The sequence below is a fragment of the Streptomyces sp. NPDC030838 genome (assembly GCF_055572035.1).
The window spans coordinates 1,072,009-1,127,778 of record NZ_JBVIED010000001.1 but is presented as its reverse complement, the minus strand read 5'-3'; the positions used below and the strand labels follow the sequence as shown (position 1 = coordinate 1,127,778).

The following is a 55,770-nucleotide window of genomic DNA, read 5'->3' as shown; positions in this document are numbered from 1 at the left end:
CCTGGACTTCCTCACGGGCTTCGGCGCCGAGCCCACCGGCGAGCGGGTCGTCTTCGACGGCAAGTACGTCACCGCGGCCGGTGTCTCCTCCGGCATCGACATGGGCCTCGCCCTGCTGGGCCGGATCGCGGGCGACGAACACGCCCAGGCCGTCCAGCTGCTCACCGAGTACGACCCGCAGCCGCCCTACGACGCCGGGTCGCCGCAGAAGGCCCCCGCGCACCTCGTCGAGGAGTTCCGCGCCAAGAGCCGGTTCATCCTGACGTAGTCCAGGTGAAGCGCGGCGGGCGGCGTTCCAGGAACGCGGCGACGCCCTCCGCGGTGTCACCGCTCTCCCGCGCCCGCGCGGCCCAGTGGTCGTCGCGGTCGGTCCGGCCGTTCGCGAACTCCTTGGCCGCCGCCTGCGTCAGCTGCGAGCGCGCGGCGAGGATCCGGGTGAACTCGGCGACCCGCTTGCCGAGTTCGCCCTCCGGCAGCACCTCGTCCACCAGGCCCGTCCGCAGCGCCCGCTCCGCCTCGATCAACTCGCCCGAGAAGAGGAGGTACTTGGCGGTGGCGGGGCCCACCAGCGACACCAGCCGCCGGGTGGAGGACGCCGGGTAGACGATGCCGAGCTTCGCCGGCGTCACCCCGAACAGCGCGCCCTGCTCCGCGAACCGCAGATCGCAGGCCGCCGCGAGCTGCGAGCCGCCGCCCACACAGTGCCCGCGGATCGCCGCGAGCGTCGGCTTCGGGAACGCGGCGAGCGCCTCCTCGGCGGCCACGGCCAGCGCCTGCGCGCGCTCCGGCGACCCCTGGAGGGTGGAGATGTCGGCGCCCGCGCAGAAGGTGCCGCCCTCACCGGTGAGCACCAGCGCGCGGACCTCGGGATCGGCGGCCAGGGCGTCCAGCAGCGGCGGCAGCGCCTCCCACATCGCGGCCGTCATGGCGTTGCGCTTGGCCGGGTGGTGGATGACGACGGTGGCGACCGAGTCGGCGACGTGGTGCAGCAGCTGGGGCTCCATGCGCGGGATGCTAGCCGCCCTGGGCGTACGTACGATCGACGAGGGGGCCGCCGACGACGAGGAGGCCCTGATGCGGGGACGGACGAAGGGCGCCGGCGGCACCGCCAAGCCGACGGGCGAGGCCGCCCGGCTCCACCGCGGCTTCGGCCGGCTCACCGCGCTCGGCGTGATCCTGGTCCTCGCGGGACTCGTCGGGCTCGTCTACACCGGCGTGGCCACCCTCACCTCCATGCTGCTGTTCGGCTGGCTGCTGCTCATCGGCGGCGTGGTGGGCGTGCTGCACGCGATCCAGGCGCGCGGCGGCAACTTCTTCTGGCTCGGCGTGATCGTCGCGGCGCTGAACCTCGCCGCGGGCGTGGTCGTCATCCTCCGGCCCGACGAGGCCGCCGCCGCGCTCACCATGTTCGCCGCGCTGCTCTTCCTCACCGGCGGTCTCTTCCGGCTGGTCGGCAGCCTGGTGGTGCGCGGCCCGCAGTTCGGCTGGACGCTGTTGCTGGGCGCCTTCGACCTGCTGCTCGGCATCCTCGTGCTGGGGTCCTGGCCGAGCAGCAGCCAGTACGTCGTCGGCTGCTTCTTCTCCCTGGCGCTGCTCTTCGACGGCCTCGGTCTGATCGCCACCGGGTTCGGCGGGCGCCGGATCGTCGGGCTGGTCTCCGAGGCCGTCTCCGACCGGCCGGAGGGTGCCGACAAACCCGTACAACCCGAATAGTTCGCAAAGTCGGCAGGGGCGGGACAGGAGCAGTCCCACAACTGACCGTGTCATACGCCATCGGTCAAAAACGCTCGATAGTTGCTGACTTGTGTTCAGCTCTTCGGCACCGGCGGGCTCGTTGTCACCATTCGACATGTGGTGACAATCGAGCGCGAGGGTGGCGACCGGACGATGGCAGGCGGCGCAGAGGCACCCCTTGAGGAGAAGACGCCCGACCCGCTGCCGTACGAGGGCGTCTGGAGGTTCACCGCTCCCGCCGTCGACGCCTCGGTCCCGCAGGCCCGGCACGCCGTTCGGGATCTACTGCTGCGTCAGGGCGTACCGGTCTCCGACGACGTGGCCCAGGGGCTGCTGCTGATCGTCTCGGAGCTGGTCACGAACGCCGTCCGGCACGCGGCGCTGCTGTCGCCGATGCTCGCCGTGGAGATCGCCGTGGGCGCCGAGTGGGTGCGGGTCTCGGTCGAGGACAACCACCCCTACCGCCCGACGGCCCTGGAGGCCGACCACGCGCAGACCGGCGGTCGCGGACTGCTCCTGGTGCGGGAGATCACCCGGGAGGCGGGCGGCGTGTGCGACGTCGAGCACACGGCGAGCGGCGGCAAGGTGATCTGGGCCGCCCTGCCGCTCGCTCCCGCGCGTCCGGTGTGACCGCCGGGGCTCCTACCAGCCCGCCGACGGGCCGGTCAGCTCCCTGATCGCCGGGCGGGCGGCGTCCAGGACCGTCATGAACCACGCCGAGAACGGGTCCTTGGCATGCCGCTCCGCCAGCTCGGCCGGGGTCACGAAGGCGGTGGCGCCGACCTCCTCCGGGTCCGGCGCGAGCGGCGACTGCACCAGGCCCACGAAGAGGTGGTTGTACTCCTGCTCCACCAGACCCGAGGCCGGATCCGGGTGGTTGTAGCGGACCGTGCCCGCCTCGGCGAGCAGCGACGGGGAGACGCCCAGCTCCTCGTGCGTACGCCGGGCCGCGGCCGCGAACGGGGCCTCGCCCGGGTACGGATGGCCGCAGCAGGTGTTCGACCACACACCGGGGGAGTGGTACTTCCCCAGCGCCCGCTGCTGGAGCAGCAGCCGGCCCCGCTCGTCGAAGAGGAAGACCGAGAACGCCCGGTGCAGCTGCCCGGGCGGCTGATGGGCCGCCAGCTTCTCCGCGGTGCCGATCGTGACGCCGTTCTCGTCGACCAGTTCCAGCAAGATCGCGTCCGCGGTGCCGTCCGACGTGCTGTGCGTCGCGGTGGCAGGTGTGATCGGCATACCCATCCTTCGCCTCGTTCCTCGCGCCCCAGTCTGCCGTACGTATCAGGCGCTCCCGGTACTTCCCGGCACGACCCGCATGTCCCGCATGTCCCACCAGGGACGCCACCGGAAAAGGGGCCCGGTAGCTGATCGTGCCCTGTGTGACGGGCCGAGAACCGTCCGTGTCGGCGTGCGTCACCCGGGTCGGTGCCGAGGCTGCCTCAGTGGCAGAGCCGGGCCTCATGCTCCGCGTGGCCGCTAGGCTCCAGCTGGAATGTGCAGTGCTCCACGTCGAAGTGGTCGCCGAGGCAGCCCTGCAGCTCGTGCAGCATCTTCTCGTGGCCGATCGCGCTCAGGACGTCGGAGCGGACGACGACGTGCGCGGACAGCACCGGCATGCCCGAGGTGATCGTCCAGGCGTGCAGATCGTGCACGTCCTCCACGCCGTCCAGCGCCAGTATGTGGGCGCGGACCTCCGCCATGTCGACGCCCTTCGGGGCCGACTCCAGCAGCACGTCCAGCGTCTCGCGCAGCAGCTTGACGGTGCGCGGCACGATCATCAGCCCGATGACCAGCGAGGCGATCGGGTCGGCGGCCTGCCAGCCGGTGGTGAGGATCACCACCGCCGAGATCAGCACCGCCAGCGAGCCGAGCGCGTCCGCCGCCACCTCCAGGAAGGCGCCGCGCACGTTCAGGCTCTCCTGCTGTCCGCGCATCAGCAGCGTGAGCGAGATCATGTTCGCGACCAGACCGATCCCACCGAACACAATGGTCAGGCCGCCCTCGGTGCCGGCCGGCGTGATGAACCGCTGGATCGCCTCGTACAGCACGTACCCGCCGACGCCGAGCAGCAGCAGACAGTTGGCGAGCGCGGCGAGTATCTCCGCGCGGGCGTAGCCGAAGGTGCGGTTCGCGGTCGCCGGGAGGTTGGCGAAGTGGATGGCGAGCAGGGCCATGCCCAGGCCCAGCGCGTCCGTCGCCATGTGGGCCGCGTCGGCGATCAGCGCGAGCGAGTCCGCGAGCACCCCGCCGACGATCTCCACCACCATCACGGTGAGCGTGATCGACAGCGCGATCCGCAGCTGGCCGCGGTACGCCGCCGCGGCCGTACCGGTCACCGGTGCCGCGTGCGCGTGTCCGTGGTCGTGCCCAGCCCCCATGAAAACCGCCCTCCTGTGATCGGTCCGGCTCACAGTGAACTACGGGTGGGGGGTATCCGGCAACGCGGCACTGAACACCGTTGTCATATGCTCTGACCTGCGGAAACGAAGCCCAGGTCAGAGCCTTGCGGTCCTCAGCCGCCGCGGTGCAGCAGCCACCCCCGCCACGCCGACTCGACCATCTCGCGCACCCCGCGCCGGGCGGTCCAGCCCAGCTCCGCGGCGGCCCGCTCGGCGGAGGCGACGGCCCGCGGCGCGTCCCCGGGGCGACGCGGCTCGACGACCGCCGGCCGGGAGTCGCCGGTCACCTCGCCGATCAGCGCGACCAGCTCCCGCACCGAGACGCCCTCGCCACGGCCGATGTTCACGGTCAGATCACCCGTCGCGTCCCCGGCGGACAGCCGGCGGGCCGCCGCCAGATGCGCCTCGGCGAGATCGGCGACATGGATGTAGTCGCGCACACAGGTGCCGTCCGGGGTCGGATAGTCGTCGCCGAAGATCCGCGGGGCCTCGTCCCGGGTGAGCCGGTCGAAGACCATCGGTACGACGTTGAAGACCCCGGTGTCGGCCAGCTCCGGGGCGGCCGCGCCGGCCACGTTGAAGTACCGCAGACAGACGGTCGCGATGCCGTGCGCCTGCCCCGCGGCGCGCACCAGCCACTCACCGGCCAGCTTGGTCTCGCCGTAGGGGTTCACCGGCGCGCACGGGGTGTCCTCCGTGATGAGGTCCACATCCGGGTTGCCGTAGACGGCGGCCGAGGAGGAGAACAGGAACCGCCGGATGCCGGCCCCGGCGACCGCGTCGAGCAGCGTCGCCAGCCCGCCCACGTTCTCCTGGTAGTACCGCGTCGGCTCGGCCACCGACTCGCCGACCTGCTTGCGCGCGGCGAGATGCACCACACCGGTCACCTCGTGCTCGCCGAGGACCCGCTTCAGCAGCTCGCCGTCCATCGACGAGCCCCGCACCAGCGGAATCTCCGCCGGCAGCCGCGCGGGCACGCCCGCGGAGAGGTCGTCCAGCGCGACGACCCGCTCGCCGGCCTCGGTCATCGCCCGTGCCACATGGGCCCCGATGTATCCGGCACCGCCGGTGATCAGCCACGTCATGGTGGCCCACCCTAATCCCGGCGCCCGCCGCGGGCCGAGTCCGGCCGCTGCCGCCGCCGCGCTCCGCCACGCTCCGGAACCGCGCCCTCACCGCCGTCCGCACACCTCACTGTCGTATGTCATGAATGTCCGTTCTGGGCGCGCGATTTTGTGCCCCGGCCCGCCGAGCCCTCATGATGATCAGGGCGAAGCGGCTCGCAGCATGGGGCGTCCGGGCCGTGAACGGGCGGTGAACACGGGTCTCCGATCATCCGATAGCCTCTGCCGACATGCCGCCGCCTGGTGCAGCCGAGGGTGCAGCCAAGGGGCGCGCCCCCACCATGTTCAGGCCCGGCGCCACCCGCGCCGGCACGCAGGGAGTGAGTTCGGTTGTCGACCGCCATCCTCACCGGCCAGCCGGTCCCCGGATCGTCGATCGAGGGCGATCTGCGGTCCCTCGGCTTCGAGGTGCGCACCGCCGCCGACGCCGCCGACGCCGAGACGCTGCTCGCCCAGATCCCCGGTGACCAGCGCGTCGCGGTCGTCGACGCCCGGTTCGTCGGCCATCTGCACGCCCTGCGCCTCGGCCTGACCGACCCCCGCTTCCCGCTGGCCGCCGTCCCCGGCGCCGTCACCGCGCAGCCGGCCGGCCGCCAGGCCCTGACCCGGGCGATGGCCCGCGAGAACTCCACCGGCGGCGGCACCGCGGTCGCCGTGGACAGCCTCGCCGACCGCGTGGTCACCGCCCTCGACGCCGACGGCGCCGAGGTGCACCGACCCGAACTGGGCAGCCTGGTCGCCACCGTCCCCGCCGACCCGCAGGCCCGCAACGAGGCCCGCCAGGCCGTGGCCGCCGTCGACGACGAGGCGGTCCGGCTGAAGTCGGCCGTGAAGGCCCGTGACGGCTTCTTCACCACCTTCTGCATCAGCCCGTACTCCCGCTACCTCGCCCGCTGGTGCGCCCGCCGGGGCCTCACCCCGAACCAGGTCACCACGGCGTCCCTGCTCACCGCGCTGATCGCGGCGGCCTGCGCGGCCACCGGCACCCGCGGCGGCTTCGTCGCGGCCGGGATCCTGCTGATCGCCTCCTTCGTGCTGGACTGCACCGACGGCCAGCTCGCCCGCTACTCGCTCCAGTACTCCACCCTCGGCGCCTGGCTCGACGCCACCTTCGACCGGGCCAAGGAATACGCCTACTACGCCGGCCTCGCGCTGGGAGCCGCGCGGGGCGGCGGCAGTGACGACGTATGGGCGCTGGCGCTGGGCGCGATGGTCCTGCAGACCTGCCGGCACGTGGTCGACTTCTCCTTCAACGAGGCCAACCACGACGCCACCGCCAACACCAGCCCCACCGCCGCCCTCTCCGACAAGCTCGACAGCGTCGGCTGGACGGTCTGGGTGCGCCGCATGATCGTGCTGCCGATCGGCGAGCGCTGGGCGATGATCGCGATCCTCACCGCGGCCACCACCCCGCGCATCACCTTCTACGCCCTGCTGATCGGCTGCGCCTTCGCCGCCACCTACACCACCGCGGGCCGCGTGCTGCGCTCCCTGACCCGGAAGGCGCGGCGGACCGACCGCGCGGCGACCGCGCTCGCCGACCTCGCCGACTCCGGCCCGCTCGCCCAGGGCTTCGCGGAGGCGTTCAAGAACCCCGCCCGCCGCCTGCCCGGCTTCGCCGTCCCGGCGATCGCCCTGCTCGGCGGGCTCGCGGTGGTCGCCACCGCCGTTCTCACCGACTTCGGCAGCCCCTGGCCGGTCGTCGCCGCCTTCGGCTACGCCCTGACCTCGGGCCTCGCCGTCGCCCGCCCCCTCAAGGGCGCCCTCGACTGGCTCGTGCCGCCCTTCTTCCGCGCGGCCGAGTACGGCACCGTCCTCGCGCTCGCGGCCAAAGCGGGGGTGAACGGAGCCCTTCCGGCGGCTTTCGGCCTGGTAGCGGCCGTCGCCTACCATCACTACGACACGGTCTACCGGATCCGCGGCAACGCGGGCGCGCCCCCGCTCTGGCTGGTCCGGACGATCGGGGGGCACGAGGGCCGGACGCTGGTGGTCGCCGTGCTGGCCGTGCTGCTGACCGCCGCGCAGTTCAAGGTCGCGCTCACGGCCCTCGCCGTGGCCGTCGCCCTGCTGGTGCTCGTCGAGAGCATCCGCTTCTGGGTGGCCTCCCACCTGGGAGGCGCGCCCGCCGTACACGACGAAGGAGAACCCGCATGATCGGCCTCGTGCTGGCGGCCGGCGCCGGACGGCGTCTGCGCCCCTACACCGACAGCCTGCCCAAGGCGCTGGTGCCGGTGGGGCCCGCGGGCATAGAGGGCGAACCGACGGTTCTCGACCTCACCCTCGGCAACTTCGCCGAGGTCGGCCTGACCGAGGCCGCGATCATCGTCGGCTACCGCAAGGAGGCCGTGTACGCGCGCAAGGAAGCGCTGGAGAAGAAGTACGGCCTGAAGCTCACCCTGATCGACAACGACAAGGCCGAGGAGTGGAACAACGCCTACTCCCTGTGGTGCGGCCGTGACGCCCTCAAGGACGGCGTGATCCTCGCCAACGGCGACACCGTCCACCCGGTCTCCGTCGAGAAGACCCTGCTCGCCGCGCGCGGCGGCAGCAAGCAGATCATCCTCGCCGTCGACACCGTGAAGCACCTCGCGGACGAGGAGATGAAGGTCGTCGTGGACCCCGACCTGGGCGTCCAGCGGATCACCAAGCTGATGGACCCGGCCGAGGCCACCGGCGAGTACATCGGTGTCACCCTCATCGAGGGCGAAGCCGCCCCCGAGCTGGCCGACGCGCTCAGGACCGTGTGGGAGACCGACCCGCAGCAGTTCTACGAGCACGGCTACCAGCAGCTCATCAACGTCGGCTTCCACATCGACGCGGCGCCGATCGGCGACGTCGAGTGGGTCGAGATCGACAACCACGACGATCTCGCCCGGGGACGGGAGATCGCGTGCCGGTACTGACCAGGCTCATCCCCTCGCCGCTCGTCGTCGACATCCGCCCGGGCGCCCTCGACGACCTGGCCTGCGTCCTCGCCGACGAGCGCATCTCGCACTCCGGCCGGCTCGCCGTCGCCGTCAGCGGTGGCTCCGGCGCGAAGCTGCGCGAGCGGGTCGCCCCGCAATTGCCCGGCGCCAGCTGGTACGAGGTCGGCGGCGGCACCCTCGACGACGCGGTGCGGCTGGCGAGCGACATAAAGGCCGGCCACTACGACGCGGTCGTCGGCCTCGGCGGCGGCAAGATCATCGACTGCGCCAAGTTCGCCGCGGCCCGGGTCGGTCTGCCCCTGGTCGCCGTGCCGACCAACCTCGCGCACGACGGCCTGTGCTCGCCGGTCGCCACCCTCGACAACGACGCGGGGCGCGGCTCGTACGGCGTGCCCAACCCGATCGCCGTCGTCATCGACCTGGACGTCATCCGCGAGGCCCCGGTCCGCTACGTCCGGGCCGGCATCGGCGACGCCGTCTCCAACGTCTCCGCGATCGCGGACTGGGAGCTGGCGAACCGGGTCAAGGGCGAGAAGATCGACGGCCTCGCCGCGGCCATGGCCCGCCAGGCCGGTGAAGCCGTGCTGCGGCACCCCGGCGGCATCGGGGACAACGATTTCCTCCAGGTGCTCGCCGAGGCGCTGGTGCTCAGCGGTATCGCCATGTCGGTGTCGGGCGACTCCCGCCCGTCCTCCGGGGCCTGCCACGAGATCAACCACGCCTTCGACCTGCTGTTCCCCAAGCGGGCCGCGGCCCATGGCGAGCAGTGCGGGCTGGGCGCGGCCTTCGCGATGTATCTGCGCGGAGCCCACGAGGAGTCGGCGTACATGGCCGAGGTGCTGCGTCGGCACGGACTGCCGGTGCTGCCGGAGGAGATCGGCTTCACCCGTGACGAGTTCGTCAGGGTCGTGGAGTTCGCCCCGGAGACCCGGCCCGGCCGCTACACGATCCTCGAACACCTCGACCTGAAAACCCACCAGATCAAGGACATCTACGCCGACTATGTCAAGGCCATCGGTAGCTGAACTCCGCCCGGTCGTCCACCCTCCGGGGGTGAAGGACCGGCGCAGCGGTGAGCACTGGATGGGACGCCTCTATATGCGTGAGGTGTCCCTGCGGGTCGACCGCTATCTGGTGAACACCAGGGTCACGCCCAACCAGCTCACGTACCTGATGACCGTCTGCGGCGTCCTCGCGGCCCCGGCCCTGCTGGTGCCGGGGATCGCGGGGGCCGTACTCGGCGTGATCATGGTCCAGCTGTATCTGCTGCTGGACTGCGTCGACGGTGAGATCGCCCGCTGGAAGAAGCAGTACTCGCTCGGCGGGGTCTACCTCGACCGCGTCGGCGCCTACCTGACCGACGCGGCCGTCCTGGTCGGCCTCGGTCTGCGCGCCGCCGACCTGTGGGGCGAGGGCCGTGTCGACTGGCTGTGGGCCTTCCTCGGCACCCTGGCCGCGCTCGGCGCCATCCTGATCAAGGCCGAGACGGACCTGGTCGGCGTCGCCCGGCACCAGGCCGGCAAGCCCCCGGTGCAGGAGTCCGCGGCCGAGCCGCGCTCCTCCGGCATGGCCCTGGCCCGCCGGGCCGCCGCCGCGCTCAAGTTCCACCGGCTGATCCTCGGCATCGAGGCGTCCCTGCTGATCCTGGTCCTCGCCATCGCCGACCAGGTGCACGGCGACCTGTTCTTCACCCGGCTCGGCACCGCCGTCCTCGCCGGGATCGCGCTGCTCCAGACCGTGCTGCACCTCGTGTCCATCCTCGCGTCGAGCAGGCTGCGGTGAGTGCCATGGAGACGCCCCTGAAGGTCGGCGCGGTCGTCATCACCATGGGCAACCGACCCGAGGAGCTGCGCGCCCTGCTGGAGTCGGTCGCCAAGCAGGACGGCGACCCGGTCGAGGTCGTGGTGGTCGGCAACGGCTCGCCCGTCCCGGAGGTCCCCGAGGGCGTGCGCACCATCGAGCTGCCCGAGAACCTGGGCATCCCCGGCGGCCGCAACGTCGGCATCGAGGCCTTCGGGCCCGGCGGCCGCGACGTCGACATCCTGCTCTTCCTCGACGACGACGGGCTGCTCGCCCGCACCGACACCGCCGAGCTGTGCCGCCAGGCCTTCGCCGCCGACGACCGGCTCGGCATCATCAGCTTCCGCATCGCCGACCCCGAGACCGGCGTCACCCAGCGTCGGCACGTGCCCCGGCTGCGCGCCTCGGACCCGATGCGCTCCTCGCGGGTCACCACCTTCCTCGGCGGCGCCAACGCCGTCCGCACGACGGTGTTCGCCGAGGTCGGCGGACTGCCGGATGAGTTCTTCTACGCGCACGAGGAGACCGACCTGGCCTGGCGGGCCCTCGACGCCGGCTGGATGATCGACTACCGGTCCGACATGGTGCTGTACCACCCGACGACCGCACCCTCCCGGCACGCGGTCTATCACCGGATGGTCGCCCGCAACCGGGTCTGGCTCGCCCGCCGCAACCTGCCCGCCCTGCTCGTCCCGGCGTATCTGGGCGTCTGGCTGCTGCTCACCCTGGCGCGCCGCCCCTCGCGGCCCGCGCTCAAGGCGTGGTTCGGCGGATTCCGGGAAGGCTGGACGACGCCGTGCGGTCCCCGCCGACCCATGAAGTGGCGTACGGTGTGGCGGCTGACCCGGCTCGGCCGGCCTCCGGTGATCTGACAAGCTCGTCCCCGCGGGGCCCGGGCCACCGGCCCCGCCAAGCCGCACCGGCTGCGCATTTCTCGAAGACGAAAGTTTCCCGTAGTGAGTGAGACAACGCACGACGGCGGAGTCGCCGTGACCGAGCCTCCGTCGCCCGACGCGCATCTGACGGCGGCCGAGCTCGCCGCGAAGTACGGCCTGTCCGTGAGCGGCGCCCGGCCCTCGCTCGTCGAGTACGTCCGCCGGCTCTGGGGACGGCGTCACTTCATCGTCGCCTTCTCCCAGGCCAAGCTGACCGCCCAGTACAGCCAGGCGAAGCTCGGCCAGCTGTGGCAGGTCGCCACCCCGCTGCTCAACGCGCTCGTCTACTACCTGATCTTCGGGCTGATCCTGAACGCGGGCCGCGGCATGTCCAAGGACGTGTACATCCCGTTCCTGGTCACCGGCGTCTTCGTCTTCACCTTCACCCAGTCCTCGGTGATGGCCGGCGTCCGCGCGATCTCCGGCAACCTCGGCCTGGTGCGCGCCCTGCACTTCCCGCGCGCCTCGCTGCCGATCTCGTTCGCGCTCCAGCAGCTCCAGCAGCTGCTGTTCTCGATGATCGTGCTCTTCGCGGTGGCCGTGGCCTTCGGCAGCTACCCGGACCTGTCCTGGGTGCTGATCCTGCCGGTGCTGGTCCTGCAGTTCCTGTTCAACACCGGGCTCGCCATGATCGTGGCGCGGATGGGCGCGAAGACCCCGGACCTGGCCCAGCTGATGCCGTTCGTCATGCGGACCTGGATGTACGCCTCCGGGGTGATGTTCTCCATCCCGATCATGCTCCAGGACAAGCCGGCCTGGATCGCCGACGTGCTCCAGTGGAACCCCGCCGCCATCTACATGGACCTGATGCGCTTCGCGCTGATCGACGGCTACGGCTCCGAGAACCTGCCCCCGCACGTCTGGGCGGTCGCCCTGGGCTGGGCGCTGCTCGTCGCCGTGGGCGGCTTCGTGTACTTCTGGAAGGCGGAGGAGAGGTACGGCCGTGGCTGAGGCACGCATTCCCACCGTCATCGCCGACGACCTGCACATCGTCTACCGCGTCAACGGCGCCAAGACCGGCAAGGGCAGCGCCACCGCCGCGCTCAGCCGGATCCTCAGGCGCGGCTCCGACGACGCGGCACGGGGTGTGCGCAAGGTGCACGCGGTGCGCGGGGTCTCCTTCGTCGCCTACCGCGGCGAGGCCATCGGCCTGATCGGCTCCAACGGCTCCGGCAAGTCCACCCTGCTGCGCGCCATCGCCGGTCTGCTCCCGGCCGAGAAGGGCAGGGTCTACACCGACGGCCAGCCCTCGCTGCTCGGCGTCAACGCGGCGCTGATGAACGACCTGACCGGCGAGCGCAACGTCATATTGGGCGGGCTCGCCATGGGCATGTCCCGCGAGGAGATCAAGGTCCGCTACCAGGACATCGTCGACTTCTCCGGCATCAACGAGAAGGGCGACTTCATCACCCTGCCGATGCGCACCTACTCCTCCGGCATGGCCGCCCGGCTGCGGTTCTCCATCGCCGCCGCCAAGGACCACGACGTCCTCATGATCGACGAGGCACTGGCCACCGGCGACCGCAAGTTCCAGAAGCGCTCCGAGGAGCGCATCCGGGAGCTGCGCAAGGAGGCTGGCACCGTGTTTCTGGTCAGTCACAACAACAAGTCGATCCGCGACACCTGCAACCGTGTGCTGTGGCTGGAGCGCGGGGAGCTGCGCATGGACGGCCCGACCGACGAGGTTCTGAAGGAGTACGAGAAGTTCACGGGCAAGTGACCCGATACGCCCAGGGCCCCGCCGGAACTGCTCCGGCGGGGCCCGGCGTCTGCAAAGTAAATGTCAACTCTGGGCGCCTGTAGGAATCTTGAGGCTGATCGTTGTGTTGTAGTGATGCGCGGGACACCCCCGCGGACCCCCCTGCGTTGTACAACGTAAGCTGTACCGGTGCCGAATCGCGGCAAGTAGGGCGATAACGCGCGACACCCTCCCCCGGGGCGGCCGCGCGATCGCCGGGCGGCGTGTCCGAAATAGTGTGTATTGGGTCGGCAGTGTAGAACGGGAGATGTGACGGCAATGGCTACGGAAACTCCCCGGCTCCCCGAAGCATGTGCCGTCCCCGCCCGAGGCAGCACACGGTGACGGGAACCCGCGCGGCGTACCGGTACGACCCGGAGCGCTCCACCCTCGACAAGGCAGCGGCCGAGAACTTTCCCGTGGCCCCGTTCTTCCTGCCCAGGGCCTGGCGCGCCGACCTGATGGCCGTCTACGGCTTCGCCCGCCTGGTCGACGACATCGGCGACGGCGACCTCGCCCCCGGCGGCGCCGACGCCCGCCTGCTGGGCGTCTCCCCGGACCGGGCCGAGGACCGGCTGGTCCTGCTCGACGCCTTCGAGGCCGATCTCCGCCGCGTCTTCGACGGCGAGCCCCGCCATCCCCTGCTGCGCCGGCTCCAGGCGACCGTCCGGCGCTGCTCACTCACCCCCGAGCCGTTCCTCGGGCTGATCGCCGCGAACCGCCAGGACCAGCTGGTCAGCCGGTACGAGACCTACGACGACCTGCTCGCCTACTGCGAGCTGTCCGCCAACCCCGTCGGCCGTCTGGTCCTCGCCGTCACCGGCACCGCCACCCCAGAGCGGATCCGCCGCTCCGACGCGATCTGCACGGCCCTCCAGATCGTCGAACACCTCCAGGACGTCGCCGAGGACCTCGGCCGCGACCGGATCTATCTGCCCGCCGCGGACATGAAGCGCTTTCACGTCCAGGAGGCGGATCTCGTCACCCCTTCGGCGGGCGCATCGGTGCGCGCGCTGGTCGCATACGAAGCGCAACGCGCCCGCGATCTGCTGAATGAAGGCGCCCCCCTCGTGGGTAGCGTGCACGGCAGGCTCAGGCTGCTGCTCGCGGGGTTCGTGGCGGGGGGAAGGGCGGCCGTCGACGCGATCGCCGCCGCCGACTACGACGTACTTCCCGGCCCGCCCAAGCCCGGCAAGCTCCGGTTGCTGCGCCAGGTGGGCGTGACTCTGCGAGGAGAGGGGTGATCCGGACCGTGGAGTCGGAACCACACGTGTCCGCACCGGTACTCGCCGCCTACCGCTACTGCGAGGCCGTCACCGGACAGCAGGCCCGTAACTTCGCCTACGGCATCCGGCTGCTGCCGGCGCCCAAGCGTCGCGCGATGTCGGCGCTGTACGCGTTCTCCCGGCGCGTCGACGACATCGGGGACGGTGCGCTCACCGACGAGGTGAAGACGGCCAGACTCGAGGAGACCCGGGCCCTGCTCACCCGGATCCGCGAGGAGAAGATCGACGAGGATGACACCGACCCGGTCGGCGTCGCCCTCGCGCATGCCGCCCGCACCTTCCCGATCCCGCTCGGCGGCCTGGACGAGCTGATCGACGGCGTGCTGATGGACGTGCGCGGCGAGACCTACGAGACCTGGGACGACCTCAAGCAGTACTGCCGTTGCGTGGCCGGCGCGATCGGCCGGCTCTCCCTCGGCGTGTTCGGCACCGAACCCGGCGCGCGCGGCGCCGAGCGCGCCCCCGAGTACGCCGACACACTGGGCCTGGCCCTCCAGCTCACCAACATCCTGCGGGACGTCCGCGAGGACGCCGAGGGCGGGCGTACCTACCTGCCCGCCGACGACCTCGCCAAGTTCGGCTGCTCCGCCGGCTTCGCCGGGCCGACCCCGCCGCAGGGCTCCGACTTCGCGGGCCTCGTCCACTTCGAGGTACGGCGGGCCCGCGCCCTGTTCGCCGAGGGCTACCAGCTGCTCCCCATGCTCGACCGGCGCAGCGGCGCCTGTGTCGCCGCCATGGCCGGCATCTACCGCCGCCTCCTCGACCGCATCGAACGCGACCCCGAGGCCGTCCTCCGCGGCCGCGTCTCCCTCCCCGGCCGCGAAAAGGCCTACGTCGCCGTCCGCGGCCTCTCCGGCCTCGACACCCGCCACGCCGGCCGACGCACCGTCAGGAGGCGCGCCTGATGCGGAACCTGGGCCCGAGCGCGGCCACTGGGCCGGAGCCGGACGGCGCCGACGGGGAGCACGTCGGCACCGCGACCGGCCGGCGCGCCCACGCCGTCGGTGAGGGGCGCGTCTGTGTTGCCGGTGGGGGGCGTGTCCGTGGTGTCGGCGGTGAGCGCGCCGGTGTGGTCCGCGACGAACGTCACGTCGCCGAAGCCGCCCCCACACGCACCGTCGCACGTGCCACCGACGGCACCTCTACGGACGCCGTCGCACCCGCCACCGACGGCACCCCTGCGGAGGCCGGCCCCCTCGGCGGCATGCGCAGCGGTGACGCCGGCGACCGCACCGGAGGTCGGCGTGGTGGCGCCGTCCGTGCTGTCGCCGGTGGCAGGCCCGGCGCCGCCGCTGATGGCCTCCCCGCAGACGTCGGCCTCTTCGGCGGCATGCGCAGCGGTGACACCGGCGGGGACCTCGGCGACCGCACCGGTGGCGGACGCGGTGGCGCCGTTCGTGCCGTCGTCGGCCGCAGGGCCGGTCGCGCCGCCGACGGCAACCCCGGTTGTCTCCCCGGCGGCACCCCTGGAGGGAACCGGCACGCAACCCTCCGTCGGGAGGGCGCGTCCCTGACGGCAGCGGGTCGCCCCGGCCGGTTCCGACAGCGCAGCGCGGGGGAGGGTGCACGATGACCGACGGCACGAGGAGCGGACACGTGACGCACGGCCGGAGTGCCGTGGTGGTCGGCGGCGGGCTCGCCGGGATCACCGCCGCGCTCGCACTCGCCGACGCGGGCGTCCGCGTCACCCTGCTCGAAGGCCGGCCCCGGCTCGGCGGCCTCGCCTTCTCCTTCCAGCGCGGCGAGCTGACCGTCGACAACGGACAGCACGTCTACCTGCGCTGCTGCACCGCCTACCGCTGGTTCCTGGACCGGATCGACGGCGCGGCGCTGGCACCCCTGCAGGATCGTCTCGACGTGCCCGTTCTCGATCTCGCCAAGCCCGAGGGCCGGCGGCTCGGCAGGCTGCGGCGCGACGCCCTGCCCGTCCCGCTGCACCTGGGACGCAGCCTCGCGACGTATCCGCATCTCTCGCTCGCCGAGCGCGCCAAGGTCGGCCGGGCCGCGCTCGCGCTCAAGGGGCTCGACCTCGCCGATCCGACCCTGGACACCCAGGACTTCGGCAGCTGGCTGACCGCGCACGGTCAGTCGGCGCGTGCCGTCGAGGCCCTGTGGGACCTGGTCGGGGTCGCCACCCTCAACGCGGTCGCGGACGACATCTCCCTGGGACTCGCCGCGATGGTGTTCAAGACCGGTCTGCTGTCCGACCCGGGCGCGGCCGACATCGGCTGGGCACGCGTCCCGCTGGGCGAACTGCACGACCGGCTGGCCCGCAGGGCGCTCGACTCCGCGGGCGTCCGCACCGGACTCCGTACACGCGTCACCTCCATCTCCCAGTACGACAACGGGCGTTGGAGCGTTCAGGTTCCCGGCGAGACCATCGAGACGGACGCGATCGTGCTCGCCGTACCGCAGCGCGAGACGCACGACCTGCTGCCGGACGGCGCCCTCGACGCCCCCGAGCAGCTGCTCGCGATCGGCACCGCGCCGATTCTCAACGTCCATGTCGTCTACGACCGCAAGGTGCTGAACACCCCGTTCCTCACCGCGCTCGGCACCCCCGTCCAGTGGGTCTTCGACCGCACCGAGGCCTCCGGGCTGCGCGACGGCCAGTACCTCGCCCTGTCCCAGTCGGCCGCGCACGACGAGATCGACGAGCCCGTCGCCGCGCTGCGCGAGCGGTATCTGCCCGAGCTGGAGCGGCTGCTGCCCCGCACCCGGGGCGCCGAGGTGAAGGACTTCTTCGTGACCCGGGAGCGCACCGCGACCTTCGCTCCCACCCCCGGCGTCGGGCGACTGCGGCCCGGCGCCCGCACCAAGGCACCCGGCCTGTACCTGGCCGGAGCGTGGACCGCCACCGGGTGGCCCGCGACCATGGAGAGTGCGGTCCGCAGCGGCATCAGCGCGGCGGACGCCGCGCTGCGCGCCCTGGGCCGGCCCCGCCCCCGCCATCTCTTCGACGTCGAGGAGGCGGCCTGATGCATCGGCAGCACGGCGCGGCAGGTCCCCGCACCCCCGGTACCGCAACAAGAGGAGAGACTGTGCCCACTGTGCCCCCGGCCTCGAAGGCCGCTCGAGAGACCGCGGTGGACGTGACCGCGCTCCTGGAGCGTGGCCGGACCCTGGCCACACCGGTACTGCGGGCGGCCATCGACCGCCTGGCGCCTCCCATGGACACGGTCGCCGCCTACCACTTCGGCTGGATCGACGCCCAGGGCAACCCCACCTCCGGCGACGGCGGCAAGGCCGTGCGCCCCGCGCTCGCCGTGCTGTCCGCCGAGGTCACCGGCGCCGCCCCCGAGGTCGGCATCCCCGGCGCCGTCGCCGTCGAACTGGTCCACAACTTCTCGCTGCTGCACGACGACCTGATGGACGGCGACGAACAGCGCCGCCACCGCGACACCGTCTGGAAGGTGCACGGTCCCGCCCAGGCCATCCTGGTCGGCGACGCCCTCTTCGCCCTCGCCAACGAGGTGCTCCTGGAGCTGGGCACCGTCGACGCCGGCCGCGCCACCCGCCGGCTCACCACCGCCTCCCGCGCCCTCATCGACGGACAGGCCCAGGACATCTCGTACGAGCACCGCGACCGGGTGACCGTCGAGGAGTGCCTGGAGATGGAGGGCAACAAGACCGGCGCCCTGCTCGCCTGCGCCTGCTCCATCGGCGCGGTGCTCGGCGGCGCGGACGACCGTACCGCCGACACCCTGGAGAAGTACGGCTACCACCTCGGCCTCGCCTTCCAGGCCGTGGACGATCTGCTCGGCATCTGGGGCGACCCGGAGGCCACCGGCAAGCAGACCTGGAGCGATCTGCGCCAGCGCAAGAAGTCGCTGCCGGTGGTGGCCGCGCTCGCCGCGGGCGGCAGCGCCTCCGAGCGGCTCGGCGAGATGCTCGCCGCCGACGCCAAGAGCAGCGACTTCGCGACCTTCTCCGAGGAGGAGTTCGCCGCCCGCGCCGCGCTCATCGAGGAGGCGGGCGGCCGCGAGTGGACCGCCGAGGAGGCGCGCCGTCAGCACGCCATCGCCGTCGAAGCCCTCGACGCCGTGGACATGCCGGACCGGGTGCGGGCGCAGTTCACGGCGCTCGCCGACTTCGTCGTCGTACGAAAGAGATGATCACTATCGGTCGAATAGCCCTCGCGTAGTCGCCGGCCGGTGTGCGAGCAGGACGCGCACCGGCCGACGGCGGACCCACAGCAGACAGCCCACCAGCAGGACTGCACGAAGGGGAAGCCATGACAGCGACGACCGACGGAAGCACCGGGGCCCTGCCGCCCCGCGCTGCCGCGGCCAGCGAAACCGACACCACCCCCGCGGCGGCCGGGGCCCACGAAGCCGCCGTCCGTGCCACCTTGCGCGCCACCGACTTCCTGCTCTCCCGGCAGGACGCGGAGGGCTGGTGGAAGGGCGACCTGGAGACCAACGTCACCATGGACGCCGAGGACCTGCTGCTCCGCCAGTTCCTGGGCATCCGCGACGAGAGGACCACCCAGGCCGCCGCCCTCTTCATCAGAGGCGAACAGCGCGAGGACGGCACCTGGGCCACCTTCTACGGCGGCCCCGGAGAACTCTCCACCACCATCGAAGCGTACGTCGCCCTGCGGCTGGCCGGGGACGCCCCGGACGCGCCGCACATGGCGAAGGCCTCCGCGTGGATCCGCGCGCAGGGCGGGATCGCCGCCGCCCGGGTCTTCACCCGGATCTGGCTGGCCCTGTTCGGCTGGTGGAAGTGGGAGGACCTGCCCGAACTGCCGCCGGAGCTCATCTGGTTCCCGTCGTGGGTGCCGCTCAACATCTACGACTTCGGGTGCTGGGCCCGGCAGACCATCGTCCCGCTGACCATCGTCTCCGCGAAGCGCCCGGTCCGCCCCGCGCCCTTCCCGCTGGACGAGCTGCACACCGACCCGGCCCGCCCCAACCCGCCGAAACCGCTCGCCCCGGCGGCCAGTTGGGACGGCGCCTTCCAACGGCTCGACAAGGGCCTGCACGCCCTGCGCGGGGTGGTGCCCAAGCGGCTGCGCAAGGCCGCCATGAACGCCGCGGCCCGCTGGATCATCGAACGGCAGGAGAACGACGGCTGCTGGGGCGGCATCCAGCCGCCCGCCGTGTACTCGATCATCGCGCTGCACCTGCTCGGCTACGACCTCCAGCACCCGGTGATGCGGGAGGGCCTGGCCTCGCTGGACCGTTTCGCCGTCTGGCGCGAGGACGGCGCCCGGATGATCGAGGCCTGCCAGTCCCCGGTGTGGGACACCTGCCTCGCCACGATCGCCCTGGTCGACGCCGGGCTCCCCGCCGACCACCCGCAGCTGGTGAAGGCCGCCGACTGGATGCTGGGCGAGGAGATCGTCCGGCGCGGCGACTGGGCCGTACGCCGACCGGAACTCCCGCCGGGCGGCTGGGCGTTCGAGTTCCACAACGACAACTACCCCGACATCGACGACACCGCCGAGGTCGTCCTCGCGCTGCGCCGGGTCAGGCACCCCGAGCCGGAACGGGTGGAACGGGCGATCGGGCGAGGGGTGCGCTGGAACCTGGGCATGCAGTCGAGGAACGGCGCCTGGGGCGCCTTCGACGTCGACAACACCAGCCCCTTCCCCAACCGGCTGCCGTTCTGCGACTTCGGGGAGGTCATCGACCCGCCCTCGGCCGATGTCACCGCGCACGTCGTGGAGATGCTGGCCGTCGAGGGCCTGGCGCACGACCCGCGCACCCGGCGCGGCATCGACTGGCTGCTCGCCGAACAGGAGCCGGACGGCTCGTGGTTCGGACGCTGGGGCGTCAACTACATCTACGGCACCGGGTCGGTGGTGCCCGCCCTGACCGCCGCCGGCCTCCCGGCCTCGCACCCGGCGATCCGCCGCGCGGTGGCCTGGCTGGAGCAGGTCCAGAACGACGACGGCGGCTGGGGCGAGGACCTGCGCTCGTACAAGGACGTCAAGGGGTGGAGCGGCCGGGGCGCCTCGACCGCCTCGCAGACGGCGTGGGCGCTGATGGCCCTGCTGGCGGCCGGGGAGCGGGAGTCCAAGGCCGTCGAGCGCGGCATCGCCTGGCTGGCCGCGACCCAGCGGGAGGACGGCTCCTGGGACGAGCCGTACTTCACCGGCACCGGCTTCCCCTGGGACTTCTCCATCAACTACCACCTCTACCGGCAGGTCTTCCCGCTCACCGCGCTCGGCCGGTATCTGCACGGCGAGCCGTTCTCCGGCAAGCAGCCCGGCAAGCCGCTCGCCGAGGCCAAGGGGAGCTGATGACCGCGCAGCCCGCCCCGGCCCCGCTGCTGATCGCCTGTGCGCTCGGCATCGAACACCTGGCCCTGCGCCTGGGTGACCGAAGCGGCTCGGGCGGGCCCGTCACCGTGCTGCGGACCGGCATGGGGCCGAAGGCGGCCGAGCGCTCGGTCGGCCGGGTGCTGGCCGACCCGGCGCTCGCCGGTGCCGCCGTGCTGGCCACCGGCTTCTGCGCGGGGCTCGCCCCCGGCATGCACCCCGGCGACCTGGTCGTCGCCGAGGAGACCCGTGACCCGCGCGGCCGCACCCCGTGCGTGGGCACCGAGCTGCTGGTCAAGGAGCTGCTGCGCGCGGCACCCGGCCGCGCCGTCCACACCGGCCCGCTCACCGGCTCCGACCACGTGGTCCGCGGCCCGGAACGCGCCGATCTGCTGGCGACCGGCGCAATCGCGGTCGACATGGAGTCGGCGGCCACGCTTCTGAGCGCCGTGCGCAGGGGCGAGCGCCCGGTTGCGGCCGTCCGGGTGGTCGTGGACGCTCCAGAACATGAACTCGTCCGGATCGGCACGGTGCGCGGTGGAATATCGGCTTTCCGCGTCCTACGTTCCATCCTTCCCGCTTTCTTTGAATGGCACCGTAATGTGCTGCTCCCCAGGAGGTGAGCCCGATGGCCATGCCGCTGCGCCAGTCCATCAAGGTCGCTACATACTTGGCTGAACAGAAGCTCCGCCGGCGCGACAAGTTCCCGCTCATCGTCGAACTGGAGCCGCTCTTCGCCTGCAACCTCAAGTGCGAGGGCTGCGGCAAGATCCAGCATCCGGCGGGGGTGCTCAAGCAGCGCATGCCCGTCGCACAGGCCGTGGGAGCGGTGCTCGAATCCGGCGCGCCGATGGTGTCGATCGCCGGCGGTGAGCCCCTGATGCACCCTCAGATCGACGAGATCGTGCGCCAGTTGGTCGCCAGGCGGAAATACGTCTTCCTGTGCACCAATGCCATGCTGCTGCGCAAGAAGATGGACAAGTTCACGCCCTCGCCGTACTTCGCCTTCGCCGTGCACATCGACGGCCTGCGCGAGCGGCACGACGAGTCCGTGGCGAAGGAGGGCGTGTTCGACGAGGCCGTCGAGGCGATCAAGGAGGCCAAGCGGCGCGGCTTCCGGGTCACCACCAACTCGACCTTCTTCAACACCGACACCCCCCAGACGGTCGTCGAGGTGCTGAACTTCCTCAACGACGACCTCAAGGTCGACGAGATGATGATCTCGCCGGCGTACGCCTACGAGAAGGCGCCCGATCAGGAGCACTTCCTCGGCGTGGAGCAGACCCGCGAGCTGTTCAAGAAGGCCTTCTCGGGCGGCAACCGGCGCCGCTGGCGGCTCAACCACTCCCCGCTCTTCCTGGACTTCCTGGAGGGCAAGGTCGACTTCCCGTGCACCGCGTGGGCGATCCCCAACTACTCGCTCTTCGGCTGGCAGCGCCCCTGCTATCTGATGAGCGACGGCTATGTGCCGACCTACCGGGAGCTGGTCGAGGAGACCGACTGGGACAAGTACGGCCGCGGAAAGGACCCGCGGTGCGCCAACTGCATGGCCCACTGCGGCTACGAGCCCACCGCCGTCCTCGCCACCATGGGGTCCCTGAAGGAGTCCCTGCGGGCCATGCGCGAGACGGTCTCCGGAAACCGGGAGTGACATCATGACCGCCGTTCCCCTGGGCATCCCCGAGGTACCGGTCCGGCCGGTCGCCGAACGGCGCCCGTCCCGGCAGATCCACGTCGGGCCGGTGGCCGTCGGCGGCGGGGCCCCGGTCTCGGTGCAGTCGATGACGACGACCCGTACGTCGGACATCGGCGCCACCCTTCAGCAGATCGCCGAACTGACCGCCTCCGGCTGCCAGATCGTCCGGGTCGCCTGCCCCACCCAGGACGACGCGGACGCCCTCGCGACCATCGCCCGCAAGTCGCAGATCCCGGTGATCGCCGACATCCACTTCCAGCCGAAGTACGTCTTCGCCGCGATCGAGGCGGGCTGTGCGGCCGTACGCGTCAATCCGGGCAACATCAAGCAGTTCGACGACCGGGTGAAGGAGATCGCGCGGGCCGCGAAGGACCACGGCACGCCGATCCGGATCGGGGTCAACGCCGGTTCGCTGGACCGGCGGCTGCTGCAGAAGTACGGCAAGGCGACGCCGGAGGCGCTGGTCGAGTCGGCGCTGTGGGAGGCGTCGCTCTTCGAGGAGCACGACTTCCGGGACATCAAGATCTCGGTCAAGCACAACGACCCGGTCGTCATGATCGAGGCGTACCGGCAGCTCGCCGCCCAGTGCGACTACCCGCTGCACCTGGGGGTCACGGAGGCGGGCCCCGCCTTCCAGGGCACGATCAAGTCGGCGGTCGCCTTCGGCGCGCTGCTCTCCCAGGGTATCGGCGACACGATCCGGGTGTCCCTGAGCGCTCCGCCCGCCGAGGAGGTCAAGGTCGGCATCCAGATCCTGGAGTCGCTGGGCCTGCGGCAACGGCGGCTGGAGATCGTCTCCTGCCCGTCCTGTGGCCGGGCTCAAGTCGACGTCTACAAGCTCGCCGACGAGGTCACCGCCGGGCTCGAGGGCATGACGGTGCCCTTGCGGGTCGCCGTCATGGGGTGCGTGGTGAACGGCCCCGGCGAGGCCCGCGAGGCGGATCTCGGCGTCGCCTCCGGCAACGGCAAGGGGCAGATCTTCGTGAAGGGCCGGGTCGTCAAGACCGTTCCCGAGTCGAGGATCGTGGAGACCCTGATCGAGGAGGCGATGAAGATCGCCGAACAGATGGAACAGGACGGCGTCGCGTCGGGGGAGCCGGCCGTCACCGTGAGCTGACACTGCACGGACCGAAGGGGGCCGAGCGTGACCATTCTGGAGAGCATCCGGGGACCACGCGACCTGAATGCGCTGTCCGAGGCGCAACTGGCCGAACTGTCCGACGAGATCAGGGACTTCCTGGTGCACGCCGTCGCCAGGACCGGCGGCCATCTCGGGCCCAACCTGGGCGTGGTGGAACTGACCATCGCCCTGCACCGGGTCTTCGAGTCACCGGTCGACCGCATCCTGTGGGACACCGGTCACCAGAGCTACGTCCACAAGCTGCTGACCGGACGTCAGGACTTCTCCAAGCTGCGCGGCAAGGGCGGCCTGTCCGGCTACCCCTCGCGGGAGGAGTCCGAGCACGACGTCATCGAGAACAGCCACGCCTCCACCGCGCTCGGCTGGGCCGACGGCCTCGCCAAGGCCCGCGAGGTGCAGGGCGAGAAGGGCCATGTCGTCGCGGTCATCGGCGACGGGGCGCTCACCGGCGGCATGGCCTGGGAGGCGCTGAACAACATCGCGGCCGCGAAGGACCGGCCGCTGATCATCGTCGTCAACGACAACGAGCGGTCGTACGCCCCGACCATCGGCGGCCTCGCCAACCACCTTGCCACCCTGCGCACAACCGACGGCTACGAGAAGGCGCTGGCCTGGGGCAAGGACGTGCTGCTGCGCACGCCTGTCGTGGGCCATCCGCTGTACGAGGCCCTGCACGGCGCCAAGAAGGGCTTCAAGGACGCGTTCGCGCCGCAGGGCATGTTCGAGGACCTGGGTCTGAAGTACGTCGGGCCGATCGACGGGCACGACGTGAAGGCCGTCGAGTCGGCGCTGCGGCGTGCGAAACGCTTCCACGGGCCGGTGCTGGTGCACTGCCTCACCGAGAAGGGGCGCGGTTACGAACCCGCCCTCGCCCACGAGGAGGACCACTTCCACACCGTCGGCGTCATGGACCCGCTCACCTGCGAGCCGCTCAAGCCCTCCGGCGGGCCCTCCTGGACCTCGGTGTTCGGCGACGAGATCGTGCGGATCGGGGAGGAGCGCGAGGACGTCGTGGCGATCACGGCGGCCATGCTGCACCCTGTCGGCCTCGGAAAGTTCGCCCAGCGGTTCCCGGACCGGGTGTGGGACGTCGGCATCGCCGAGCAGCACGCCGCGGTCTCCGCCGCCGGGCTCGCGACCGGCGGGCTGCACCCCGTCGTCGCCGTCTACGCCACCTTCCTCAACCGGGCCTTCGACCAGCTGCTGATGGACGTGGCGCTGCACCGGTGCGGGGTGACCTTCGTGCTTGACCGGGCCGGGGTGACCGGCGTCGACGGCGCGTCCCACAACGGCATGTGGGACATGTCCATCCTCCAGGTCGTGCCAGGCCTCAGGATCGCCGCGCCGCGCGACGCCGACCAGCTGCGGGCCCAGCTGCGCGAGGCGGTCGCCGTCGACGACGCGCCGACCCTGGTGCGCTTCCCGAAGGAGTCGGTGGGGCCGGTCGTCCCCGCGGTGGACCGGGTGGGCGGCATCGACGTCCTGCACCGGAGCGAGGCGGCCGAGGTGCTGCTCGTCGCCGTCGGGGTGATGGCCCCGGTGTGCCTCCAGGCGGCGGAGCTGCTCGAGGCACGCGGGATCGGCTGCATGGTCGTCGACCCCCGGTGGGTCAAACCCGTCGACCCGGAGCTGCCCGGCCTCGCCGCCCGGCACCGCCTGGTCGCCGTCGTCGAGGACAACAGCCGGGCGGCCGGGGTCGGTTCGGCGATCGCGCTGGCGCTGGGCGACGCCGACGTGGACGTGCCGGTGCGCCGGTTCGGCATCCCGGAACAGTTCCTCCCCCACGCCAAGCGCGGCGAGGTGCTGGCCGACATCGGGCTCACGCCGGTCGAGATCGCGGGGCGGATCAGCGCGAGCCTGGCGGTCCGGGGGGAGCGGGGGACGGCCGACGCGGCTGTGGACCGGGAGCCGCCCGCGGCGGCGGACGGCGAGGGTGTGCCCGCGCAGGGAGCCGTACCGCACGCCCCGGCCGGGGACGCCGTCGAAGCACAGCCGTCCAAGGAGAGCCACGTATGACCACCGCGGAATCCGCGTCCCAGCCCTCGGAGCCGGCGCCCGCCGGGGAGTTCGACCTCGGCGCGCTGCTGGCCGAGCGCGGCGGCGAACGCTACGAGCTGCACGCCCGGTACCTGAACCACCAGTTGCCGCGCATGCTGCACACCATCGGCTTCGACAAGGTCTACGAGCGGGCCGAGGGCGCGTACTTCTGGGACGCGGACGGCAACGACTACCTCGACATGCTCGCCGGGTTCGGCGTGATGGGCCTCGGCCGCCACCACCCGGTCGTCCGCAAGGCGCTGCACGACGTCCTCGACGCGGACCTCGCCGACCTCACCCGCTTCGACTGCCAGCCGCTGCCGGGGCTGCTGGCCGAGCGGCTGCTCGCGCACAGCCCGCACCTGGACCGGGTGTTCTTCGGCAACAGCGGCACGGAGGCCGTCGAGACCGCGCTGAAGTTCGCCCGGTACGTCACCGGCAGGCCGAGGATCCTGTACTGCGCCCACGCCTTCCACGGACTGACCACCGGCTCGCTGTCCGTGAACGGCGAGTCCGGCTTCCGCGACGGCTTCGCCCCGCTGCTGCCGGACACGGCCGTCCCGCTCGGCGACCTCGACGCGCTGGCCCGGGAGCTGAAGCGGGGCGACGTCGCCGCGCTGATCGTCGAGCCGATCCAGGGCAAGGGCGTGTACGAGGCACCGCCCGGCTATCTGCGCGCCGCCCAGGAACTGCTGCACCGGCACAAGGCCCTGCTCATCGCCGACGAGGTGCAGACCGGACTCGGCCGCACCGGCGACTTCTACGCCTACCAGCACGAGGACGGCGTCGAGCCCGACCTGGTGTGCGTGGCCAAGGCGCTCTCCGGCGGCTATGTGCCGGTGGGCGCCACCCTGGGGAAGGACTGGATCTTCAAGAAGGTGTACTCGTCGATGGACCGTGTGCTGGTCCACTCGGCGAGCTTCGGGTCCAACGCCCAGGCCATGGCGGCGGGCCTGGCGGTGCTGTCGGTCATGGAGAACCAGCAGATCGTCGCCGGTGTCCGCGCCACCGGGGAGCTGCTCAGGTCCCGGCTCACCGCCCTGATCGACAAGTACGAGCTGCTCGCCGACGTACGCGGCCGGGGCCTGATGATCGGCATCGAGTTCGGCCGGCCCCGGTCGCTGAAGCTGCGCGGCCACTGGGCCATGCTCCAGACGGCCCGCAAGGGCCTGTTCGCGCAGATGGTGGTCGTGCCGCTGCTCCAGCGGCACCGGATCCTCACCCAGGTCTCCGGCGACCACCTGGAGGTGATCAAGCTGATCCCGCCGCTCATCATCGGGGAGCGGGAGGTGGACCGGTTCGTGGACGCCTTCACGGCCGTGATGGACGACGCGCACAGCGGCAGCGGGCTGATGTGGGACTTCGGCAAGACGCTGATGAAGCAGGCGGTGGCCAACCGGTAGCCGGGCTTCCTCTGGCTTTTGCCTCTCAGACAAGAAATTTGCCTCATGGGCAATGCTCCGGCTGAATGGAGTCATGAGCTCCTCCGCCGCCGAGCCCGGCTCCGAGCCGTCCGGTGACCTGACCACCATGGCCCCGCAGCTGCGCGCCCTGCGCCGCCGGGCCTCCCTCACCCTGGAGGCGGCGGCCCGCGCGGCCGGGCTGTCGCCCGCCCATCTCTCCCGGCTGGAGACCGGGCGGCGCCAGCCGTCGCTGCCCATGCTGCTGGCCCTCGCCCGTGTCTACGGTACGACCGTCTCCGAACTGCTCGGCGAGACGGTCGCCGACCGGGACGCCGTGGTGCGCGCCGCCGGCATGGAACCGACCGCGGCGGGTGGCTGGACGTACTGGCAGGCCGGTGCGCCGGGACGCGGCATGCAGGCGCTGCGCGTCCATGTGCCGCACGGCTCCCAGGGCGACATCGTGCGCGTGCACCCCGGCGAGGAGTGGCTGTACGTCCTCAAGGGGCGGCTGCGGCTGCGCCTCGGGGACACCGCGCACCGGCTCGGCCCGGGCGACAGCGCGCACTTCGACTCGCTGACCCCGCACCGCATCGCCGCGGAGGACCAGGACGGGGTCGACCTGCTCTTCGTCCACACGCTGTTGCAGAGCCCCACGGCCGCGCTCTGCCTCGGCCCCGCCACCCACCGCACCGGAGAGACGCCATGAGCCGAATCCAGCAGAAGTTCGACCGCCAGATCTCGGTGCGGCTGTTCATCTACGTCGTGGCGGGGCACGCCTTCGCCGCCTTCCTCTACCTGCTGTTCGCGGTCGGGGCGAAGTAGGCCCGACGGGAGCGGCCCGCCTCAGTCGAGCAGCCGCTCCCGCAGCCGCTCCCGGGTCTCCGGGGCGACCTTCAGGCCCTGTTCCAGGTAGGTGTCGACGCCGCCCCAGGTCTCCTCGATGGTGTCGAACGCCGCCGACAGATACTCGGCGCGCGCGTCGAAGAGCGGGCTGAGCAGCTCCATGACCTCGGGGGAGTAGGCGGCGGCGGAGCTGCTGCTGCGGTGGACCTTGTAGCGCCGGTGCTTGGCGTTGGACTCCAGGTAGTCGGCGAGGATCGCCTCGCGCTCGACGCCCAGGGCCAGCAGCGTCACCGCCACCGACAGACCCGCGCGGTCCTTGCCCGCCGCGCAGTGCATCAGGGCGGGCACGCTGTCCTCGGCGAGGGCGTGCAGCACCTGGGAGTGCTCCGCGGTGCGCTCCTTGATGATCATGCGGTACGAGGCGATCATCCGGCCGGCCGCCTGGCCGTCCCCGAGGATCTCCCGCAGCTGGTCCAGGTCGCCATCCCGCACCATCTTCCAGAACTCGGCGCCGTCGGCCGGGTCGCTCAGCGGCAGGTTCACATTGCGCACGCCCGGCAGTTCGACGTCCGGGCCCTCCAGCTTCTGGTCCGCCGCGTTGCGGAAGTCGAAGATCGTGTGCAGGCCCAGGGAGGAGAGGAACACCGCGTCCTCGGCGGTGGCGTGCGCGAGATGGCCACTGCGGTAGAGCACTCCGTACCGCACCCGGCGTCCGTCGACGGTCGGCAGGCCGCCCACGTCACGGAAGTTGCGCACTCCGGCCAGTTCGGGCTCGGTCGACGGGACCTGCTGCGTCACGTGGGCTCCTCCCAGTCGGCCCCGCCGGCGCTGCTCGTCGGCGGGCACGCCTCCGACCATACGACATGGATTCCTGAGGCAATGAGTTGTCCACAGGCGGCATACCCGGCCGGGCGGTGCGGTCCACAGATGTTGCCGAGAAGCACCTCGCGCCTCCACGGCTGCGCCCTCGGCTGGTCCGGCTTCTGGCGGATCGGCGTTGCCCAACTGCCCCCCGCGCGCGTGCAAGGCCGAGTCCCTGGTGCACTACCAGACGGGACGAAAGCGGACGGAATTCCGCAATCGGCTCGCACTGACAGAGTCGTACGAACGACGCGAAACGGGCGAAGTGTGCCGAGGTGCCGTGCTGCCGCGGCCCGGCCTGCATGGCGACCTCGATGCGATGGTTCTCCACCTCCGCCGCATCTGAGTGAACTGTCCGAATTGGCGCCTTCGTTGTAACTCGCTCTGGATCAAAGAGTTCTGGAGCGGTGTCACGTGAGGAGCGTCATATCCGTGACGGTGAGTCGTCCGTCATGTTCACGTAATTCATGCGTCTTTCAAGGGCGTTTGCGCGCAGAGAAGGCTCTGTAATCCACAGAGGGTGACCGCGAATTCCGTGACGGAAAAGATCGAAAAGCGCCCGTGGGCAACCTTTCGCTTGTCCCTGTGCGTCTTGGTCGCTTACGTTCCACACCGATCCAGGCGGAACGCCGAATCCTGCCGCCGCCTGGTCTCCGCGCAAACTCACCCGTGCACGGCAGGAGCGGGGGACCCACAGGTACACCGCCTGCTCCGGTCTCCGGAAACAGGCTTGGGGTCAAGCCGCGCCTCGGCGCGGCCGGACATCTCCAGTCCGCACCCGACAGCTCACCTCGCAGGCGCCGGAGAGGAATTCGCCATGCCCGCGAAGGGTAAGCACCGCCGTCCGAAGACCCAGCGCTTCACCCGTTCCATCGCCGTCGCCGGAACCGGTGGCGCCGCGCTCGCCCTGCCCCTGATGGGGGCCGCCGGCGCCCAGGCCGCCACCCCGCAGTCCGTTCCCGAAAAGGCCGTCCAGTCGGTCGCCTCCGTCCAGAAGACGGCGGAGAAGAAGGCCGCCGTGAAGAACTCCGGTGTGCGTACCTACACCGTGCAGTCGGGCGACTTCCTCTCGAAGATCGCCGACGAGCAGAATGTCGCCGGCGGCTGGCAGAAGCTCTACGCCGACAACCGCGACGCCGTCGGCGAGGACCCGTCGCTGATCCACCCCGGCCTGAAGCTCTCCCTCGGCAAGAAGGCCGCCGCGGCCGCGCCGAAGTCCTCGTCCTCCGAGGCCGCCAAGCCGGCGCAGCCGTCGCAGTCGACGCAGCGCTCCGACTCCTCGGCGCCGTCCGAGTCCTCCCAGGCGGCCGAGTCGTCGTCCTCCGAGGCCTCCACGGCCGCCCAGACCACCACCGCCTCCACCGGTTACACCGCCCCCGTCGCCGGCGCCGGCGTCGGCACCGCCTACAAGGTGGCGGGCAGCATGTGGTCCAGCGGTTACCACACCGGTGTCGACTTCGTCGTCCCGACCGGCACCTCGCTCAAGGCCGTCGGCGCGGGCACCGTCGTCTCCGCCGGCTGGGCCGGCGCGTACGGCAACCAGGTCGTCATCAAGCTCGCCGACGGCTACTACGCCCAGTACGCCCACCTGTCCTCGCTCTCGGTGTCGGCCGGCCAGTCCGTGACCGCGGGCCAGCAGGTCGGTCTCTCGGGTTCGACCGGCAACTCGACCGGCCCGCACCTGCACTTCGAGATCCGCACCACCCCGAACTACGGCTCGGACGTGGACCCGGTCTCCTACCTCCGCACGAAGGGCGTCTCCCTCTGACCCCATCCCGCCGCGCCGGTTCCTGACCCCGGCCGCACGCGCCACCGAAGGCCGGACCCCGATCCCCGGGTCCGGCCTTCGGTGTTTCGTTGCGATGGTGTGGCGGGGGTGCGCGGGGGATCGACAAGGGCGTGAGTGCCGGGACACAGTGATCCCTGTCGATGGAGCAAGCGCTTTCCCTCCCGTAAGGAGCCGTATCCCGTGACGACCACACGCAGGGCTTTCGGAGCCCTGGCCGCCGGTGCCGCCCTGGCCGCTCTCGCCCCGGCCGGGACCGCGCAGGCCGCGCCCCGCCGGCGCCGTCTCGTCGCCCGCGACGACTTCCGCCACGGCCTCGGCCAGTGGGTCACCGAACTCCAGGACGGGGGCACGGTCACGGCCTCCCGCGGGGTGCTGGACATCGACGTGCCCAGCGGGGCGACGGTGTGGTTCAGACAGCGGCTGCAAGGGCCGTACGTCCTGGAGTACACCGCCACCGCGGTCTCGGCGGGCGGCGCCAACGACCGTGTCTCGGACCTCAACAACTTCTGGAACGCGACCGACGTCCGCTCCCCGGACGACCTCTTCGCCACCCCGCGCGGCGGCGCGCTGGCCGAGTACGACCACCTGACGACGTACTACGCGGGATACGGCGCCAACTACAACACCACCACCCGGCTGCGCCGGTACGTCGGCGAGGCCGGGGTCCGGCCGCTTGTGTACGACTACACCGAGCCGCTGCTCGTGCCGAACGAGCCGAACCGGGTGCGGATCGTCTCCGCCGGATCGACCGTCCAGTGGTGGAACAACGGGCGGCTCGTCTTCGACTACACCGACCCCGAGCCGTACACCGCGGGGCACTTCGCCTTCCGCACGGTGTGGAGCCATTTCCGGGTCAGCGACTTCCGGGTGTGGCGGCTTATTCCGTAGTTGACCAATCTTTGAAGAGTGGCTTATCTCACCGCCCGTCAACCCCTGCCTACGGTCGCGTAGGTCACATTCGAAGGTGAATCATGAGCCGACGTGGCAGACGATTCGAAGAATGACAGCAGATCAGTGATCGGGTCGTACGTGGCGGTGGGGGACAGCTTCACCGAGGGCGTCGGCGACCCCGGCCCCGACGGGGCGTTCGTCGGCTGGGCCGACCGGCTCGCGGTGCTGCTCGCGGACCGGCGGCCCGAGGGCGACTTCCGGTACACCAACCTCGCCGTGCGCGGAAAGCTGCTCGACCAGATCGTGGCGGACCAGGTGCCGCGGGCCGTCGAACTGGCGCCCGACCTGGTCTCCTTCTGTGCCGGTGGCAACGACATCATCCGGCCCGGCACCGACCCCGACGACGTCGCCGAGCGCTTCGAGCGGGCGGTCGCCGCGCTGACCGCTGCGGCGGGCACCGTGCTCGTCACGACCGGCTTCGACACTCGCGGCGTGCCCCTGCTCAAGCACCTGCGCGGAAAGATCGCGACGTACAACGGGCACGTCCGGGCCGTGGCCGACCGGTACGGCTGCCCCGTACTCGACCTGTGGTCCCTGAAGTCCGTCCAGGACCGCCGGGCCTGGGACGACGACCGGCTGCACCTCTCGCCCGAGGGCCACACCCGGGTCGCGCTGCGCGCCGGCCAGGCGCTGGGCCTGCCCGTCCCCGCCGACCCCGAACAGCCCTGGCCGCCGCTCCCGCCGCGCGGCACCCTGGAGGTCCGGCGGGACGACGTGCACTGGGCGCGCGAGTACCTGGTGCCGTGGATCGGCCGCCGCCTGCGCGGCGAATCCTCCGGCGACCACGTCACCGCCAAGGGCACCCTGTCGCCGGACGACATCAAGATGCGGATCGCGTCGGTGGCGTGAGCCGCGGTCCCGCCCGGGTGCGGGTTGTATGGGGTTCCGTGCGAGATCGAGGCCGCTGTAACGCTCACGGCGGTGCGCGAACTCGACGGAGCCCCACCCGGCCTAGGCGTTCGACAGTCCCAGCTCCCGGGCCAGTGCCTCGTCCACCCACCGCTGTGCCCGCGCGCGCGAGACCGTGCCCCCGTACGACGTGAGTTGTACGGCGAGCCCGTCGAGCAGGGCGGTGAGGCGCAGCGCGGTGCCCGCCGGGTCCGCGCACCGGAACTCGCCCGCGGCCACGCCCTCGGCGATGACCTCGGTCAGGGCGGCCTTCCACTGCCGGTCGAGGTCCCGGGTGACCTCGCGCAGCGCGGGTTCGCGCAGCGCCGCCGCCCAGCCCTCGATCCACAGCCGCCAGCCCTTGGCCTGGCCCGTGGGGGCGTACCACCGTACGGCCGCGCGGAGCCGGCGCAGCGCGGTGGTGCGGCGGCCCAGTAGCCCGCGCAGACGGGCGAGATCGTCCTCGGCGGCGTACGCGAACGCGGCGGCGACCAGCTTCTCCTTCGTCGAGAAGTGGTAGAGGACCAGCGCGTTGCTCACCCCGAGCGCCGAGGCCACGTCCGCGATCCGGACCGCCGCCACGCCCCGCGCCTCTATCTGCTCCACCGCGGCCCGCAGCAACTCCTCGCGCCGCTCCGCCACGCTCAACCGCACTCTCGCCACTCGGTCACCCTAACGGCCCGTCACCGGTACCACCCGAACCGCTCGGCGAGCACCGGCAGCCGCTCCCCGGCGAGCGCGTGCGCGGCGGCCCGCGGGGTGGTCCCGTCGGCCTCCGCGCGGGCCAGCATCCGGTCGGTCAGCGCGCGCAGCGCACGGCGGACGTGACCGAACGCCTCGTCCGCGTCCGCGCCGACGTCCCCGAACAGCGTCCACCACCACCAGGCGTTCGTCCCGGAGTTGACCACGACGTCCGGCAGCACGGTCACGCCCCGCGCGGACAGCCGTTCCTCCGCCTCGGGGAGGACGGGCAGGTTGGCGGCCTCCGCGATCCACCGGGCGGTGATCCGCCCCTCGTTGGCCGAGTCGATCGCGTAGGAGACCGCCGCCGGGACGAGCACCTCCGCGTCCGCCGACAGCCAGGCGTCGCCGGGCAGTGCACGATCGCCGGGGCGCAGCGCGGAGCGGTCCACGGTGCCGTACGCGTCCCGCGCGGCGAGCAGCGCCTCGACGTCCAGGCCCGCCGGGTTGGCGAGCGTGCCCTCGACATCGGCGACGGCCACGACGGTCAGCCCCGCGCGGGCGAGGAAGCGAGCCGTGGCGCCGCCCATGGTGCCCAGTCCCTGGACGGCGACCCGGGTACCGGAGTACGCCACTCCGGCCCGGTCCAGGGCGGTCAGCACCGCCTCGGCGACCCCGCAGCCGCCGACCAGCTCGGCCAGGCCGATCCCGTCCACCTCGACGGCGAAGGCGTCCGCGAGCCGCTCGCGGGCGGCGGCCTCGTCGTCGAGCAGCGGATGGACGGCCTGGACGGAGGAGACCAGCCCGGCCTCCGCGGCGGCCCGGTCCACCAGCTCCTGGGTCAGGCCGAGGTCCTCGCCGGTGGTCCAGAAGCTCTCGACGTACGGCCGCACCGCCCGCAGATACCGCACCAGCACCCCGTACGCCGCCGGGTCGCGCGGATCGCAGTCGATGCCACCCTTGGCGCCGCCCAGCGGGACGTACCGGCTCGAGGGGTCGTAGTGCAGCGCCTCCTTCATGGTCATCCCGCGGGCGAGCCCGGCGACCTCGTCCAGCGTGCAGCCCGCCCGCATCCGCAGGCCGCCGCTGGACACCCCGCGCACCAGCCGGTCGACGACCAGGAAGCCCCGGTGGCCGGTGACATGGTCGGTCCAGGTGAGCGAGAGCAGGGGGTCGGGCACGGCGGGCTCCTGGAGGGGGACTTACTGAATGGCGAGTCAGTATCGGGACCGTCCTCCGGACCTGTCAACGCGGTGTCGGCGGGGCGGACCATAATGGGAGCCTCACCGACTCCACCTGGAGGTACCGTGGCCGGCTTCCGATCCCTGAGCTCCGGGCTGCGCGCCCTGCGGCCCGAGGCCTTCGGCGCGGACCCCGGCGGTGAGCGCCTCGCGCGGATCCGCAGATCGCCCCACTTCAAGGACGGCGTCTTCCAGAACCCGGGCGGACCCGCCCGGACCCGGCCGTCCGGCTCGGCCCGCGAGTTCGCGAAGGTCTACTTCGACAAGGACGCCCGCCCCCGCCGCACCCCCCAGGGCGGTGTGCCGGTCCACCCCACCACCCTCGCCGACATCGCCAAGCCCCCCGCCACCGGGCTGCGGCTGACCTGGATGGGCCACTCCAGCGTCCTCGCCGAGATCGACGGGCAGCGGGTGCTCTTCGACCCCGTCTGGGGCGAGCGCTGCTCCCCGTTCCCCTTCGCCGGCCCACGCCGGCTGCACCCCGTACCGCTCCCGCTGGCGGCACTCGGCCCGGTCGACGTCGTCGTCATCTCGCATGATCACTACGATCACCTGGACCTGCCCACGATCAAAGCGCTGGCCGGCACGGACACCCTCTTCGCCGTGCCGCTCGGCGTGGGCGCCCACCTGGAGGCCTGGGGCGTCTCCCCGGCCCGCCTGCGCGAACTGGACTGGTACGAGTCGACCCGGGTCGGCGGTCTCACCCTCACCGCCACCCCGGCCCGCCACTTCTGCGGCCGAGGCCTGCGCAACACCCAGCACACCCTCTGGGCGTCCTGGTCCGTCGCCGGCGAGGAGCACCGCATATTCCACAGCGGCGACACCGGGTACTTCACGGGCTTCCAGGAGATCGGCGCCGCGTACGGCCCCTTCGACGCCACGATGATCCAGATCGGGGCGTACAGCGACTTCTGGCCCGACATCCACATGACCCCCGAGGAGGGCGTTCGGGCCCACCTCGACCTCCAGGGCGGCAGCCCGGGCGGGGTGCTCCTGCCGATCCACTGGGGCACGTTCAACCTGGCGCCGCACGCGTGGGCGGAGCCCGGGGAGTGGACCAAGGACGCCGCGGAGGAGGCCGGTCAGGCGGTCGCTCTGCCCCGCCCCGGCGAACCCTTCGAACCGAGCGGCAAGCTGCCTGCCGAGCCATGGTGGCGCGCGGTGTCCGCGTCGATCGAGCGTCCGTGGCGCGGGCCCCAGCCCGTGCAGGCTCCCGCCGAGGCCCCAAGGGACGAGCTTGACCTGGCGGGTGATCGGTGACGGCGGGCGAGGACGACCTCACCGGGATCGTGCGCCTGCCGGCCCGTATCCCGAAGGTTCGTTCCCTGTTGTCGTCCGGACTCGCATCGTGGATCGCTGAGCTACGGCTACGTACCGAAGTCCCCCGCGCATTCGCCGGAGGCGGGGGCATGCCATAGGGGAGCCACGCCCACTCCAGTGCGCGCACGCCGAGCTGTATGCGCGAAGAGCGCGCGCAACTCGGTGGCGTCTGGAGTGGAAATCAGGAAGGCTCGCGCGCATGGTCTCGGTATTGCAGAACGTTGCGATCGACTGTGCGGATGCCTATGAACTGGCCCTGTTCTGGAGCAGGGTGACTGGCCGTCCGCTGCACCCGGAGGACAGACCGGGTGATCCGGAGGTTCAGGTGCTGCTGGCGGAGGGCCCAGTGCTGTACTTCAACCAGGTGCCCGAGGCCAAGACGATCAAAAACCGGATCCATCTGTGTCTGCGCCCTGAGACCTCGCGTGAGCAGGAGGTGGAACGGCTGCTGGGCCTCGGTGCCACCCTTGTCACCGATCGCCGGAATCCCGATGGCTCTGGCTGGGCCGTCCTTGCTGATCCCGAAGGCAACGAGTTCTGCGTTCTGCGCAGCGAGTCCGACCGAGCCGCCATGACTTCCTGACGCTTCCGCGGCCATTCTGGCGGGACCTTCTCCAGGACGGGCTCGAACTGCGGGGAGTCCCCGCGCTGCCCAGCGGTGACACGACCGGCGTGGGCTTTTGTCCTTGCTCGGTGGCGATGCCGCCGGGCGGCTTCTTTTGCAGGTCCCCCTTTTCCTCGTCCCGGCGGCGTGCTGGTGGGCCCGGCAGACCGTGAAGTCCACAGCCCCGGCGGTCACCGGGTGCAGGGCCGGGGCGACGACGCGCACCGTGACGTGGCTGCGGCGAAGGCGCTGTAGGCGGCCTGCTCGGTTGTCGTGCAGATCCACTGGGCCACGTTCAACCTGGCTCCGCATGCGTGGGCGGAGCCGGGGGAGTGGGCGAACGGCGCGGCCGAGGAGGCCGGCCAGGCGGTGGCGTTCCTCCGACCTGGCGCGCCGTTCGAGCCTGCGGGGAGGCTGCCTTCTGATCCCTGGTGGCGTGGGGTGTCCCATCCGATCGCCCCCCCGTGGCGCCGCCGCCCCCCACGTACCGAGGTCGCGGCCGAGACGCGGCACGTATCAGTGCTGATGGTAGCCATGGGCCCCGTACAGGCGGACGAAATGGGCAGGCGTGACCGTCGCGCGGTGCACCAGACCGCGGGCTCCTCGCTCGTACAGTTCGACCTGGTCCCGTCCACCCGGGCCGATGGGCTGGACGAGCCGGCCGCCGGTCCGCAGTTGTGCGACCAGCGGCTCCGGTACCTCGGGGAAGGCCGCGCAGACGATGACGGCGTCGTACGGAGCACGGGCCGGCACACCGAGGGTCCCGTCGCCGAGGACGATCGCGGCGTTCTCGATGCTGTGCCCGGCGAGCCGGCGGCGGGCCTCCTCGGCCAGATCCGGCCAGCGTTCGACGCTGACCACATACGCGGCGAGGCGGGCCAGCAGAGCGGTCTGCCAGCCGTAGCCGGTGCCGACCTCCAGGACGCGTTCGCCTCCGGTGAGGCCGAGCGCGGACACCATCATGGCGACCAGCGAGGGCTGGGTGGTCACCTGGTCGTGCGGGAGCGGTACGGGCGTGTCCCAGTAGGCGGACGCCACGTGCTCGGCGGGGACGAACTCCGCCCGCGGGGTGACCCGGACGGCCTCGAGCAGCCGTTCGTCCGTCACCCCGACGGCCCGCGCCGCTCGGACCAGATCCTCGGGAGATGACTCATGCCCCATGGGTCTGCGCAATGTTCAGGTGAGGCTGGTGATCAGCAAGAGTGCTTCCGAGCCTGTCAGCAGCACCCGACGGTTGTCCGCGGAAAACTCCCTGAATCCGGCGACGACGGCCCGGGTCGGGATCGCATGCCCTTCCATGCTCCCAGGGTCCGCTCGCGGACCGACCCGCGCTACTCAACCCGGGGACCAGCGACGAGTCAGCAGGTGAGTCTCAGGCCGCTCAACACACCGAGCACACGGCACACCGAGACACACGGCGGCGCTCGCCGCGATCGGTCTGGTGGCGGTGCTGACCGGCGCGGCCATCGGAACGCTGCTGTTGCGGGTGAGCATCACCGCGACCCTGCTGGTCGCGGCGGCCGGTGTCCTGGGAGGCATGGGAGGCATGGGAGGCATGGGAGGATACGCGGCCCGCCCGGCACCCCGGCACCCCGGCGGCCACCGGACGCGTGACGCACACGTTCCCCAGGACGGCCGTTCCCGTCCCGGGATCACCCGTGGTTCACCCGCGGTCCACGCGGTGGGACGGTCCTTCCGTGCCGCCCGGCGCGGGATGGCGGGTCTGGTCCCCGCGGGGGAGGCGCCAGGCCAGAAGGCCGACGGCCACCGCCAAGGCGAGCAGCAGCCAGGAGCAGCCCATGAGCGCCGCGGTGAAGTCCCGCTCGTCCAGCCGCGCCCCCGTGTCCTGTGGATCGGCGCCGAGGAGGGCGACGAAGAGCGCACCGAGTACGGCGACCCCGAGGGAACTCGCGAGCTGGTTCGTGGTGAGCACCATTCCGGACCCCGCCCCGGCGTCCTCGCGGCGGACGGTGGCCAGGACGACCCCGATGAGCGGCGCCGAGACGATCCCCTGTCCGGCCCCGGACACCAGCAGCGCGGGCGCCACGGCGAGGGCCGTGAGAGGTCCGGAGGACGCCGGGCCCGGCACCAGGGTGGCGATGAGCACGACGTAGCCGATCGCCATGGTCACAGCGCCGACCAGAAGGACCCGGCTGCCGTACCGGGCGGTGAGCCGGCGGCTCGCCATTGACGCGGCGGCGAACCCGACGCCCAGCGGCAGGAACCCGATGCCGGAGGCGAGCGGCGACAGGTGCAGGCCGTCCTGGAACACGTAGGCCAGCAGCAGGAACAGCCCGTAGTTGCCGCTGTAGAAGATCAGGGCGATGGCCAGCCCGATCCGGAACCCGGGCCTGCGGAAGAGCGACGGAGGGACCAGTGGCGCTGCGGCCCGGTTCTCCCGTCGACGCTCGGCGTACCACAGCGCGACCAGGGCCAGGGCCGACCCCGCGAAGGCCGGCCAGACCCAGACGGGCCAGCCGTCGGCGCTGCCCCGGATGAGCGGGAAGATCAGCAGCGTCATGGCGACCGCTGTCAGCAGCAGTCCCGGGATGTCCAGAGGGTGCCGCCGGGCGAGCCTGCGCTTTGGGAGCGTGGCGGGTACGCATGCCGCCACGGCGAGCCCGACGGGCACGTTGACCAGGAACACCGACCGCCACCCCAGACCGAGGACGTCCATGCGGATCAGGGCGCCGCCGATGATCTGCCCGAGGACCGCCCCCAGTCCCAGCGTCGCCCCGTACAGCGCGAGAGGCCGGGCCCGCTCCTCCGACGGGAAGATCACCTGGATCAGCGCCAGCACCTGCGGCAGCATGAGGGCTGCCGCCAGCCCCTCGCCGAGTCGTAGGGCGATGAGCACACCGGCCGACGGCGCCACCGCGCATCCGGCGGAGAACGCCGTGAACCCCAGCACGCCCAGGAGGAAGACGCGTTTTTGGCCATACGAGTCGCCCAGCCGCGCCCCGGTGGTCAGCGCCACGGCGTACGCCAGGACGTATCCGCTGATTACCACCTGAATGTCGTCGAAACTCGCGTGCAGGTCACGCTGGATGGACGGGGCGGCGACGTTGACGATCAGCACGTCGAGGATGCCCATGAACGCCGCCAGAAGCAGCACGGCCAGCGCCCCGCGCCGCCGCGGGCCTGGCGGCCGGTCCGGGGCTCGCGTCATGGGGCGCCTCACCTGATGTTCCGGGCCGGTCACACGCGTGCGATGCGTAGCGGGACGACATGCCAGTGGGTTTCGACGGTTCCCGGGCCGGCGGCGACACGAGTGCGCATCCCGGCGGCGAACGCCTCCTCCACGGCGTCGACCTCGCCGTCGGCGCGGCCGGTCTCACGGCTGAGGTCCCGGCTGAGGTCCAGCGCGCTGGACAGGGAGGCTGGAACGCCGCCCGGCCGCGCATAGCCGCGGCCCATGGCGCCCTCGACGCCAAGAGGAGTGACCGATCCACTCATGGAGACCTCGTTCACCAGCAGTCGCGGCCCCTCCGACCACCATAGCCGTGGCCCGGCGAGCCGCCACCCGCACTCGCCCTGAGGTGGGGTCAGGAGCCAACCGTGGTGGCGCACCTAGGCAGTCTCGTTTGGATCAGTGGGACGTTGATCTGGGCACGCCGCTGGGGCCCGCAAAAGGGCCCCAGCGGCCGAGCCGCACGACCACGCCATCGGCCGGTCGCGCGGGGGACTCACAACGAAGATCCATCTTGCTGCGGACGGCCGCTGTCGTCCCCTCGCGTTCGTCCTGACCGGCGGCCAAGCGGGCGACGCACCCACTTACATGGAGGTCATGGCCGACGTCCGTGTACCGCGTCGCCGCGGACGGCCCCGAACCAGGCCGGACGTAGTCATGGCCGACAAGGCGTATTCCTCCCGCGCGATCCGCGACCACCTGAGCAAGCGTGGCATCCGTGCGGTGATCCGCGTGCCAGCAGATCAACGTGGCCATCGGCTGCGGCGGGGCAGCCGGGGCGGGAGACCGCCGGCGTTCGACCGCGAGACCTATAAACAGCGCAACACCGTCGAACGGCGCATCAACCGCCTGAAGCAGTGGCGCGGCATCGCCACGCGCTACGAGACCCTGCTGACTCAGGGAAGCTGTGTGGTGTCAGCTGACGTGGATCGGTACACCCATTGTCAGACGCTGTTGGCAGCATCACCGCTATGAACGCCATCCGTACCACCCCGCCGCGGCCAGTCGACGTGACCGCGCTCTTCCCTCAACTGGCCCGCTGGCCCGCTGGCCCGCTGGCCCGCTGGCGCGCACGGCGACCCGGCTGCACCCGCGCCCCGGGGCCCCGACCGTGCACGACAGCTCCGTCGGTGGCCCGCTCCTGTGGCCCGCCGACGAACCGTGGCCGCACTGCGGAGGACCGCACGAGAGGAGTGCGACACGCAGGGTTCTGTCCCCGGATGACATCCGGCTCCTCCGCCATAACCACGCGGTGATGGCAAGCCGACGGCACCTCGGCAGCCCGGCCTCCCGGCCCACGCCCGCACCGCGGTCTTCTGGCGCTCCGCCACCACCGTCACCGACGTCGTCGACGGGCCGCCCGAACCGCCCGCGATCAAGTCCCAGGGCTATCTCCCGGAGCCCTCCCTGCTGGCACCGGAGCAGGTCACGGAGTACCCCGCCTTCATGGAGCTGGACAAGGAGCTGCGGCAGGAGCTGGGCGACCCTAGCCGGTGGGACGGCTGCTGCCCTGCCACCCCGCAGGAGTTCTACGGAAACGAGCTGTCCACTTCGCCCGGCTGGAAGACCGGCGGCTGGTCCCGCTGGGGCCTCTCCGACCCCATGCCCCGCCGCTGCCCGGAGTGCGGCACCGAGGCGCTCCCGCTCTTCCCTCAACCAGCCCCGCTGGCGCGGCCGGAGTCGCCGACCGTGCACGACAGCTCCGTCGGCGGGCCGCTCCTGTGGCCCGCCGAGGAACTGGAGACCTTGGAGCGGATCAGGGCGGGCCGCCCGTGGTTCGACGGCCCGATCCCTCCTCCCCGTCGCCCAGCTGTACGCCCGCGACGTTCCCTTCCCCTGCCGGCCCGACGCGGACCTCCTCCAAATCCTGTGGTGCCCCTTCGCTGCAACTGCACGTCTGCCGCAAGGGCGTTGAGTCCTCGCAGTGGTTCGGCCGTGTCATCGCCGGGTCGTCGAGCAGCCGCCGCACGAATCGTGATCCTCGTAGGAGCTGCCGCGCCCGGGGGGGCCAAGGGGCTACCGTCAGGTGGCGTCAGGTTGATGGGAGGCCGGGTGGGCGGCGTGCCGAGGGCCGGTGAAGTATTGCGCGTCCTTGGGGCGCGCGCTGTCGTGAGGCATGGGGCGGGGGGACTGTGTCATGTGGGGTATGTACTTGGAGCAGTGGATATAGGCTTCCTCGACGCTCAGGTGCACCCACAGCTCGGGGCCGCGCCCCGGTGCGACGTCGGACGGCAGTCCGGGGTGGAGTGAGCGCAGGTTCGTGTCGGTGTACAGGCGGGCCACGCCGTTGACGTGAAGGCCGATCCGGTCGTGGGTGAAGTCCACGAACAGCATGCCGAGGTGGGGGTTCTCCATGATGTTGCCCGCGCTGGCGAGCACACCGTTCCCCCGGAATTCCGGGTAGGCCAGGGTGTGTTCGTCAATCACGTGGACGAATCCCGGCGGGCCCGCTCGGAAGCTGGCGTCGCACTCCCCCCGCGCGTCGGAGGTGGCCAGGAAGACCATGGACTGGCGGCCTATGAAGTCCCGCATCTGGGGTGTGAGGCAGGGACGCACTTGCTGGTCGTAGAACCTGTGGGCGCGGTCGGCGGTGCCCAGTTGCTGCTGCAGAAGGTGTTCGCCTGCTGATCCGAAGGGCGTCGGGCGCGAAGTCACGGAGTGTTCTCCAGGCGGGAAGGAAAGGAAGGAAGGGAAGGAGGGCGACAGGCAGGTTCGGGCCCGGGGCCGGCACCTCAGGGGGTGGCGAGGACGGGGGTGTCGAACGGGTCGTAATGGATGCGGTCCGGCGAGGTGCCGCTGAGTGTGAGCGTCTCTCGGGCTGAAGTGACCATGGGGGCCGGACCGCTGAGGAAGACGTCGTGGTGGTACCACGGTCCGTACTCGGCCAGGACCTCAGGCAGGGAACCCCGGATCCCTGGGACGTACTCGTCGGAGACCGCCCCCCTGACCGTCAACCAGTGATGCCGCTGCGCCATGCGCAGCATGTCGTCCACCCCGTACAGCTCGGCGCCCGTGCGGGCGCCGAGGAAGAGGTCCACCTGGTGCCTGCCGCCGCGTCGGGCCACCTCTTCGACGAGCGCGCGGATGGGGGCCAGGCCAGTGCCGCCGGCCACGCAGAGCAAGTCGCTGTGGACGGCGGCGTCCAGCACCATGTCGCCCATCGGCGGTCCGAGGCGGACCACGTCGCCCACCTGGGCTCGATGGACCAGCGCGTTGCTGACCATCCCGCCGGGCACCGCCCTGACGTGGACGGTGAGGGTGCCGTCTTCGCGGGGCGCGTTGGCGGGGGAGTAGTAGCGCCACTGCTTGGGATGCCAGGGCGTCTCGATGCTGGCGTACTGACCGGCGGCGTACTCGTAGGGCATGTCGGGCAGCAGAGTGAGCTCGGCGATGCCGTGCCCGCAGGGGACGAGGCGCACGATCGTGGCGGGCCAGACGGCGGGCCGTGTCTTCGCGTCCTCCTCGGCAGCGCCGATCATGACGTCGGCCACGGCTCCATACGCCTTGGTCCACGCGGCGGCGAGGTCCGGGTTCCAGGCCGGACCGGCGTACCGGGCGAGAGAGGCGAGGAGGCATTCGCCCACGGCGGGGAAATGCTCCCGGAGAGTGCCGAATTTTCGATGGTCGCGCCCGAGGTGTGCGCAGAATCGGACGAGGTTCTCCGGATCGTCGACCAGGTCGACGATCCGCAGCAGCGCGCGCAACAGGCGGCCGCGTTGGGTGTCCATCCCCGGCGGGAACAGCGGCCGTACCTCTGGATAACGGGCGAAGAGGATCGCGTAGAAGTAGACCGTCATATCTGCGGCGAGGGGCTCGACCACGGAAACCGAGGCACGGATGAGCTGTATCTCGTGGGCGGACAAAGGCGCCTCGACGACGACGACGGCGGGCGGGGCGGTGGGCGGGGCGGTGGGCGGGGCTGGGATAGGTGCCGGATGCTCCGCGTACGAGACCGCGGGCCGTCTGCCGGGGCGTGTGAGGCGAAATCTCATGGGATCACCGCTCCGCCGCCCGGTATTCGAGACGGCCGGACCCGGGCTGACCGCAGGCCGACCGCATGGGAGCGGCACCCCCGATGGGCACGTCGGGCGGGGACTTCACTGGCATGCATGGGTCCTCACGGCGTGTCGGAGCGAGAAACGGATCAAGCAGCTCCGGACCGTACCCGAACAGGGAGGTGACTCAGAAGTAACCGGGGCATCCAACGGACGAATGCGACATCGCTCCTGCCGTCGCCAGTGTGGGATACCGCCGCCATTGTGCGGGAGCGTTTCACGAGTGTGGGGGCCGCTGAGCGGGGGACTGTGAATTGGCCGGCTCTGTCGCGAATTCGGTAACGCCGCAGGGTAGTTCAGGCGAGCAGGATCCGGTAGCCGGGAGCGCGCAGGCTGCTCGTCCGTACATCTGGCGCTTGATAAGCACCACCAGGAGGCCCGCCATGCCGACAACGCCAGGCCGATCAGCCGCGAACCGCTGCGAACAGGGCAAGACCGAGACACGCCACAGCACCAGCAGCCAACTGATCAGCCCCGCGTTGAGCCCGCACGGCATCAGCGCAGACGCTGGAGATGTCATAGAGCATGTCCCACGCGGACTTGTCGAACCACGTCGTGAGGTGGCTCCGGGTGGCCGCTTGATTTTGGGACCACCGGCCTCCCGATCGGCAGTCGGGACGGGCGCAGTTGTCACCGCGCGAGTCCCGGCTCCTCGTCAGCGGGCGCGGATCACGGCGACGAGGGTGAAGGAGGCGAAGAAGGGCCCCTCGGAAAAGACCAGTGTCGTGGCCCTCACCGTCTCGACAACGAAGCCGCATGTTTGCTCCGCGAGACGGGCTGGCCTGCGGCCGATGGTGGCGTGACGGACCACTTCCGACGCGGTGTAACGCGTGAACGCGCGGCTCGTGTCGAGATCCTCGGCATCGACCACCAGGGCGTCCCACTCCGGCTCGGCCAGACCGATCCGCGCTCCTGGCCGCGTGACCAGGTGATGCTGTTCCAGCACACCGGCCGGCTCGGCGACGTGCATGAGCACCCGGTCGATCTTGGCCCGGCCCACCGTGCCGGGCTCGGCGGGGAGGCCGTGGGCGTCTGAACGCGCTGCCAGTGATCCGGGCGCTGCTGGCGGACCAGACGAGCGCGGGGCGAAGTGCTCGGGGCAACCTTCGCTCGCGATCAGGGCGAGTTCTTCGACCTGATCCTCGAACTCGCGGACTTCACCGCCACGTGCATCGCTATCCGCGAGGCCCGCTCCGGAACGCCGGCCGCCGACACGCTGGCCGACCTGGAGGAGATGCTCAGGTGACCGGGATGCCGGCTCCTTCGTCGAGCCGGTCGGCCAGGATCATGGCTACGTCGTCTGCGAGGTGACCTTCCGTGTGGTGGATCAATGCGTGGTGCAGTTGGTGAAGAAATTCCTGAGGGGTGGTGCTGAAGCTGATCGATTCCATGGTCTCGGGCAGGGGGAAGAAGGTGTTGTCGGGGTTGCGGGCTTCGATCACGCCATCGGTGTACAGGAGCAGGCGGCCGCCGGGTGCGAAGGGGTGGCTCTCCGGCTTTTCGGGAAGGTCGGGCATCAGGTCTTCCAGGCCCAGGGGCGGAAGCGGTGTGGTGGGCATCAAGGTCTGGGTCCGGCCCTCGTGCAGTACCAGCGGGGGTGGGTGGCCGCGGTTGACCAGCTGTATTACGGGTTCGTCGTGGGGTATCTGGGCGATGAGTGCGGTGGTGAATCCCTCCATGAGGGCTTCCTCGGGATAGGCGCCCGGCACGGCGGCCTCCCGGCGCAGCGCGGCGGCGCAGTGGTTCATGACCTGGACCAGGTCCTCCTCGTAGTGCGCGGCCTCCCGGAAGGCGCCCAGTGCCGTGGCGACCGCGCGCATGGCGGTCAGCCCCTTGCCGCGGACGTCTCCCACGATCATCCGGACGCCATACCGCGTCTGGACGGCCTCGTACAGATCACCGCCGACCTGTGCCCCGGTGCCGGCCGCGAGGCACAGGCCGGCCGCCCGCACCGGGCCCAGACGCTCGGGGAGCGGCCGCAGAATGACCTCCTGTGCGCACACGGCGATCCGGCGGACCTGGTCGAGCTCGCGCCGCCGGTACGCACGCACGGCGCTGCTGATGATGAAACCGGCTGTGGAGACCAGAGTCAGAGCCAGGAAGTTGGTGTAGACCTGCAGGGTGCCCCATGCCTGGTTGTAGGTGGCTGTGGTCACGCTGATCGCCAGCGTAAGGGCCACTGCCGAGGCCGTGCGCTTGGGACCCATCGTCACCGCTGCCAGCGCCGGCACCGCGGTGAGAAGGGGGCCGGTGTAGATGAAGTGGGCAGGGGTGAGCTCGATGGTCAGCACGGCCAGCGCGATCACGAACGGCAGGCACTGCGCCAGTGTGAGCAGGACCCTGCCGTGAGCGTCCGCTCCTGGTCGAGAAGATGGGCGAAAGAGCGACGCCATGGATTCAGGCTGCCTCGCTGACGCTCTGGTGAGCTCCTGAGGGACCGAACTCCCGCCATGTGAAGCACTGAGGCCTCCGGCTTGGCCGCAGATCCGCCTGATACCAAATCCAAGATCCCGGCACACACTCCTGGTGTGCTCGATTTTTCGTTCGATTATGCGGCGGGCGCGGCACGGGCCTCCTCCCCTCACGATCTGGTCCAGCTCCAGGCCGACTCGTACCGGGCCTGTATCGAGGAGAACTGCACCCGATGGCCCTGATGGCGACGACTCCCCATACCCGGCAGCGATCACGGTCGCGTACCCGGGCCAGATCCGGTCGAAGGTGTGCAGGGTGGCGGGGGCGGGCTCCGTGGGCCATGCGGCGTGAGACTCCTCAGCTACTTCATGCACAAGCCACTAAGTTTGCCCCAGTCTGTCCAAATTTTCCTGTGACATGTGTCACATCGACTGAGGGTGGTGGACGGCTGAAGTGAGCGCCGGGGTGTGTGTCTCGTGCGCCGGGGGCCACACCCCTTGTCGCTGGTCGTGAGCCGGTGGAAGCTGTGCGATCAGCGGCCGGCATGTGGGGGCCATGTAACCGAATCCCAGGCGGTTCACCGTCAGGTCGGCGCCGATCGTGAACGATCCCGACGCCGCGGCGGTCAATGTCGTCATGTCGAACTCCACATCCGAAAGGTGTTCCTCGTCCTGGGAGGGGTCAGCGACGCTCGTCCAAGGGGGTGCTCAGGCATCGCCGAGCAGACGCTCCACGAACAGGTCCCAGTCGAACCCGTCCAGTTCCGTACACAGGGGCACACCGGCATGGGCGACGTAAGACTGTGGCCCTCGCCGACTCACCCCCGGCCCGTGAGAGCCGGTCGGCCGGCCGTGCTCTCCGGTTGAAACGCCGTGCGAGCGGCATGATCACTCCACCGGATCCTGTCCAGCCTCAGCCGCACAAGGGGGCTGCAGAAGGAAGGGGTCCGTTTCGAGACACACGCGAGGCAGCGGCGAGGACCACCATGCGTAAGCCTGCTTGCCGCGCGGCGTGAGGCCGGTGGCGTCAGGTGCGGCCGATCGGGGCGTGGCCACGGATGCCCGTGTCCCTGGCCCGGAGTCCCGGACATCCGCTGTCGCGCTTTCCGAGGTCCGGGTTTCGGGTTGGCCGCTCGATCCGTGGCAGGGCAACATCGTCGCGTTCGGGTACACCCTGCGACCGAAGCGTCACCCCGGCTCGGACACCCTCGTCCCTGTCGTGATGCCGTAGGCAGCGATGTCGTCAGTCGGCGGTCGGGCTTCCGGGGCGGCGGTACACGCCGTACCAGTAGCCACACGCCAGCTCGCGAGCGACGACGGGGTCGTCGCTGCCGTCGCTGTTGGACACCTGCTGCGCGATGACCTGACCGCCTCCTTGGACGATCACCTTGGCCGCGAGCTCGGGGTCGATGTCCGCCGGGGTACGGCCGGCCCGCTGCTCCTCCTTGAGCACCGTCACAAGGTCGTCGATGAAGCGGTCCTGGTCGGCCGTCCACGCCTCGCGGACCAAGGGGTCGTACGCGGCAACCTCGTTGATCGCCGCGAGCAGGGCCGCATGCTCGCGGTAGTGCCGCAGGATGAGCTCGTAGGTACGGGCCAGGCCGTCGAGGCCACCGTCGGGGCCGGTGGGCCGCCAGGCCGCCGCGATCGCATAACTCTCGGTCTTGAGGGAGCCGCTCAGCCGGAGCAGCACGTCGGCCTTGTCGCGGAAGTACAGATAGAAGGTCGAGCGGGAGATCCCCGCGGCCTGTGCGATCTGCTCCACGCTCAGCTCGGTGTAGGTCACACCACCGCGCAGACACTCCTCGATCACGGTCAGGATCCGCTTTTCGAGGGCAGCCCGCCGGTCGGCCGCATTGGAGGGTCGTCGGGTGGTGGAAGCCATACAGGCATCCTAAGGAACCGGACGGAGGGTGTGCCGAGCAGGTCACCGGCAACGTCCTGCCCCGTGCCGAGCGCGCACAGCCGCGGGGAGGGGGCTCAGACCATCAGGCTCACCCGATCGCTGATGCCGAGAAGGGACTTTCCGTAGACCTCCAGGCCGACCGCGGGGACCAGGCCGGCGTGGCGCGCGGCGACGCCTGCATCCCGCCAGATGCGCTGGAGGGGGCTGGTGTCGGCGAACGAGGACGCACCATGCACGTTCAGCAGGGTGCTGACCGCCTCGAGTACCTGCTGTGCAGCAAAGCCGGCCCGGGCCCTCACGTGCGCGCGTGCGGCGTAGTCGAGGGGGCCGCCGGAGGATGCGGCCTGATCCACCTCGTCGACGGCTCGGAAGGTGTGCAGGCGGGCCGTCTCCAGCTTCAGCGCGGCCTCGGCCAGCTGTATCTGGACGCCCACCGAGTCGGCCTGCTGGCTGTGGACGGTGAATGACAACGGCTTCTGCGCGGCCGCCTCCATCGCCGCCTGCATGGCTGCCCTGCCCAGTCCGAGCAGTGGTCCGACCAGGCAGAGCAGCAGCATGGGCCCGAACGCCGAGCCGTACAGCGCCTCTTCCCGGGACGCGCGCGGATAGGCGCCCTCCGCGGCCGCGGGAACCGACAGCACACGGTGCTCGGGAACGAACACGTCTCGCCCGATCAGGGTGTTACTGGCGGTCGCCTTCATGCCCGCGGTGTACCAGGTGTCCTCGACCGTCAGTTCGGAGGCGGGGATCAGAACGAGGGCCTGGTCCACGACTGCCCCGCTGTCGTCCTTCAGCAGTGCGCCGACCGCGGCCCACGTGGCATGCGGCGCACCCGAGTTGTACGACCACTTTCCGCTGACGCGCCAGCCCCCCGGCACCCGCTCTCCCATGCCCGTCGGTGCCGCCACACCGGTCACGCGCGCATCCGGATCGGTTCCGAACACCTCCTCCTGGGCCTTGTCCGGGAAGAGACACGCCAGCCAGTTGGTCACCGAAATGATCATCCCGACCCAGGCCGCCGAGCCATCGCCCTCCCCGAGGGCCTCGGACACTTCGGTCAGCGTCCGCAGGTCGGTCTCATAGCCGCCATAGCGCCTTGGGGTCAGCAGCCGGAAGACGCCGGCCTCGGCCAGGGCGTCGACGACCTCAACCGGCAGGACGCGATCCGACTCTCCACGCGCTGCCTGCTCCCGCAGCAGCGGCTGCAGAGCGATGGCCCGTGCCACGAGCTCGGCCCTGATCGCTTCCCGGGACAACGCACCGGTCTCGTCCTGGTGGCTGTTGCTGTTCACTACGTTCTCCTTCTGCATGGTTACCTGCCGGGCAGGACCGCTCCCGCTGTGCATGCCAGTACGTCGGCATGCAGGCGGCGGTAGGGGACGCTGCCAGGTGATCAACTGGGGTGAGTGCTCGTGTGAGGCTGCGGCCCGGGACTCAGCCGTCCGACTCGAGTGCGATCTTCGAGAGCAGAGTGGCGAGTTCCACCGGCCTGGACAGGAACGGCGAGTGGCTGCTCGCGATCCGGTGGACCACGCCGGATCTTGCCGCCAGCGCCTGCTGGCTCTGTGCGGGCAGAGCCAGATCGCCCTCGCAGACGATGTACGTCGACGGGACGGTGTGCCATCCCGTTCTGGCCAGGGCATCGCTGAAGGACTTCGAGCTCTGCGGCACCAGCCGCTCGGCGGCCTCCTCTGCCTTAGGCCGAGGCACGTCACCGTAGAACCACTCGACCGGATCATCGGGCACGGCCTCGAAATCACCCCGCTCCGGTGAAACAGGCGCGCCGTGGAAGCCCAGGAGGCTCCCACCGACATCGAGCTGGAACGCCGCCAGGTAGACGATGCGCGAGACGTTCCCCGCCTCGGCAACGGCCTGGCTGACCGGTATGCCCCCATAGGAATGGGCCACAACCACGACTGGGCCGTCGATGAGCCCCAGCTCTTGCAGCGCGCTCGGCAGATCAATCGTGCGAATCCGCCAGCCGTCGGTGTGCAGTACCGAGACCGGCTTCTCCCAGCATCACGTTCCCCGTGCCATGCACCGTGCAGTAAGAGCAGAGTCGGAGGGGAAACCCCATCAGTCACGAAGAGTTCGCTTTCCAATCACTCACAAGTGTGATGCGCCCAGCAGCGATCACGGGAGGACCCTACGGGTGATCGGACACTCTGTCCAACGCAGTGTCTTTCGAGGTCGGTGCCTGAGCCTCCTGCGAACAATGACGTCTCACTGGGCGCACGTCCCCCGTCGCGGACAGCTTGGCCTCGATGTCGTGGATGGTGGCCGCGCCGAGAGGGAGGCGGCTGGGCAGGGAGGGCCCGTCCACCGCGGCGATTACGGCCTGGGCGGCCTTGACGTGATCACCTGCCTGGGCGTGATCGTGTCCTCGGCCCACGCCCGGGAGGCCCCGGAGCTGGCCGCATAGTCGCTGATGACCGTGGCGGGCGCAGTGCCCGCGGCCATGGCTGACGACGAGCCGGCCACCACGTTGTCGCCGCTCGCCAGGGCCTTCCGGGCGATCTCAGTCCGAAGCCGTGTGACGCACCGGTGATGCACCAAGTACGCATGAGAACACTCCATGGGCTTCCAGCGGCAACGGGAGCGCCTGCCCGCCGACACCCGGCAGCTGTTGCTGCTCGCGGCCGCTGAGCCGCTCGGCGACCCGGTGTTGCTGTGGCGTGCGACCGATCTGCTTGGGGACGGCGTCGGCATTGCGGCGGCCGACGCCGCCGAAGACATGATCGACTTCGGGGTTCGGGTGCGGTTCCGGCATCCCCTGGTGCGTTCGGCGGTCCACCGGTCGGCGTCCCTCACCGAACGGCAGGAGGCGCACAGGGCGCTGGCGGAGGTGACCGATCCGAAGAGCGATCCCGATCGCCGGGCGTGGCAGTGCGCCCAGGCCGCGGTCGGCCTGGACGAGGACGTCGCGGTCGAACTGGAGGAGCTGGCCGGCCAGGCGCAGGCTCGCGGGGGCCTGGCCGCGGTGGGGGCGTTCCTTGAGCGCTCGGCGCAACCGACCGACAGCCGCGAGCTGCGTGCGAGCGCACCTTGGCCGCGGCCCGGGCGAACCTGCAGTCCGGTGCGTTCGACCATGCCTTGCAGCTGCTGGCCGCCGCCGAGGCCGGGACGCTGACCGAAATGCAACGCGCTCGGGCGGACCTGCTGCGCGGGCAGGCCGTGTTCGCGTCCGGCGCGGGCAGGGACGCGCCGCCGCTGCTGTTCGAAGCGGCCGAGCGGCTCGAATCGCTGGACTTCGACCTGGCGCGCGAGACCCACATGAGCGCGTGGATGGCGGCACTGTTCGCCGGACGTTACGCGGGCGCCGGCGACCTTGTAGAGGTCTCCTGCGCCGCGGCGCGCTCCCACCGTCCGCCGCGCAGCCTCCGCGTCCGGTCGACCTGGTCCGGGACGGCCTTGCGCTGCTGGTCACCGCCGGGCCGGCCGCCGCGGCACCGGTGCTGCGGCGGCCGGCAAGCGCCTTCACCGGCACGGGCGTCACTGTTGAGGACCGGCTCCGGTGGGGCTGGCATGCCCAGGCCGCCGCGAGCGCCATGTGGGACGACGCCACCTGGCGCGCGCTCCTGGTGCGGCAGTCAAGCTCGCCCGGGAGGCCGGCGCGCTGGACCAGCTGCCGACTGACCCGAGCGCCCTGGGCACGAGCTCCGTGTTGCGGGGCAACTTCGCGGAGGCCGCTTCCCTGATCGCGGAGGCCGACGCGGTCTGCGAGGCGACCGGCAGCCGTGTCGCGCCATACACCGCTATGCTGCCGGCCTCGTTCCGCGGCAACGAGGAACAGGCCCTCCCCCTGATAGAAACCACCATCGCCGAGGCCGAAACCGGGGGCAGGGCATCGCCATGTCCTACGCACACTGGGTGGCCGCAGTCCTCCACAATGGCCACGGCCGGTACGACAAGGCACTGGCGGCGGCTCGACGGGCCAGCGAGGAAACCCCCGGTCTCCTCGTCTGCATGTGGGCGCTGCCCGAGCTGATCGAGGCTGCCTCGCGCAGCGAAAACATGCAGCTTGCGGAGGAAACCCTGGCGCGGCCGGCGCCGATCACCAGCGCCGGCGGGACCGACTTCGGCCTCGGAATCGAGGCGCGTTCACGCGCACTGCTCAGTGAGCCGGACAACGCCGACGACTTGTACCGAGAGGTGATCGGTCGGCTGGGGCGCACCCTCCTCTGGCCACAGTCTTGGACACGATATTGCGGAACTTGCCGCTGTCGTTCGACGCAACTTCGATCACCGCGTCGATCATCTCCCGAGGGTCCAGCCGCCCGTCGGAGAGGCCGATGGGCGCGTCGAAGCCAGCCTGCACGTCGGCCCGCTTGCTGAAGTCGCGGCTGTCGTCCAGCCACCGGAACGCCGTCTCGGTCATCGTCTCGTTGAACCCGGTCAGGTACGCGCCCAGGTTCACCGTCTGGCCTTGATGCTGAACAGTCGCAGTTCGCCTTCGAGGGCCTCGGTGAGGGCCTCCAGCGCGTGCCGACCCGGATCGATCCACTTGCGGACGAACTTCTGGACCAGCGCCGGCGGCGCCACCTCGAGGCAACCGAGGCAGCGAGAGCCCGGCCCGGAGGCCGTACAGCACATCGACGACCGCCAACGGGAGCAGCCTGCTCGGCGTGCCTGGTACTGGCTTTCCTAGGGAGCGTTGCCCAGGAAAAGACCTCCCTGGATGCACGGGATCCCTGCCCCGACGATGGATTGCGCAAGGCGCCTTGTCACATGAAGCCGCCTCGGCCACATCGGACGTCCGTGTGGCGGCGGAGAACTGCGCATCTGCGGGAGACAACATGCGTGAGCACACCGAGCTGTACATCGACGGTGCCTGGCGTCAGCCCCTCGATGGCACGGTCATCGATCTCACCGACCCTGCCACCGGCGAGGTGTCCGGACGGGTGGCGCTCGGTGGGAAGGCCGACATCGACCTGGCGGTAGCCGCGGCCAACCGGGCGTTCCCGTCCTTCTCCAGGACAACTCTCCAGGAGCGCATAGATCTGCTGGAGCGGATCGCCGACGAGTACGAGCGGCGGGCCGAGGACATGGCCCAGGCTGTCACCGCCGAGCTGGGCTGCCCGCTTCCGCTGTCCCGCTCCATGCATGTCGCCGCCGGAATCATCCAGTTCCGGGCAGCCGCCCAGGCACTGACGACGTTTGCGTTCTCCGAAGATCGCGGCGCCACCCCCATCCGCAAGGAACCCATCGGCGTGGCCGCTCTGATCACTCCTTGGAACTTTCCCACCCTCCAGCCGGCCGACAAGACCGCCTCGGCACTCGCGGCAGGCTGCACCGTCGTCCTCAAACCGGCCCGGCTGGCCCCGTACTCGGCTGTCGTCCTGGCCGAGATCCTGGAGGCCGCCGGAGTCCCCGCAGGCGTCTTCAACCTCGTCACCGGTCGCGGCTCGATGATCGGAAATGCACTCGCGTCGCACCCCGGCGTCGCCCTGGTGTCCTTCACCGGCTCGGGTGAGACCGCGCTCCAGGTGAATGCCGCTGCCGACCGGAGCGCCAAGCGCGTGACCTGCGAGCTCGGCGGCAAGTCGCCGCAGGTGATCATGCCCGATGCGGACCTGGACGTCGCGGTCGGCACGGTGCTCACCTGGCTGATAGCCAACAATGGCCAGATCTGCAGTGCGCCGAGTCGGACCCTGGTGCCGCGCGAGCGGCTGGAAGAGTTCCTGTCCGTGCTGCTCCCGCGGATCGAGTCCATCAGGATCGGCGACCCGCGCGCACAGGACATCGACATGGGCCCGCTGATCTCCGCCGAGCAGTGGCAGACCGTCCAGCACTACATCCAGGCCGGCCTGGATGAGGGAGCCCACCTGGTCACGGGTGGCCTCGGCAAGCCGCATGGCCTGGAGCGGGGGCACTTCGTCAAGCCCACGGTCTTCACCGGGGTCACCAACGACATGACCATCGCCCAGGAAGAGATCCTCGGGCCGGTGATGTCGATCATCACCTACGACACGGTGGATGAGGCTGTCGAGATCGCCAACGATATCCGGTACGGCCTTGCCGGCTACGTCACCGGCGGCGATCCGGCGGACGCCGCGGACGTCGGCTCCCGTATCGAAGCAGGCTACGTGGTCATCAACAACGCCGATTTCGACTGGACCGCTCCCTTGAGCGGCTACAAGGAGTCCGGCAACGGCCGCGAATGGGGCCCCGGGGGCCTGCACGAATACCTGGAGACCAAGGTCGTGCTGGGGCAGCTGCCGACCGACGCGGGATCCCATCGGTAAATGGCGAGACTGAGATGGCGACACTGATGGGACGCCGTCCGTGACCCGCTGGCTTCGCGCTGAAGTTCTACACCGAGGAGGTCAACTACGACCTCGTCGGCAACAACACCCCGGTGTTCTTCGTCGAGGACGCAATCAAGTTCCCCGACTTCATCCACACGCAGAAGCGCGACCCGTACACCAGCTCGCAGGAAGCCGACGACTTGTGGGATTCCCGGGGGGGGGGGCACCCCGGAGAGCACCCACCAGGTGACCTGGCTGTTCGGTGACCGCGGCATCTCCGCCTCGTACCGCCACATGAACGGCTACGGCTCGCACACGTTCCAGTGGAGCAACGAGGGAACCCGGAGAACATCGTCGCCGAGGTCGAGCAGTCGATCTTCTCGCCGGCGCACTTCGTGCCCGGCATCGGCCCGTCCCCGGACACGATGCTCCAGGGCCGCCTCTTCGCCTACGGCGACGCCCACCGCTACCGCGTCGGCATCAACGCCGACCACCTGCCGGTGAACCGCCCGCACGCCACGAGGCGCGCACCAACTCCGGTGACGGCCACCTGTACGACGGCCGCCACAAGGGCGCGAAGAACTACGAGCCGAACAGCTTCGGCGGCCCGTTCCAGACGGACCGGCCGCTGTGGGCCTCCACCTCGGACTTCACGGCCGGCACGGGCAACCACCCGGCGCCGGTGCACGCCGAGGACGACGACTTCGTCCAGGCGGGCAACCTCTACCACCTGATGTCCGAGGACGAGAAGGAGCGCCTGATCGACAACCTGGCGGGCAGCATCGCCGGGGTGCCGCGCGACGACATCGCCGAGCGGGCGATCGACAACTTCCGCCAGGCGGACGGTGACTTCGGCAAGAGGCTGGAAGCCGCAGTCCAGGCCCTGCGCGGCATCTTCGGTGGGCCCGCTCGATGTCCAGGTTGTGGCGCAGATCGACGGAGAGACGGCGGAGCTGTGGTATGCGTCGTCCGGAACGTCGAACAGCATGTCGGCAGCCCGTTGGATCACTTCGATCTTCATTTGGCCCCGACGCGGGTTCAGCGGGCAGAGGCTTCAGCCGTCGGGACTGTCGTCGGCAGCGCCGGTGCGCCGGCTCGTGGCCTCGGAGTCGAGTGCGTCGCGCAGCATGGCGCGCGACGTGATGCCCAGCTTCGGATAGGCCTGGTACAGATGCGCGCCCACGGTCCGATGTGAGAGGAACAGGCGCTCGGCGATCTGCTTGTTGGTCAGACCGGAGGCCGCGAGCCGGGCGATCTCCAGCTCCTGGGGGGTGAGCGTGTGTGCCTTCGATTCACCTGAACCCCGCCTGCTCCAGCCGGCGGCTCGCAGCTCCTTCTCTGCACGTTCGGCCCACGGCCGCGCTCCCAGGTGCTCGAATGTTGCCAGCGCGGCGCGCAGCGGCTTCCGGGACTCGGCCGTCGCCCTGACCCGCCGCAATCGCTCCCCGTGGGCGAGTTGGACGCGTGCGAAGTCGAAGCGCCATCGCTCGGCTGCGGGAGTCGCCAACGCCTGCGCGAACAGCCGTAGCGCCTCCTCGTCGTCGGTGGTGCACAGGGCGGCCGACGCGTCCATCAGCATGGCGTGTCGGGAGGACACGGCGGCCGTGTGTGCCTCCCGCATGGCACGTACGTGCTCGGCCGCATCCTCGGGCCTGTTGATCCGGATGGCGGCCTCCACCAGGTCCATCGCCACCCATAGGGCATGCGGGCTGTGCGACGCGAGGTTCCCGGCGGGGCTGACGGCATTCGCGTGCTCGTAGGCCAGCGAGAAGTCGCCGAGTCCCAGGGCTGCCACCGCAGCCGCATGGTGCGCATAGTGCGCGGCGCAGTGCGCTCCGCGGGGGACGGCCCAGTTGATGACGCGGTCGGCCGAAGCAAGGCTCTCGTCCGCATGCCCGCGAGCGCCCAGCACGATGGACTTGACGTAATGGAAGTACCAGGCGAAGGCGCTGTATCCGTGGTCTTGGCAGATTTGGAGTCCCTCGTCGGCGAGGTCGAGTGCCTCGTCCCACATGCCGGTGAGGTAGTCGTCCAGGCACAGGTGGATCAGAGCGGACATGTATCGCCTTGCCGCACCGCCGTCGCGTCCCGTGCGCACTACCCGCCACGCCGCTTCGCGGACTTCGCCGAGCCGGTCGAGGTAGAGGGCCGCCGTGCCGACGCGGTTGATCTGGATGGGGTCGGTCTCCCCGGGAAGGCTCGCGACCAGAAGGTCGAGTTCCCCGGACGCCGCCGCGCCGGTGCGCGCTGGGTCGGAGAACGTCCTGCCCAGTGCGGACAGGAAGACCGGGGGC

General features: G+C 70.9%; 52 protein-coding genes, 4 pseudogenes and 1 riboswitch (2 of these 57 cut by a window edge). Of the genes and pseudogenes, 35 read left to right on the top strand and 21 right to left on the bottom strand.

The features are described from left to right. On the top strand, positions 1–268 hold the 3' portion of the coding sequence (locus ACZ42A_RS05090) for a DJ-1/PfpI family protein (protein ID WP_468525729.1). Its footprint begins 368 nt before the window's first position; the window shows 268 of its 636 coding nt (coding positions 369–636); its start codon lies beyond the left edge, outside the window; it ends in the stop codon at positions 266–268. On the opposite strand, the gene ACZ42A_RS05085 is transcribed toward ACZ42A_RS05090, so the two are convergent. After that, positions 255–1,004 (bottom strand): enoyl-CoA hydratase/isomerase family protein, encoded by a 750-nt coding sequence (locus ACZ42A_RS05085; RefSeq protein ID WP_468525728.1) that lies wholly within the window; start codon positions 1,002–1,004, stop codon positions 255–257. The genes ACZ42A_RS05090 and ACZ42A_RS05085 overlap by 14 nt on opposite strands. 70 nt (positions 1,005–1,074) lie before the next feature. Here ACZ42A_RS05085 and ACZ42A_RS05080 point away from each other — a divergent pair, with 70 nt between their 5' ends. Together ACZ42A_RS05080 and ACZ42A_RS05075 are read left to right on the top strand one after the other, a co-directional pair. Further along, positions 1,075–1,713 (top strand): HdeD family acid-resistance protein, encoded by a 639-nt coding sequence (locus tag ACZ42A_RS05080; RefSeq protein WP_468526143.1) that lies wholly within the window; start codon positions 1,075–1,077, stop codon positions 1,711–1,713. Between the two features lie 174 nt (positions 1,714–1,887). Next, a complete protein-coding gene (locus ACZ42A_RS05075) occupies positions 1,888–2,364 on the top strand; it encodes an ATP-binding protein (RefSeq protein WP_468525727.1) in 477 nt (158 codons plus the stop codon). 12 nt (positions 2,365–2,376) lie between these two features. Here ACZ42A_RS05075 and idi read toward each other — a convergent pair whose 3' ends face one another. From idi to galE, 3 genes are all read right to left on the bottom strand, one after another. Further along, positions 2,377–2,970: an isopentenyl-diphosphate Delta-isomerase gene (gene idi / locus ACZ42A_RS05070; protein ID WP_468525726.1), complete on the bottom strand. Its 594-nt coding sequence runs from the start codon at positions 2,968–2,970 to the stop codon at positions 2,377–2,379. Positions 2,971–3,173: 203 nt separating this feature from the next. Then, the gene (locus tag ACZ42A_RS05065; protein ID WP_468525725.1) at positions 3,174–4,112 is read right to left on the bottom strand and encodes a cation diffusion facilitator family transporter; all 939 of its coding nucleotides are present in this window, start codon (positions 4,110–4,112) and stop codon (positions 3,174–3,176) included. A gap of 134 nt (positions 4,113–4,246) precedes the next feature. After that, positions 4,247–5,218, bottom strand: a complete 972-nt coding sequence (galE, locus tag ACZ42A_RS05060; protein WP_468525724.1) for a UDP-glucose 4-epimerase GalE — start codon at positions 5,216–5,218, stop codon at positions 4,247–4,249. A gap of 369 nt (positions 5,219–5,587) precedes the next feature. Between galE and ACZ42A_RS05055 the strand changes: the two genes are divergently transcribed. From ACZ42A_RS05055 to ACZ42A_RS04965, 19 genes are all read left to right on the top strand, one after another. After that, a complete protein-coding gene (locus ACZ42A_RS05055) occupies positions 5,588–7,411 on the top strand; it encodes a DUF5941 domain-containing protein (protein WP_468525723.1) in 1,824 nt (607 codons plus the stop codon). After that, entirely contained in the window at positions 7,408–8,160 is a 753-nt protein-coding gene (locus ACZ42A_RS05050) for a phosphocholine cytidylyltransferase family protein (RefSeq protein WP_468525722.1), read from the top strand. The genes ACZ42A_RS05055 and ACZ42A_RS05050 overlap by 4 nt, the downstream gene beginning before the upstream one ends. Continuing rightward, positions 8,148–9,209 (top strand): iron-containing alcohol dehydrogenase family protein, encoded by a 1,062-nt coding sequence (locus tag ACZ42A_RS05045; protein ID WP_468525721.1) that lies wholly within the window; start codon positions 8,148–8,150, stop codon positions 9,207–9,209. The genes ACZ42A_RS05050 and ACZ42A_RS05045 overlap by 13 nt, the downstream gene beginning before the upstream one ends. Beyond that, positions 9,187–9,966: a CDP-alcohol phosphatidyltransferase family protein gene (locus ACZ42A_RS05040; protein WP_468525720.1), complete on the top strand. Its 780-nt coding sequence runs from the start codon at positions 9,187–9,189 to the stop codon at positions 9,964–9,966. The genes ACZ42A_RS05045 and ACZ42A_RS05040 overlap by 23 nt, the downstream gene beginning before the upstream one ends. Before the next feature lie 17 nt (positions 9,967–9,983). Further along, a complete protein-coding gene (locus ACZ42A_RS05035; RefSeq protein WP_468526142.1) occupies positions 9,984–10,856 on the top strand; it encodes a glycosyltransferase family 2 protein in 873 nt (290 codons plus the stop codon). 84 nt (positions 10,857–10,940) lie between these two features. Then, a complete protein-coding gene (locus ACZ42A_RS05030) occupies positions 10,941–11,870 on the top strand; it encodes an ABC transporter permease (RefSeq protein ID WP_468525719.1) in 930 nt (309 codons plus the stop codon). After that, positions 11,863–12,639: an ABC transporter ATP-binding protein gene (locus tag ACZ42A_RS05025; protein WP_468525718.1), complete on the top strand. Its 777-nt coding sequence runs from the start codon at positions 11,863–11,865 to the stop codon at positions 12,637–12,639. Before ACZ42A_RS05030 ends, ACZ42A_RS05025 begins: the two co-directional genes overlap by 8 nt. Positions 12,640–12,968: 329 nt before the next feature. Further along, positions 12,969–13,901, top strand: coding sequence for a squalene synthase HpnC (gene hpnC, locus ACZ42A_RS05020; protein ID WP_468525717.1), 933 nt, complete (start codon positions 12,969–12,971; stop codon positions 13,899–13,901). After that, entirely contained in the window at positions 13,898–14,848 is a 951-nt protein-coding gene (gene hpnD, locus ACZ42A_RS05015; protein WP_468525716.1) for a presqualene diphosphate synthase HpnD, read from the top strand. Before hpnC ends, hpnD begins: the two co-directional genes overlap by 4 nt. 664 nt (positions 14,849–15,512) lie before the next feature. Then, on the top strand, positions 15,513–16,922 hold the full coding sequence (gene hpnE, locus ACZ42A_RS05010) for a hydroxysqualene dehydroxylase HpnE (RefSeq protein WP_468525715.1): 1,410 nt from the start codon (positions 15,513–15,515) through the stop codon (positions 16,920–16,922). Next, positions 16,922–18,058, top strand: coding sequence for a polyprenyl synthetase family protein (locus ACZ42A_RS05005; RefSeq protein WP_468525714.1), 1,137 nt, complete (start codon positions 16,922–16,924; stop codon positions 18,056–18,058). Before hpnE ends, ACZ42A_RS05005 begins: the two co-directional genes overlap by 1 nt. 119 nt (positions 18,059–18,177) lie before the next feature. Then, positions 18,178–20,193: a squalene--hopene cyclase gene (gene shc, locus ACZ42A_RS05000; protein WP_468525713.1), complete on the top strand. Its 2,016-nt coding sequence runs from the start codon at positions 18,178–18,180 to the stop codon at positions 20,191–20,193. Next, the gene (locus tag ACZ42A_RS04995) at positions 20,193–20,834 is read left to right on the top strand and encodes a phosphorylase family protein (protein WP_468525712.1); all 642 of its coding nucleotides are present in this window, start codon (positions 20,193–20,195) and stop codon (positions 20,832–20,834) included. The genes shc and ACZ42A_RS04995 overlap by 1 nt, the downstream gene beginning before the upstream one ends. 5 nt (positions 20,835–20,839) lie before the next feature. Continuing rightward, positions 20,840–21,862: an adenosyl-hopene transferase HpnH gene (hpnH, locus tag ACZ42A_RS04990; protein ID WP_468525711.1), complete on the top strand. Its 1,023-nt coding sequence runs from the start codon at positions 20,840–20,842 to the stop codon at positions 21,860–21,862. Between the two features lie 4 nt (positions 21,863–21,866). Beyond that, complete coding sequence (ispG, locus tag ACZ42A_RS04985) at positions 21,867–23,024, top strand: flavodoxin-dependent (E)-4-hydroxy-3-methylbut-2-enyl-diphosphate synthase (RefSeq protein WP_468525710.1); 1,158 nt, start codon at positions 21,867–21,869, stop codon at positions 23,022–23,024. Between the two features lie 27 nt (positions 23,025–23,051). Continuing rightward, complete coding sequence (gene dxs / locus ACZ42A_RS04980; RefSeq protein WP_468525709.1) at positions 23,052–25,064, top strand: 1-deoxy-D-xylulose-5-phosphate synthase; 2,013 nt, start codon at positions 23,052–23,054, stop codon at positions 25,062–25,064. Continuing rightward, a complete protein-coding gene (locus tag ACZ42A_RS04975; protein WP_468525708.1) occupies positions 25,061–26,488 on the top strand; it encodes an aspartate aminotransferase family protein in 1,428 nt (475 codons plus the stop codon). Before dxs ends, ACZ42A_RS04975 begins: the two co-directional genes overlap by 4 nt. A gap of 73 nt (positions 26,489–26,561) precedes the next feature. Next, complete coding sequence (locus ACZ42A_RS04970) at positions 26,562–27,194, top strand: helix-turn-helix domain-containing protein (protein ID WP_468525707.1); 633 nt, start codon at positions 26,562–26,564, stop codon at positions 27,192–27,194. After that, a complete protein-coding gene (locus tag ACZ42A_RS04965) occupies positions 27,191–27,310 on the top strand; it encodes a DUF6126 family protein (protein ID WP_468525706.1) in 120 nt (39 codons plus the stop codon). Before ACZ42A_RS04970 ends, ACZ42A_RS04965 begins: the two co-directional genes overlap by 4 nt. Before the next feature lie 21 nt (positions 27,311–27,331). On the opposite strand, the gene ACZ42A_RS04960 is transcribed toward ACZ42A_RS04965, so the two are convergent. Next, complete coding sequence (locus ACZ42A_RS04960) at positions 27,332–28,129, bottom strand: tyrosine-protein phosphatase (RefSeq protein WP_468525705.1); 798 nt, start codon at positions 28,127–28,129, stop codon at positions 27,332–27,334. 717 nt (positions 28,130–28,846) lie between these two features. After that, positions 28,847–29,005: riboswitch (cyclic di-AMP (ydaO/yuaA leader) on the top strand. Positions 29,006–29,009: 4 nt separating this feature from the next. On the opposite strand from ACZ42A_RS04960, the gene ACZ42A_RS04955 reads away from it, so the two are divergent. The 3 genes from ACZ42A_RS04955 to ACZ42A_RS04945 all read left to right on the top strand — a co-directional run bounded on the left by ACZ42A_RS04955 (position 29,010) and on the right by ACZ42A_RS04945 (position 31,781). Then, positions 29,010–29,960, top strand: a complete 951-nt coding sequence (locus ACZ42A_RS04955; RefSeq protein WP_468525704.1) for a M23 family metallopeptidase — start codon at positions 29,010–29,012, stop codon at positions 29,958–29,960. A 201-nt stretch (positions 29,961–30,161) separates the two neighbouring features. Next, positions 30,162–30,869: a DUF6250 domain-containing protein gene (locus ACZ42A_RS04950; protein ID WP_468525703.1), complete on the top strand. Its 708-nt coding sequence runs from the start codon at positions 30,162–30,164 to the stop codon at positions 30,867–30,869. Between the two features lie 126 nt (positions 30,870–30,995). Continuing rightward, positions 30,996–31,781 (top strand): SGNH/GDSL hydrolase family protein, encoded by a 786-nt coding sequence (locus tag ACZ42A_RS04945; RefSeq protein ID WP_468526141.1) that lies wholly within the window; start codon positions 30,996–30,998, stop codon positions 31,779–31,781. Positions 31,782–31,883: 102 nt separating this feature from the next. Here the strand turns inward: ACZ42A_RS04945 and ACZ42A_RS04940 are convergent, their stop codons facing one another. Together ACZ42A_RS04940 and ACZ42A_RS04935 are read right to left on the bottom strand one after the other, a co-directional pair. Further along, positions 31,884–32,483, bottom strand: coding sequence for a TetR/AcrR family transcriptional regulator (locus tag ACZ42A_RS04940; RefSeq protein ID WP_468525702.1), 600 nt, complete (start codon positions 32,481–32,483; stop codon positions 31,884–31,886). Between the two features lie 20 nt (positions 32,484–32,503). Beyond that, entirely contained in the window at positions 32,504–33,682 is a 1,179-nt protein-coding gene (locus ACZ42A_RS04935; protein WP_468525701.1) for a Glu/Leu/Phe/Val dehydrogenase dimerization domain-containing protein, read from the bottom strand. Between the two features lie 126 nt (positions 33,683–33,808). Here ACZ42A_RS04935 and ACZ42A_RS04930 point away from each other — a divergent pair, with 126 nt between their 5' ends. From ACZ42A_RS04930 to ACZ42A_RS04920, 3 genes and pseudogenes are all read left to right on the top strand, one after another. Next, a complete protein-coding gene (locus ACZ42A_RS04930; protein WP_468525700.1) occupies positions 33,809–35,002 on the top strand; it encodes an MBL fold metallo-hydrolase in 1,194 nt (397 codons plus the stop codon). Between the two features lie 259 nt (positions 35,003–35,261). Further along, positions 35,262–35,645, top strand: coding sequence for a VOC family protein (locus ACZ42A_RS04925; RefSeq protein ID WP_468525699.1), 384 nt, complete (start codon positions 35,262–35,264; stop codon positions 35,643–35,645). Between the two features lie 288 nt (positions 35,646–35,933). Next, positions 35,934–36,173, top strand: a pseudogene (locus ACZ42A_RS04920) (MBL fold metallo-hydrolase); the annotation flags it as partial. Between the two features lie 9 nt (positions 36,174–36,182). Here ACZ42A_RS04920 and ACZ42A_RS04915 read toward each other — a convergent pair. The 4 genes from ACZ42A_RS04915 to ACZ42A_RS04900 form a co-directional block, all read right to left on the bottom strand. Further along, a complete protein-coding gene (locus ACZ42A_RS04915; RefSeq protein WP_468525698.1) occupies positions 36,183–36,827 on the bottom strand; it encodes a protein-L-isoaspartate(D-aspartate) O-methyltransferase in 645 nt (214 codons plus the stop codon). A gap of 15 nt (positions 36,828–36,842) precedes the next feature. Next, positions 36,843–36,965: a hypothetical protein gene (locus ACZ42A_RS04910; RefSeq protein ID WP_468525697.1), complete on the bottom strand. Its 123-nt coding sequence runs from the start codon at positions 36,963–36,965 to the stop codon at positions 36,843–36,845. A 364-nt stretch (positions 36,966–37,329) separates the two neighbouring features. Further along, a complete protein-coding gene (locus ACZ42A_RS04905; RefSeq protein WP_468525696.1) occupies positions 37,330–38,835 on the bottom strand; it encodes an MFS transporter in 1,506 nt (501 codons plus the stop codon). A gap of 29 nt (positions 38,836–38,864) precedes the next feature. Then, positions 38,865–39,122, bottom strand: a complete 258-nt coding sequence (locus ACZ42A_RS04900) for a hypothetical protein (protein WP_468525695.1) — start codon at positions 39,120–39,122, stop codon at positions 38,865–38,867. A gap of 154 nt (positions 39,123–39,276) precedes the next feature. Here ACZ42A_RS04900 and ACZ42A_RS04895 point away from each other — a divergent pair. Further along, positions 39,277–39,831 (top strand): annotated as a pseudogene (locus tag ACZ42A_RS04895) (IS5 family transposase); the annotation flags it as partial. Positions 39,832–40,458: 627 nt separating this feature from the next. Beyond that, positions 40,459–40,738 (top strand): annotated as a pseudogene (locus ACZ42A_RS04890) (hypothetical protein); the annotation flags it as partial. A gap of 140 nt (positions 40,739–40,878) precedes the next feature. Here the strand turns inward: ACZ42A_RS04890 and ACZ42A_RS04885 are convergent. The 3 genes from ACZ42A_RS04885 to ACZ42A_RS04875 form a co-directional block, all read right to left on the bottom strand. Then, positions 40,879–41,511, bottom strand: coding sequence for a pyridoxamine 5'-phosphate oxidase family protein (locus ACZ42A_RS04885; protein ID WP_468525694.1), 633 nt, complete (start codon positions 41,509–41,511; stop codon positions 40,879–40,881). A gap of 77 nt (positions 41,512–41,588) precedes the next feature. Continuing rightward, positions 41,589–42,848 carry a globin domain-containing protein gene (locus tag ACZ42A_RS04880; RefSeq protein ID WP_468525693.1) on the bottom strand — a complete coding sequence of 420 codons (1,260 nt, stop codon included), beginning with the start codon at positions 42,846–42,848 and terminating at the stop codon, positions 41,589–41,591. 718 nt (positions 42,849–43,566) lie between these two features. Further along, the gene (locus ACZ42A_RS04875) at positions 43,567–43,911 is read right to left on the bottom strand and encodes a methyltransferase domain-containing protein (protein ID WP_468525692.1); all 345 of its coding nucleotides are present in this window, start codon (positions 43,909–43,911) and stop codon (positions 43,567–43,569) included. Positions 43,912–44,001: 90 nt separating this feature from the next. Between ACZ42A_RS04875 and ACZ42A_RS04870 the strand changes: the two genes are divergently transcribed. Then, a complete protein-coding gene (locus ACZ42A_RS04870; protein ID WP_468525691.1) occupies positions 44,002–44,157 on the top strand; it encodes a hypothetical protein in 156 nt (51 codons plus the stop codon). Here ACZ42A_RS04870 and ACZ42A_RS04865 read toward each other — a convergent pair. Continuing rightward, complete coding sequence (locus ACZ42A_RS04865; RefSeq protein ID WP_468525690.1) at positions 44,150–45,304, bottom strand: PP2C family protein-serine/threonine phosphatase; 1,155 nt, start codon at positions 45,302–45,304, stop codon at positions 44,150–44,152. The genes ACZ42A_RS04870 and ACZ42A_RS04865 overlap by 8 nt on opposite strands. A 135-nt stretch (positions 45,305–45,439) precedes the next feature. Between ACZ42A_RS04865 and ACZ42A_RS04860 the strand changes: the two genes are divergently transcribed. Continuing rightward, complete coding sequence (locus ACZ42A_RS04860; RefSeq protein ID WP_468525689.1) at positions 45,440–45,565, top strand: hypothetical protein; 126 nt, start codon at positions 45,440–45,442, stop codon at positions 45,563–45,565. A 1,000-nt stretch (positions 45,566–46,565) separates the two neighbouring features. Here ACZ42A_RS04860 and ACZ42A_RS04855 read toward each other — a convergent pair. From ACZ42A_RS04855 to ACZ42A_RS04845, 3 genes are all read right to left on the bottom strand, one after another. Beyond that, positions 46,566–47,207, bottom strand: a complete 642-nt coding sequence (locus tag ACZ42A_RS04855; RefSeq protein ID WP_468525688.1) for a TetR/AcrR family transcriptional regulator — start codon at positions 47,205–47,207, stop codon at positions 46,566–46,568. Positions 47,208–47,302: 95 nt separating this feature from the next. Further along, on the bottom strand, positions 47,303–48,520 hold the full coding sequence (locus ACZ42A_RS04850; protein ID WP_468525687.1) for an acyl-CoA dehydrogenase family protein: 1,218 nt from the start codon (positions 48,518–48,520) through the stop codon (positions 47,303–47,305). A gap of 142 nt (positions 48,521–48,662) precedes the next feature. Continuing rightward, on the bottom strand, positions 48,663–49,187 hold the full coding sequence (locus tag ACZ42A_RS04845) for an alpha/beta hydrolase (protein ID WP_468526140.1): 525 nt from the start codon (positions 49,185–49,187) through the stop codon (positions 48,663–48,665). 616 nt (positions 49,188–49,803) lie between these two features. Here ACZ42A_RS04845 and ACZ42A_RS04840 point away from each other — a divergent pair. After that, positions 49,804–50,358 carry a hypothetical protein gene (locus ACZ42A_RS04840; protein ID WP_468525686.1) on the top strand — a complete coding sequence of 185 codons (555 nt, stop codon included), beginning with the start codon at positions 49,804–49,806 and terminating at the stop codon, positions 50,356–50,358. A gap of 984 nt (positions 50,359–51,342) precedes the next feature. Here the strand turns inward: ACZ42A_RS04840 and ACZ42A_RS04835 are convergent. Together ACZ42A_RS04835 and ACZ42A_RS04830 are read right to left on the bottom strand one after the other, a co-directional pair. Further along, the gene (locus ACZ42A_RS04835; protein ID WP_468525685.1) at positions 51,343–51,645 is read right to left on the bottom strand and encodes a hypothetical protein; all 303 of its coding nucleotides are present in this window, start codon (positions 51,643–51,645) and stop codon (positions 51,343–51,345) included. Beyond that, positions 51,642–51,770, bottom strand: coding sequence for a hypothetical protein (locus ACZ42A_RS04830; protein WP_468525684.1), 129 nt, complete (start codon positions 51,768–51,770; stop codon positions 51,642–51,644). Before ACZ42A_RS04830 ends, ACZ42A_RS04835 begins: the two co-directional genes overlap by 4 nt. Before the next feature lie 254 nt (positions 51,771–52,024). Here ACZ42A_RS04830 and ACZ42A_RS04825 point away from each other — a divergent pair, with 254 nt between their 5' ends. Together ACZ42A_RS04825 and ACZ42A_RS04820 are read left to right on the top strand one after the other, a co-directional pair. Further along, positions 52,025–53,473, top strand: a complete 1,449-nt coding sequence (locus ACZ42A_RS04825; protein ID WP_468525683.1) for an aldehyde dehydrogenase family protein — start codon at positions 52,025–52,027, stop codon at positions 53,471–53,473. A 30-nt stretch (positions 53,474–53,503) separates the two neighbouring features. After that, a pseudogene (locus ACZ42A_RS04820) lies at positions 53,504–54,368 on the top strand (catalase); the annotation flags it as partial. 162 nt (positions 54,369–54,530) lie between these two features. On the opposite strand, the gene ACZ42A_RS04815 reads toward ACZ42A_RS04820, so the two are convergent. Then, positions 54,531–55,770, bottom strand: partial view of a helix-turn-helix transcriptional regulator gene (locus ACZ42A_RS04815; RefSeq protein ID WP_468525682.1) — the 3' end only. It continues 1,625 nt past the right edge of the window; only the last 1,240 of its 2,865 coding nucleotides appear in the window; the start codon falls outside the window, past its right edge; its stop codon occupies positions 54,531–54,533.

What these genes read in the sequence shown, in the direction of transcription:
- ACZ42A_RS05085 (WP_468525728.1), bottom strand. Translation starts at nt 1,004, where the DNA reads ATGGAGCCCCAGCTGCTGCACCACGTCGCCGACTCGGTCGCCACCGTC.
- ACZ42A_RS05080 (WP_468526143.1), top strand. Translation starts at nt 1,075, where the DNA reads ATGCGGGGACGGACGAAGGGCGCCGGCGGCACCGCCAAGCCGACGGGC.
- ACZ42A_RS05075 (WP_468525727.1), top strand. Translation starts at nt 1,888, where the DNA reads ATGGCAGGCGGCGCAGAGGCACCCCTTGAGGAGAAGACGCCCGACCCG.
- idi (WP_468525726.1), bottom strand. Translation starts at nt 2,970, where the DNA reads ATGCCGATCACACCTGCCACCGCGACGCACAGCACGTCGGACGGCACC.
- ACZ42A_RS05065 (WP_468525725.1), bottom strand. Translation starts at nt 4,112, where the DNA reads ATGGGGGCTGGGCACGACCACGGACACGCGCACGCGGCACCGGTGACC.
- galE (WP_468525724.1), bottom strand. Translation starts at nt 5,218, where the DNA reads ATGACGTGGCTGATCACCGGCGGTGCCGGATACATCGGGGCCCATGTG.
- ACZ42A_RS05050 (WP_468525722.1), top strand. Translation starts at nt 7,408, where the DNA reads ATGATCGGCCTCGTGCTGGCGGCCGGCGCCGGACGGCGTCTGCGCCCC.
- ACZ42A_RS05040 (WP_468525720.1), top strand. Translation starts at nt 9,187, where the DNA reads ATGTCAAGGCCATCGGTAGCTGAACTCCGCCCGGTCGTCCACCCTCCG.
- hpnC (WP_468525717.1), top strand. Translation starts at nt 12,969, where the DNA reads ATGTGCCGTCCCCGCCCGAGGCAGCACACGGTGACGGGAACCCGCGCG.
- hpnE (WP_468525715.1), top strand. Translation starts at nt 15,513, where the DNA reads ATGACCGACGGCACGAGGAGCGGACACGTGACGCACGGCCGGAGTGCC.
- ACZ42A_RS05005 (WP_468525714.1), top strand. Translation starts at nt 16,922, where the DNA reads ATGCATCGGCAGCACGGCGCGGCAGGTCCCCGCACCCCCGGTACCGCA.
- shc (WP_468525713.1), top strand. Translation starts at nt 18,178, where the DNA reads ATGACAGCGACGACCGACGGAAGCACCGGGGCCCTGCCGCCCCGCGCT.
- ACZ42A_RS04995 (WP_468525712.1), top strand. Translation starts at nt 20,193, where the DNA reads ATGACCGCGCAGCCCGCCCCGGCCCCGCTGCTGATCGCCTGTGCGCTC.
- hpnH (WP_468525711.1), top strand. Translation starts at nt 20,840, where the DNA reads ATGGCCATGCCGCTGCGCCAGTCCATCAAGGTCGCTACATACTTGGCT.
- ispG (WP_468525710.1), top strand. Translation starts at nt 21,867, where the DNA reads ATGACCGCCGTTCCCCTGGGCATCCCCGAGGTACCGGTCCGGCCGGTC.
- ACZ42A_RS04975 (WP_468525708.1), top strand. Translation starts at nt 25,061, where the DNA reads ATGACCACCGCGGAATCCGCGTCCCAGCCCTCGGAGCCGGCGCCCGCC.
- ACZ42A_RS04970 (WP_468525707.1), top strand. Translation starts at nt 26,562, where the DNA reads ATGAGCTCCTCCGCCGCCGAGCCCGGCTCCGAGCCGTCCGGTGACCTG.
- ACZ42A_RS04965 (WP_468525706.1), top strand. Translation starts at nt 27,191, where the DNA reads ATGAGCCGAATCCAGCAGAAGTTCGACCGCCAGATCTCGGTGCGGCTG.
- ACZ42A_RS04955 (WP_468525704.1), top strand. Translation starts at nt 29,010, where the DNA reads ATGCCCGCGAAGGGTAAGCACCGCCGTCCGAAGACCCAGCGCTTCACC.
- ACZ42A_RS04925 (WP_468525699.1), top strand. Translation starts at nt 35,262, where the DNA reads ATGGTCTCGGTATTGCAGAACGTTGCGATCGACTGTGCGGATGCCTAT.
- ACZ42A_RS04915 (WP_468525698.1), bottom strand. Translation starts at nt 36,827, where the DNA reads ATGGGGCATGAGTCATCTCCCGAGGATCTGGTCCGAGCGGCGCGGGCC.
- ACZ42A_RS04910 (WP_468525697.1), bottom strand. Translation starts at nt 36,965, where the DNA reads ATGGAAGGGCATGCGATCCCGACCCGGGCCGTCGTCGCCGGATTCAGG.
- ACZ42A_RS04905 (WP_468525696.1), bottom strand. Translation starts at nt 38,835, where the DNA reads ATGACGCGAGCCCCGGACCGGCCGCCAGGCCCGCGGCGGCGCGGGGCG.
- ACZ42A_RS04900 (WP_468525695.1), bottom strand. Translation starts at nt 39,122, where the DNA reads ATGAGTGGATCGGTCACTCCTCTTGGCGTCGAGGGCGCCATGGGCCGC.
- ACZ42A_RS04880 (WP_468525693.1), bottom strand. Translation starts at nt 42,848, where the DNA reads ATGAGATTTCGCCTCACACGCCCCGGCAGACGGCCCGCGGTCTCGTAC.
- ACZ42A_RS04865 (WP_468525690.1), bottom strand. Translation starts at nt 45,304, where the DNA reads ATGGCGTCGCTCTTTCGCCCATCTTCTCGACCAGGAGCGGACGCTCAC.
- ACZ42A_RS04855 (WP_468525688.1), bottom strand. Translation starts at nt 47,207, where the DNA reads ATGGCTTCCACCACCCGACGACCCTCCAATGCGGCCGACCGGCGGGCT.
- ACZ42A_RS04840 (WP_468525686.1), top strand. Translation starts at nt 49,804, where the DNA reads ATGGGCTTCCAGCGGCAACGGGAGCGCCTGCCCGCCGACACCCGGCAG.
- ACZ42A_RS04825 (WP_468525683.1), top strand. Translation starts at nt 52,025, where the DNA reads ATGCGTGAGCACACCGAGCTGTACATCGACGGTGCCTGGCGTCAGCCC.